This window comes from Polaromonas potterensis, from assembly GCF_033446725.1.
Lineage (GTDB): Bacteria > Pseudomonadota > Gammaproteobacteria > Burkholderiales > Burkholderiaceae_C > Polaromonas.
This window is the reverse complement of sequence record NZ_JAWQLX010000012.1, coordinates 57672-100000: the sequence shown is the minus strand read 5'-3', so window position 1 is coordinate 100000 and position 42329 is coordinate 57672. Positions and strand designations below refer to the sequence as shown.

The window sequence follows — 42329 nt, the reverse complement described above, 5'->3', positions numbered from 1 at the left end:
GCCTTCGGCCGTGGTTTTATCGGGAGTGTCGACAGGTCCGGCCAACATCGGCAGGCCTCGCTCCATCCAGCGCGGGGTGATGGCATCACCGGCCGACTTGATCCGCAGGCTGCTCAATTGGCCCTGCGCATCGGCCGCCGCACGTAACAAGGCCACGTGCATGGGCCGGTAAAAGTCGTGGGTTGTGTCTTCTTCACGCGACCAGATCAGCTGCACCGGCCGGCCGCCGCATTCCATGGCCACCCGCACCGCTTGGGCAACGTAATCGACCTCCAGCCGGCGGCCAAACCCGCCGCCCAGCAAGGTAACGGTGACGTGCACCTTGTCCACAGTCACCCCGGCGACACGTGCGGCGATGGCGGTCGCCATCTGCGGCACTTGCGTCGGCACCCAGAGAAACACCTGGCCATCCCGAACCTGCGCGGTGCAGTTCATGGGCTCCAGCGTGGCATGCGCCAGATAAGGCGCGTGGTAGACCGCCTCAATCCGGCGGGTCGCGCCGGCTTCGGCCTGGTCCACCGCGCCTTTCTCATAAAAGGTAAAACCGCTGGCTTGGCTTTGAACGGTCGCTTCCAGCTCACGTTCGATACGGCGGGAGTCGAGGGCGCCGGCCGGGCGCTGGCGCCAGTCGACCGGCACGGCCAGTGCCGCCTGCTGGGCCTGCCACCAACTTTTTCCGACCACGGCAAATCCGGCGGTCGATCCGGCATAGGCCGGCAAGGGCACCAGCCGCTCCACCCCCGGCATGGCCAGCGCCACATTGGCGGGAATGGCGCCCGGCGCGCCGCCCAGCATGGGGCACAGACGGATGGCGGCATAGACCATGCCGGGCAGCCGCACATCGACCCCGAACTGCGCACTGCCATCAATCTTGGCAGGGATATCCCTGCGCGGCGCGCTCTGGCCAATCACGGTCCAGTCCTTGCGATCCTTGAGCGTGACCGTGCCTGGCGGTGTGGCGGCGGCAAATTTGGCCAGTTCGCCATAGTGGGCAGATTGACCCGAGGGGTGCGACACCACACCGTCTTTGACCGTGAGTTCGTCCACCGGCAGGCGCCACTGCAAGGATGCCGCACCTAATAAAGAGGCGCGCGCCGTGGCTGCCGCCGTGCGCACCACCGTCCAGGCGTCGGCCACGCTGCTGGAGCCGCCGGTTGCATTGATGCCTAACTCGCGCGCCAACTTGCGGACCACCCATTCGCCGACCTCGACCTTGGCCGGCCGCAATTCCGTCTCGGACGGGTGAAACGGCAGGCTGGCCACCAGCATGGCGACATTGCCGTAAATCTTGTCGGCGCCGGCCTGCTCTATATAGATGCGCGACAGCGGCAGGTCTAACTCTTCGGCCGCCAGCATGGGCAAGGCGGTAGACACGCCTTGACCCATCTCGCTGCGCGCCATGGCCAGTACCGCCGAACCGTCGGGGCGCATCTTGATCCAGCCATTGAGCGCGATGTCGCCCTCGGACGGCAGCCAGAGCCGCCCGGACCCGGTGCGCGAGCGCGGCGGCAACATGCCCCAGCCGACGATCAAGGCACCGGCGGCGCCCGCTGCACTTAATAGGTAAGTGCGTCTTTTCATGGCCGGCGCTTCCCCGCACTGCCGGGCGCCATGCCCGCAGCCCGCTGGATGGCGACACGAATCCGCTGGTAAGTGCCACAACGACAGAGATTGGTCATGGCCGCATCAATGTCGGCATCCGAAGGTTTGGGCGTCTTTTCAAGCAAGGCTGCTGCCGCCATCAACATGCCGGACTGACAGTAGCCGCATTGCGGCACCTGCTCGGCAATCCAAGCCTGCTGCAACACATGGGGTTTGCCGGGCGTGCCCAGCGCTTCGATGGTCTGGATACGTTTGCCGACCAGCATCGAGACCGGCACCACGCAGGACCGAACGGCCTGCCCGTCCACCCGCACCGTGCAGGCGCCGCAGGCCGCCACACCGCAGCCAAACTTGGTGCCCGTCATATTCAGCAGGTCACGCAGCACCCATAACAAAGGCATGGCGGGGTCCGCATCGACCTGCACGGCCTGGCCGTTGATGTGTAGTTCCATAAATCGGGCTTCCGGGGTTGTCGACAGGCGCTGGAGGCGCGGCCCGCCGCTGATGTCCATTGCACTATAGCGAGCCGGCGGCGCGCTTAATAGCCCGGAAACCAGCATGCGAAACGGCAGACCCGGATAATCCCTAGCAACATGGCACTAATAACCCTTCTTGACGCCCAACTCGCTTTTGGGCACGTCGCACTGCTGGATCACGCAGATTTCGCCCTCGAAACCAACCAGCGCATCGGCCTGATCGGCCGCAACGGCACGGGCAAGTCCTCGCTGCTGAAAATCCTGGCAGGCATAGACAAACCCGACGACGGCACCTTGCAGCTGCAGCAGAACCTGCGCATCGCCTACGTCCCGCAAGAGCCCAGCCTGGACCCGCACGCTACGGTTTTTATAGCTGCCAGCGCAGGACTGGCAAGGACAAAACACGTGGTGGAGCAATACCTGGCGGCTGACGAACACACCGACCTGGACGCCCTGCAATCCGAAATCGAGGCGCTGGACGGCTGGACCTGGGAGCAGCGCGTGGAGGAAACCCTGCACCGCCTGCATCTGGACAAGGACGCCATCGTGGGTTCGCTCTCGGGAGGCACCAAAAAACGCGTGGCGCTGGCCCAGGCGCTGGTGGCCAAGCCCGATGTCTTGCTGTTAGACGAGCCAACCAACCACCTGGACCTGGATTCGATCGCCTGGCTGGAGGAGCTGCTGGTCAATTTCAACGGCAGCATCATCACCATCACCCATGACCGGGCCTTCCTGGACCAGGTCGCCAACGTCATCGTCGAGCTGGACCGCGGCAAGTTGCGGCCCTACCCCGGCAACTTTGCCCAGTACCTGATCCAGAAGGAAGAGCAGATGGCGCAGGAAGCCGTCATCTTCGCCAAGGCCGACAAGCTGCTGGCGCAGGAAGAAATCTGGATCCGCAAGGGTGTGGAAGCGCGCCGCACCCGCAGCGTGGCCCGCATAGGCCGGCTCGAAGTGCTGCGTGAAGGCCGGGCCTCGCGGCGCGATGCCGTGGGCCGCGTCAACCTCGACGTTTCCAGCGGCGACAAGAGCGGCAAGATCGTGGCCGAACTCACCGACGTGTCGAAAAGCTTTGGCCACCCGGGCTCCGAGAAAATTATCGTCAACAAGTTCAGCGCCACCTTGCTGCGCGGCGACAAGATCGGCCTGCTGGGCCCCAACGGCGCGGGCAAAAGCACGCTGCTCAAACTTATCCTGGGCGAGTTGCAGCCTGACGTGAGCACGCCACCCGGCAAAATCCGCCAGGGCGCGAATCTGCAGATCGCCTATTTCGACCAGATGCGCGACGCACTCGACCTGGACGCGACGCTGGAAGACTTCATCAGCCCGGGCAGCGAGTGGGTCGAGATCAACGGCCAGAAGAAACACGTCAAGAGTTACCTGACCGACTTTTTGTTCAGCCCCGAGCGCGCCCGCTCCCCGGTACGCAGTTTGAGCGGCGGCGAACGCAACCGCCTGCTGCTGGCGCGCCTGTTTGCACGCCCGGCCAATGTGCTGGTGCTGGACGAGCCGACCAACGACCTGGACATCGACACCCTGGAGCTGCTGGAAGACCTGCTGCAAAACTACGAAGGCACGGTGTTTCTGGTCAGCCACGACAGGCGCTTCCTCGATAACGTGGTGACCAGCACGATTGCTTACGAAGGCACGCCGGAGAACCCGGGCTTCTGGCGCGAGTACGAAGGCGGCGTAACCGACTGGATCACCCAGTCGAAACGGGCGGCGCAACTCACCGGCAGCGGAAAGCCCACCGCCCCAGCCGCCAAAGCTGCAAGCAAAACCAGCCCCCAGCCCAGCAAGGACGGGCAACAGCCGCTGTCAAAAAAGAAGCTGAGCTACAAGGAGCAGCGCGAACTCGACGGCCTGCCGGCGCTGATTCAGCAGCTGGAGTCGCAGCAAAAAGCCATTGAGCAGGAGTTGTTTGACGGCACGATTTACACCAGCAATGCCAAACGCGCGGCCGAACTCACCGCTCGCAATTCGAAAATTGAAGAAGAGCTGATGGCGGCGCTGCAGCGTTGGGAAACCCTGTCCAGCTGACCCGGCCCCCGCAGGCGCCGCCCGGTCGGGCCAAGCGCCTACGCAATTTTGCGACGGCGTCGGGCCGGGCAGCGCTCTTGGCGTCAGCGGCTTAGGCTAAAGTGGCTGAACCGCTTCAAAGTTGCTTCATGCCCCTTCGCCCGTCGCCATCTGCCCGCCTGCCGTCCCGCCTCTGGCACTGGGCCGCCTTGTTGACGCTGGGGGCCTGGCTTAGCGGCTGCGCATCGCTGCCCATCGAGGTGGAGCGCCCGGTCTCGACGGCGCTGGCCAATCCCGCGGAAACCCGGCTCGGGCAACTGGTCGAGGCCCGCGCCGCGCAGGCCGGCACCCGCAACGACTCGGGTTTTGCACTGGTCAGCAACGCCGAACTGGCTTTTACCAGCCGCATGGCACTGATCAACGCGGCCCAGAAGACACTGGACATCCAGTATTACGCGATCCACGCGGATGACACCACAGACCGCATGTTTGACGCCCTGCGCGCGGCAGCCGCACGCGGTGTGCGTATCCGCATCCTGCTCGACGACTTCAACACCACCGGCAAAAATGCCCAGGTCCTGAAGCTGGCGTTTGAGAAAAACATCGAGTTGCGCCTGTTCAACCCCTTGCCGGGCGGACGCGGCTCGGTTTTTTTCCGCATCCTGGGCTCGCTGAAAGACATGGCCCGCATCCAGCGGCGTATGCACAACAAGACCTTCATCGCCGACAACGCGGTCGCCATCACCGGCGGACGCAACCTCGGCGAAACCTATTTCGGCCAGGGCCAGGAGACCAATTTCATCGACGCCGACGTGCTCTCCGCCGGCCGCATCACCCGCGAGTTGTCGCAAAGTTTTGACCAGTACTGGAACAATCCGCTGGCCTACCCGGTGCAATCACTGTTGATGGTCAGGGAAATCGAAGCGCTCAAGCCCGCCGCGCCGATAGCAACAGTCTCGGCCGATGGTGTGGCGGCGCCGAGTCCCGCCGGCGCGGCCGACCCGGCCACGCGGGAGGCGCGCACCACTACCGCGACGAATGGCACGGTCAGCGTGATCGCCCCCCTGCCCGACACCACCCGGCTGTCGCAACTGCCATGGGTCTGGGCGCCCTCGGTGCTGCTGGCCGACAAACCGTCCAAGATCGCCGCCGATGCCGATGACGTGCGGGAAGCACAGGACACCGCCGTCGATGGCCTGCTGCAACTGATGTCGCAGGCCAACAGCGATCTGCTGATCGTTTCGCCCTACTTCGTGCCCGGCCAGCGCATGATGACGCAACTCGCCGCGATCCGGCAAAAAGGCGTGCGTATCCGGGTCTTGACCAACTCGCTGGCCTCCAACGATGCCCCGGCCGCCCACGTCGGTTACGCGCGTTACCGCAAGGAACTGCTGGCCCTGGGCATAGACATTTACGAAATGCGCGCCGAGCAGCAAGGCACGCTCAGTAGCATCAGCGGGCTGGGCAGTTCCGGCTCGGGCGGCGGCTCGCGCGCCAGCTTGCATGCCAAGGTGGTGGTGCAGGACAAACGCCTGCTGGTGGTCGGCTCCCTGAACCTGGACCTGCGCTCGCAACTGCAAAACACCGAGGTGGCGCTGATCATCCGCAGCCGCAAACTCTCGGCCGATGCCACCCGGCTGATTGAGCTGGCCTTGACGTCCGGCGCCTACAAGGTCGAACTGCAGCCGGATGGCCAGTTGATCTGGCGCGCGCCGCAAGGCTCGGGACTGAAGGATTCGACGACGGAGCCCGACGCCAGCCTGGGGCTGAAACTGATGCTCAAGCTGCTCGGCCCGTTTGCGCCTGACGAAATGCTTTGAGCGGCCGGTGCCGACTCAGCGACAAGCTGCGCCACCCTTCATTCGCTATTAAATCAATAGCTACTTGCGCTTATGAATAAAGGTATAGAGGCCTAAATAGACATCAAACAAGCACCCAGGCTTCACTCCGGCTCAATCCCCGCCGCCTTGATGATTTTTCCCCACTTCAAGGTCTCGGCCGCCTGAAACTTGCGCAGCTCTTCGGGGTTGCTGGTGAACACCTCGGTGCCGCTGGCCTGGTAAAAAGGCGCGGCCGAACTGCTGCGCGCGGCCCTGGCCAAGATATCGCCCAGCTTGGCCGCCACATCGGCAGGTGTGCCAGCCGGCGCATAGGCGGCAAACCAGTAGGTCATTTCATACCCTTTCACGCCGGCCTCGGCAATCGTCGGCACCTCGGGCGCCAACGGCGAGCGCTGGCGTGTTGAAACACCCAGTGCCTTGAGCTTGCCGGCCTTGACCTGCGGCAGGCCGGTGGTCATGTCGGTGATCATCATGTCGATCTGGCCACCCAGCAGGTCGGTCACGGCAGGCGGGTTGCTCTTGTAGGGAATGTTCAGGATGTAGGTGCCCGTCATCTGCTTGAACTGCTCGCCCGCCACGCGGCTGGACGAGCTGCCGCTGCCAAAGGACAACTTGCCGGGTTTGGATTTGGCCAGCGCGATAAATTCGCTGACGTTGTTGACCGGCAGCGCGGGATTCACCACCATGATCTGGCCGCCGCGGCCCAGCGCGGTGAGCGGCGTGAAGTCCTTGACCGGGTCATAAGGCAGCTTCTTGAACAAGTGTTCGTTGGCCGCCTGCGTGGTGTTGGTGGTGATGAACACCGTGTAGCCGTCCGGCTTGGCCTTGGCCGCCACCTGCGCACCGATGAAGCTGTTGGCCCCGGGCTTGTTGTCGACCACAACGCTGACCTTGATGTCCTGGGTCACGGCCTGGCCGATGGCACGTGCCAGCTGGTCGGTCGCGCTGCCGGCGGCAAAAGGCACGACAAACGTAATGGTTTTGTCGGGGAAGCCCTGGGCCTGCGCCATCAGGGGCACCAGGGCGCACAGGCTGGCCACGGCCAGCATGACGGGACGGATACGGGCATTGATTGTTGGGTTCATGTTGTCTCCTTCGCGTTAAAAATCAGTGGGCGCTGGCCCCGCCAGCAAGGCGGCCAGCGCAACAGGAACGGCAATCGGCAAATCCAGCAACCAGAAGGACAGCGCCTTGCCGTGCGTATCGAGGTTGAGCGCATCGTTGACGCCGCCATCGAGCACCTCGTCGAGCACAAAATTCATGGCGTGGAGCAGCGGCAACTCAAATCGCTGCACACGGCTGGGCAGTCGGTGCGCAAAGTGCTGCGCCACCGCTGCTTCCGTCACTTGCGCAAGCAGCACAGGGTAGAGCTCGGCATGCCAGGCGATCACGCTGATGTTGGAGCGGTTGCCTTTGTCGCCGGTGCGGCCGTGGGCGACGCGGTACAGAGGCACGGTGATGGTGGATGGGTTCATGGCCCGCCCTCCAACATCTCGAAACTCACAGGCACGGCGTCACGCGGTACCAGGCAGGACAAGGTATTGAGCCGCGGCGTCAAGCTGGTGCGCACACCACCGCCGCCGGCGGGGCCGCAGGTATACAGCGCCATGACCTCTCTGGCCAGACGTTCGGCCTGGGCCCGCTCGGTGTGGGTCGCGGCCACACGCAGGCGCACGTCACGCGCATCACCGGCGGCGCTTGTGGCCAGCAAGCGGCCGTCATCGTCGCCCATGATGCTGAGCGCACCAATCAAGTCCACACGCAGGCTCAAACCCGGCAGGCGTTGGCGCAAGACCTCGGCGGCCAGACGGGCGCGGGCTTCGGCGCGCGGGCCGGCATAAGAAATTTCACCTTCGGCCAGCCAGCCCCCTTCGTGGCAGACATTGACCTTCAGGCTGACCGGCCGCGCATGACCGCGCACCCCGGTCAGGGCCACGCGGTCAGCCGCCACCAGTACCAGCCGGGCGGCGCTGATATCCGCCACCACGTCGGGTGTCAGGTAAGCGGCCGGGTCATGCACCTCGTACAGCAGTTGCTCCTTGACACTGGCCAGGCTGACCAGGCCGCCGGTGTGTCCCGCCTTGCCGATGACACAGTCGCCGTCGCTGTTGATTTCTGCAATCGGGTAACCCACCGCATGCAGCTCGGGCACGTCTTTGTAGCCGGGGTCGGAAAAATACCCGCCGCAAACCTGGGCGCCACATTCGAGCAAATGCCCGGCCATGGTGGCACGCGCCAGCCGGTCCCAGTCGTCAGCACGCCAGCCGAAATGCGACATCGCCGGGCCCACGGTCAACGAGGGATCGGCCACGCGGCCCGCGACCACAATCTGCGCGCCGGCGTCCAGCGCAGCGGCAATGGCCTCGGCGCCTATGTAGGCGTTGGCGCTGACCAGTTGCAAGTTGTCCATTGCGCTGCCCAGTTGTTCGCGCAACAAGGCGCGGTGGGGGGCACCCGACAGGTCATCACCGCCAACCACGGCAATACGCGGCGCGGGCAAGCCCAGCTCCCTGGCCATGGCGTGGATCAAGCGTGCCGCCGCCAGCGGGTTGGCCGCGCCAAAGTTGCTGACGATACGAATGTTGTGCTGCAGGCAACGCGCAAGCACGGGCCGCAACATGTCGCCCAGCAGCGGCTCAAAGCCGGCATCGGGATCGGCACGCCGGCGCAGTTGCGCCAGCGCCAAGGTGCGTTCGGCCAGGGTTTCAAAAATCAAAAAAGCCGGTCCGCCACGCACGATCAGCGTGTCCACCACGGCGCTCGCCGCATCCACCCGGTCACCGGAAAAACCGGCGGCGCAGCCTATCAGCAAAGGGGACGTTGTAGCGTGGGTCATGAGGTGGGTGTTCAAGCCGTCGAATCTAGGCTTGTCGCCGCTATTTGTAAAATCGAAAATTCGTATGGATTCACTTGAAAGTCAAATCAATTGGCCAACCCCAACCTTTCCACACGGCAGCTGCGTGCCTTCTTGGCACTGGCCGAGCAACGCAGCTTCACCCGCGCCGCCACCGCCTGCCATTTGTCGCAACCGGCCTTCAGCGCGCTGATACGCACGCTGGAAAACGAACTCAACACCCGGCTGTTTGACCGCGACACCCGCAGCGTGCAGTTGACGGCCGAAGGGCGTTTGTTTGAAACCTCGGCGCGTCAGCTGATCGGCGACTTCAACACCGCCGTCAAGGACCTGGGTGACCATGTCGAACGCCGCAAAGGCCGCGTGCATGTGGCAGCCCTGCCCTCGCTGGCGGCGGGCTGGCTGCCGGCGATTTTTTCCGAATTTAAAAAGACCTCGCCCGGCATCGAGTTGAAGCTCAGCGACCAGTTGTCAGACCCCTGCATCGACCTGGTGCGCAGCGGCCAGGCCGACTTTGCCCTGGCCTCCACCGGCGCCAGCCAGGCTGGCCTGAGCGCCCAACTGTTATGCACCGACAAGTTTTACCTGGTGTGCCGCAAAGACCACCCACTGGCCACTGAAAAGGTGTTGACCCTGAAGAAGCTGGCGCCCTACCCTTTTATCCACATGTCACGCAACAGCAGCGTGCGCCAGGCGCTGGATGCCGCCTTGCATCCGTTGCAAACCAACACCTTGCTTGAAGTGGATCAGTTGGCGACGGTGACAGGCATGGTGGACGCCGGCCTGGGCATCAGCGTGGTGCCGGCACTCACGCTGTTTCACTTCGAGCGCAAAAGCCTGGTCACCCGGCCTTTGACTATTGCCAACCTGACGCGCAAGATTTATGTGGTGCGCAGGCAGGAGGGCAGCTTGTCGGTGGCCGCCCAGGCTTTGCATGACTTGATTGTGCGGCGCATGAAGCGCTGACCGCATTCGCTAGCAATTCAATAGCTGTCTACGCCCATATTTATTGGGCTAGAGGCCAAAATGACGCATAAAAACCAGCCGCCCCGAGGCACTTACTGGTCAACCTTGACCTGGTAAGTGACGCTGAGCTGGGCACTGGGGGCCAGCGATCCGGTGAAGGTCCACTTCAGCGCGCCCTGCGCACCCACCGCCGGCTGCGTCGTCACCGCGCAGGCCGTGATGCCTGCCGGCAGGCTCGCAGGCAGTGGGCAGGCGGCGGAGACGAAGCCGGTGAAGGCCGCCGTCGAATCATTCACGAACAAGGTGGACAGCGCCTGTGTACCGCTGTTGGTGGCGGTCAACTTGTACTCCAGGGTATCGCCAGGCTTGGCGTTCACACTGGTGGCCGCAGGCAAGGCCTGGGTGACGTTACTCACCAGCTTGGCCAGTGACAAATCGCCAGCCTGGCCGACCGTGGTGATGTCGGTGGCGCTCAAGGTGTTGACGGCCAGCGCCGGGTTGGCGTTGGTGTAGGTGAAGGCGGCGCTCAGCGTCACGCTGTTCTGCGCACCCTGGCCGGCGCCTGCAGGCACAAACTGCTTGACGATCAGGCAAATGGTTTGCCCGGCGGTGACGGTGACGGCGGCGGTCACCGGAGGTTCACTGGACTCCAGCGTGGCGCTGCAGTTGCTGTCCTGGTAAAGCACCTGGTTCCAGACCGGGCTGGCCGGCGTGGCGGCATTGGCCAGTGTGAAGCTGACCTGGCCGCCGGTGCCGGCGCTGTAGGTATGGGCGTAAAACACGATGGTGCCAGGCTGGGTGGTCTGCGCTCCGTTGGGGGCCAGGGTATTGGGCGGCACCAGGCCGAAGTTCACGCCGCTCGGGCTTTGTCCGGCCGCGGCGGTGTAGCTGACGCTGGGGCGGGTATAACTGCCGCCGGTGCTACCGGCTGAGCCACCGGTGGCGATGTAGCCAGACGGTAGTGCCGGCGTGATGACCACGGTGCCGCTGATGGTCGCCGGTACCCACAAGATGTAGCTGCCGTCGCTGGCACTGCTGGCGCTGGCCACCGCCGTGACACCTTGCAAGGCGTGGACGGTGACGCCGACCATACCCGCTTCGCTACCAGCCTTGATACCGTTGTTGGCTGTGCCACCGCCAGCTCCGTTGTCGGCAAACACAGTACCGCTGACTTTGCTGCCGTTGTACAGGCCGAAGTTTTGCGGCGCAGGTGGCGCGGCGCCGACCATGAGCTGGATCACGCCCGTCGGGTTCTGGGTACCTAGCCAGCCGGCCGGGTAGCCTGCAGTGATGTCACTCAGGGTGTTGTTGCCGTCCACGATCAGGCAGTAACTGCCTTGCGCCACGCTGGGCAGGCTGTAAGCACCTGTGCTGACATCCACCGGGGCAAAGTCCGTGGCGGGATTGACGCACACGCCGCCTGAGAACGTCGCCAACTTGACATATATCTGCCCGCCAATGCCAACCTCGCCCGCATCCAGGCTACCGTTGTGGTTCGCGTCGCTGTACACATTGCCCGCTACCAGCCGGCCTGCCGTGGTGCTCACAGGCGCCGCGCAGCCCGCGCTCGGCAGATTGGCCGCGGTACAGGTGGTGGGGACCGGGGGCGTCGTACCGCCGGTAGGATCCACCGAGGCGTAATTCGTCACCGGTGCACTGCTGGTTGGCGTGACCGTGATGACCAGGGCGGCGTTACCACCGCCGCCGGCGATGGAGCCGCTGTAGTTACAGGTCACCAAGGTGCCGCCGGCATTGGCGGCCGTGGTGCAGGACCAGCCCGTGCCCACACCGCTGACATAAGTCAGGTTGACGGGCAACTGGTCCACCACGCGCGCGGTTGTGGTTGCGGCGGTGCCGGTGTTGGTCACTGTCAGGGTGTAGGCGCTGTTGCTGAAGACCTGCAACGCAGGGCTGGGCGCTGACTTGACGAGACCCAGGATCACGCTGGTAGGTGTGCTGGTCACCGGTGTGGCGCAACCTGCGCTTGGCGCATTGGCCGCGGTACAGGTGGTAGGGGTCGGTGGAACGGTTCCGCCTGTCGGATCCACCGCTGCATAGTTGGTCACACTGGCCGTGCTGGTCGGCGTAGCCGTGATGGTGATTGCCGCCGTGCCGCCGCCCGCAGCAATGCTGCCACTGTAGTTACACGTCACCAGCGTGCTACCCGAGGTCGAGCAGGTCCAGCCCGTGCCGGTCGCGCTCACAAACGTCATGTTGGCCGGCAACTGGTCCACCACACGCGCCGTGGTGGTCGCTGCCGTTCCGGTATTGGTCACCGTCAAGGTGTAGGCGCTGTTGCTGCCCACTTGCAAGGCAGGACTTGGCACAGACTTGACCAGACCCAGAATCACGTTGGTTGGCGCGCTGATCACAGGCGCCGCGCAGCCTGCCGTCGGCGCGTTGGCTGCGGTACAGGTGGTGGGGGTCGGTGGAACGGTTCCGCCTGTTGGATCGACCGCTGCATAGTTGGTCACGCTGGCCGTGCTGGTCGGCGTGGCCGTGATGGTGAGCACCGAGGTGCCGCCGCCCGCCGGGATGGTGCCGACAAAATTACAGGTCACCAGTCCCGCGGCGACGCTGCAACTCCAGCCGGAACCGGTGCCGCTGACATACGTCATATTGGCCGGCAACTGGTCCAGCACGCGCGCCGTTGTGGCCGCTGCCGTTCCGGTATTGGTCACGGTCAAGGTGTAGGCACTGTTGCTGCCGACCTTGAGCGCTGGGCTGGGCGCCGATTTGACCAGGCTCAAAATCACGCTGGTCGGCGTGTTGGTCACAGGGGCTGCGCAACCGGCGCTGGGCGTATTGGTCGCCGTACAGGTGCTGGCCGTTGGCGGCGTGGTGCCGCCGGTTGGGTCCACGGCGGCGCGGTTGCTCACGCTGGCTGTGCTGGTCGGGGTGGCCGTGATCACAACAGCGACCGTGCCGCCCCCGGCTGCAATGCTGCCGATGTAGTCACAGGTCACCAGCGTGCTACCGGTTGGCGTACAGGTCCAGCCCGTGCCAGTCCCACTGACATAGCTCATGTTGGCCGGCAACTGGTCCACCACACGCGCCGTTGTTGTCGCCGCCGTTCCGGTATTCGTCACCGTCAGCGTGTAGGCGCTGTTGCTGCCCACCTGCAAGGCCGGGCTGGGTGCTGACTTGAGCAGCCCCAGGATCACGCTGGTCGGCGTGCTGATCACAGGGGCCGCGCAACCGGTACTGGGTGCATTCGCTGCGGTACAGGTCGTGGGGGTCGGAGAAACCGTCCCGCCCGTCGGGTCCACCGACGCAAAGTTGGTGACCGAGGCGACGCTGGTTGGCGTGGCCGTGATGGTGAGCACCGATGTGCCGCCGCCCGCTGCAATGCTGCCGCTGTAGTTACAGGTCACCAAGGTGCTGCCGCTGGGTGTACAGGTCCAGCCCGTGCCCACGCCGCTGACATACGTCATGTTGGCCGGCAGCTGGTCCGTGATGCGGGCTGTTGTTGTCGCTGCCGTGCCGGTATTCGTCACCGTCAAGGTGTAGGCACTGTTGCTGCCCACCTTGAGCGCCGGACTGGGCATCGATTTGACCAGGCCCAGGATCACACTGGTGGGGGTATTGGTCACTGGGGCCGCACAACCGGCGCTGGGGGTGTTGGCCGCCGTACAGGTGCTGGCCGTCGGCGGCGTGGCGCCGCCTGTCGGGTCCACGGCTGCGCGGTTGATCACGCTGGCCGTGCTGGTCGGGGTGGCTGTGATGGTGATCGTTGACGTGCCTCCGCCTGCGGTAATGGCGGGACCGCTGTAGTCACAGGTCACCAGCCCAGCGGCGACACTACAGCTCCAATTGGTGCCCGCACCACTGACATAGGTTAGGTTGGCCGGCAACTGGTCCACCACGCGCGCCGTTGTTGTCGCTGCCGTTCCGGTATTGGTCACGGTCAGGGTGTAAGCGCTGTTGCTACCCACCTGAAGGGCTGGGCTTGGCGCTGACTTGACCAGCCCCAGGATCACGCTCGTGGGGGTATTGGTCACGGGTGCCGCGCAACCTGCCGCCGGCGCGTTGGCCGCGGTACAGGAGGTGGGGGTCGGTGTAGCTGTGCCGCCGGTCGGATCCACCGATGCATAGTTGGTCGCGCTGGCTGTGCTGGTCGGAGTGGCCGTAATGACAACAGCCGCCGCTCCGCCACTGGCGGCGATGGTGCCACTGTAGTTACAAGTCACCAGCGAGCCGACCACAGAACAAGTCCAGCCAGCACCCACGCCGCTGACATAGCTGAGATTGGCAGGCAACTGATCGGTGATGCGGGCTGTTGTGCTGGCGGCGGTGCCGGTATTGGTCACGGTCAGCGTGTAGGCGCTGCTGTTGCCTACCTGCAGCGCAGGACTGGGTGTTGACTTGACCAGGCCCAGGATCACGCTGGTCGGTGTGCTGGTCACGGGTGCCGCGCAACCGGCGCTGGGCGTGTTGGCTGCTGTACAGGTGCTGGCCGTTGGCGGCGTGGTGCCACCCGTCGGGTCCACGGCGGCACGGTTGATCACCTGGGCCGTGCTGGTGGGCGTGACCGTGATGACAACAGCGGCCGTGCCGCCGCTGGCAGCAATGGCGGGACCACTGTAGTTACAGGTCACCAGCCCAGCGGCAACACTACAGCTCCAATTGGTGCCAGCACCACTGACATACGTCAGGTTGGCCGGCAGTTGATCCACAACACGTGCCGTTGTTGTTGTTGCCGTTCCGGTATTGGTCACGGTCAGCGTGTAGGCACTGTTGCTGCCGACCTGCAAAGCAGGGCTGGGTGTCGACTTGACCAGGCCCAGAATCACGCTGGTCGGTGTGCTGGTGATGGGTGCCGCGCAACCAGCACTGGGCGTGTTGGCCGCCGTACAGGTGCTGGCCGTTGGCGGCGTAGCTCCGCCTGTTGGGTCCACGGCGGCGCGATTGATCACCTGGGCCGTGCTGGTCGGCGTGGCCGTGATGGTGATGGCCGCCGTGCCGCCGCCCGCAGCAATACTTCCGCTGTAGTCACAGGTCACCAGCGTGCTGCCGCTGGGCGTACATGTCCAGCCGGTGCCCGTGCCACTGACATAGGTCATATTGGCCGGCAACTGGTCCACCACACGTGCTGTTGTGGTTCCAGCGGTGCCGCTGTTGGTCACCGTCAGGGTATAGGCACTGTTGTTGCCCACCTGCAGCGCAGGGCTTGGCACTGACTTGACCAGGCCCAGAATCACGCTGGTCGGGGTATTGGTCACTGGGGCCGCACAACCTGCGCTGGGCGTGTTGGTTGCCGTACATGTGCTGGCCGTTGGCGGCGTGGTGCCGCCGGTCGGGTCCACGGCTGCGCGGTTGATCACGCTGGCCGTGCTGGTCGGCGTGGCTGTGATGGTAAGCACCGACGTGCCGCCGCCAGCGGTGATTGTGCCGACAAAATTACAGGTCACCAGTCCACCGGCAGCGCTACAGCTCCAGCCGGAGCCGGTGCCGGTGCCGCTGACATAGGTCATGTTGGCCGGCAACTGGTCCACCACACGCGCCGTCGTCGCCGTCGCAGTGCCGCTATTGGTCACTGTCAAGGTGTAGGCGCTGTTGTTGCTAACCTGCAGCGCCGGACTCGGCGCCGACTTGACCAGCCCGAGTACCACGCTATTCGTCACTGGCGCTGCGCAGCCGGCTGTAGGCGTGTTGGCCGCTGTACACGTCGTGGGTGTCGGCACGGTGGTGGTGCCATTAGAGCCCACCGCGGCATAGTTGGTGATGGCCGTCGTGGTGTTGGTCGGTGTGACGGTGATCGCGATGGTCGAACTACCAACGCCAGCTGCGATCGTGCCAACAAAGTTACAGGTCACCAGACCACCTGCGGCACTGCAGCTCCAGTTGGTGCCGATACCACTAACGTAGCTCAGGTTGGCCGGCAACTGGTCCAGCACACGTGCCGCCGACGCGGGCCCCGTGCCACTGTTGGTCACTGTCAGGGTGTACACGCTGTTGACGGCGGTTTGCAGCGCCGGGCTGGGCTGGGATTTGGTGAGGCTCAGCGCCGGGATGATCGGGGTGATGATGACGGAGCCGTTGCTGCCAGGATTGCCACTGGCCGGTGCAACCCCCGTGACTGAAGGCCCCCCTGCACCACCGGCACCACCGGTCACGCTAAAACCCGTCACCGCTGCCGTATTACATGAACCGCCGCCTGTCGCCTGTGTGGAGGTGTTGGTGCCGCTGCTGTCCGCCACGGCCCCTCCCCCGGTGCCACGGGGGCAACCAGCACCGCCGCCACCGCCGCCAGCACCATCCTCGCCATTTGCACGGCCTGTTCCTGCCTGGCCTGCAGCGCCTGGCATAGCGCCCGTGGCCGAAGCGTCGAGGCCAGCCCGACCCATCACATCCAATGCGCCGCCCTGCCCGCCGCCGCCGCCGCCGGCGATCAGCACCCGGGTATTGCCGCTCGTGGCCACCACACTGGCGGCACCACCGCCGGCACCGCCGCCAGACCAGCCACTGCCGCCGGGAGTTCCCCCAACCCCGCCCGCATACCCGGTTGTCCCTCCTGCAAGGCCACCCGCGCCAACAGAGGTGGCGCGGGTGTAGGGGTTTCCGTCCGAAGTCTTTCCAGACTGCCCGCCTTGGCCCACATAAATATTAAGTACCGTGCCAGGTGCTGCCAAATACGTGCCCGTGGCCCGGGCGCCGTCGCCGCCGGCGCCGCCCCAGCCATTGGCATCGTTTCCGCCGCTGCCGCCGCCCGCACCATTGGCCTGGATGATCACCCCGGCCGCACCAGCAGGAACGGTATAGGTTTGCACCGCGCCGGTGTAGTTGAAGGTTTGAGCTTGGGCGCTGACTTCACGAGGCAACAGAGCCAGCAGGAACAGCCCGGCCAAGGCGACGGCGATGCCCGGTTGTAGCCGCGTGCGCTGCGCAAGGCGCCCGAGAAACGTGGTGAATGGCGTCATGGTTTTCATGGTTTGCTGATCGCCGGCCCGGTGGCGCTGGCGGAAGAGCCCAACAAGTTCTCGTCAAATTTAAAGCGCAGGCGCACGTAGAGGCCGCGCTGAGTGTAGGCCTCGCCCGCGAGGTCGGGAGCACGGAAGCCCTTGATGTTGTAACCCAGGGACAGCCACATGTTCTTGAAGGCCAGGTAACCGACTTCCAGGCCGACGGCGGTTTCCGCGGCACCGCCACCCCACATGCGGTAGGCCTGCAGGCTGACATCCCAGCGTTCGCTGAGATCCCAGGTCGAACGTCCGCCCAGCAGCTGCGTGACCGAGTGGCTGTTCAGGTCGTTGGACTGGTCGCGGCCCCACTTGGCGGCATAACGCGCGCTCATGACCCAATCGCGGCGTGGCTGCACGTTGAGGTGGGTCGACAGGATCAGGCCGGTCTCGTCGCGGCGCAGGCCGGGCCCCAGGGTGCTGTCCGCGTCTTTTTTGTATTCGACACGCCCCAGTGCGTTCCACACATTGGTGTCGACCGGCCGGTAGGCCACGCCCGACTGCAACGTCAGCAGTTCACGCTGGCCGGCGCCCGCGCCGAGGTTGACCTGCTCGCTGTAAAGCCCGCGGTTGAGCAGCGTCCAGTTTTCATCGAGCTTGTTGGCCAGCGCGCCGGTCAGCAACCAACTGCGCGAGGTGGTCGAGGTCTGCCACTGAACCTGGCCCGAGGCTTTCCAGTCGGCGGCGGCCGTGTAGTCGGCGCCCAGCGTCACGGCGCTGGAGTCGGTCTGCGTGACACCGGTCAGAGGCTTGATGCGCTGAACGCTGCCGGTCAGGCCGATGCCGTTGTCCAGGCGCCAGAGCCGGCGCAGGCCGACAGCGGCCTCGCTGTTGCGGCCGTTGATGCTGTCACCCATGCGGTATTCATTGAACAGCTGGGTGCTGTCGGTGAGTTCCGTGTTGATGCCCGCCACCGTGGTGTACTGCGACGCCGCCGGATTGAGCGTGTAAGGACCCTTGAGACTGTTGATGAAATCGTGACGCCCATAAAGACGGGTCGTGGAATTAATGGCGTAGTTGCCGCCAATGCCAACCTCCTTGCCCCCTGTGCCGTCAATCGCGTATTCGACCAGGCCAAAAACATCTGCTTGCGGCACATTCGGCACAGGCACGGTGAGCTTGACACGCGCGGTGGTGGTTCCCACCTCTTCAGTCGATCCGGCAGCCAGTGCGGCCGGCGAGGGGATCACCGGCACCGAGGTCCCAGGCAGGGCCGGTGCAGACAGCGCCGCCGCCGTGTTGGCGCTGCTGTAACGCACGCCCACTTCAAGCTTGATATTGCCGCCCAGGCTGTGTTCGAGCTTCAGCTCCATGCCGGTCTGCGCCGCACCGGTGACGCTGTTGGCGGTTCGCAGGGCTTCGCCCACCAGGCGATTTTTTTCGTCGACGGCGTAACCGATCTTGGCGCCGTATTCCGACAGGCCGGCGGACTGCATGCTGTTGGGATTGACAAAACCGGCGCTGGTATTAACACCCCAGACACGCGCCTGCAGCGCCTTGTCTTCGTGCCGCAGTTCGGCGCGTTGGCCAGCGCCACTGCCCTGCAGGTCGGTGCTGCTGCGGGCCAGCTCGCCGGTCAGCACGGTCTTCTCGCCCAGGCGCGCCAGCACATTAACGCCATTCAGGCTTTGCTGGTTGAGCGGATCGGTGTCGCGCATGGTGCTGGCCCCCACCGTGATGCCTGGGGCGACTTGCACCCGGACATCGGCACCGGCCACGTCGTGCTTGGGGCCACCCATATCCACGGAATAACTCACGCGCAAAAAGATTGGGTTGAGGTCGGCGTCCACACTGGGCACCGGCGACTTGAGCAACAACTGGCCGCTGTAAGCCTCGATCTCGTAGTCGGTGAAGGGCGTGAGCGGCGTGTCTTTCACGATGACCGAGGCCTGGTTGCGGCCACGGGTGATGACATTGACCTGCTGGCTGTTGACGACGCCGTTCATATTGAGACGGAATGGCCCGGAAGTGCCGTTGGCGCGGAACTCCTGCACGACTTGCGTCGCGGACGTGCGGCTGGCAAAAGCCTCCGCCGTCAGCACGCCCTCCTGGTAGCGCCCCTTCACGCCATTGAGGGCGCGGGCATACTGGGTCAGCTGGCGCGCGGGATTGTCGCTCTGGGTCGAATAATCGCCCAGCAAGGCATAGCTGGTGCCGTTTTGCAGCATGACATACAGCCTGCCGGTCGACTGCGCGTCAAAGCCGCGTGCCGACGAATCGCCATACACCGGGTAAAACTGGTTGGGCTGGATGTCGCGGAACAGCGCCGTGTCGGAAGGTTTGTCGGAGTCGTAGGCCAGGGTCAACAGCGAGGACCCGAGAACCTTGCCTTTCAGGAAAAAAGCGGTTCGCGCGCCCGCGTCCCCTTTGCCGTTGGAAAAACTACGCGAAGTGCTCTGGATCTGGCGCTCAAACACATCGCCGCTTTGCGAAGGTTGCAAGGCCGAAGGATTCAGGCTGCGCAGGTTGATGACGCCCTCCACAATACCGGCGGCAATCATGGGCCGCAGGTTGGGCAGGAACTCGATGCTGGCGGCGGACTTGACGGTGCCGCTGATGATGTTGAGCTCGGCCTTGCCGGGCTGGGCCGGCGGCAGCAGCAGAAAGCGCCCTTCACCACCCTCGACAAAAACCTGCGTCCCGGGCTGGCGCGCATCGAGGTCGGGCGTTTGCCACTGGCCCAGGCTGGCCTGCAGGCTGACCTGGGTGCGCGCGGCCACAGGCAGGCCTTGTGCATCGCGCAGGGAAATCGTGATAGGCACGGCGGTCGTGCCGTCTGCGACCAGTTGCGGCGGCGCGCCAACGTCGATTTTTGCCAACGCGCCAGGCACCCGCAGCGTGACTTGCGCCGTGCCACGGGTTCCGCCAAAACTGTCGACCGCACGCACAACCAGCGTGTTGCGACCGGCCTGGAGGTCCACCCCGATGTACTCCCAGGCCACAACCTTGTTCTTCTCCAAGTTGCTCTTTTTGCCGACCTGCGTCGCCGGCACAGCCTGTCCATTGACCGTGAGCTCGAAACTCGCGCCCAGCGGGCCCTTGACACGAACCCGGGTCTGGGTGGAAGACATCAACTGGTCGTCCACCAGACCCACAAAGGCGGTTTCGGCCGTCAGGTCAGGCAACAGGTCTTCAAGCGGCTGGGCCGCTTGCGCCGCTTCAGCGCTGGCGGTCGGAGTGGCTGGCGCCGACGCTGGCGCGGGCTCAATACCAAGCGGCGTGTAAATCGGCTTGGGCAAGCCCCGTGCATTGGGTGCATAAGGGCCGCCGGTGTCCCCCACGGCGCCCAGCGTGCCGGCCGGGTTGGTTGCCATGCCTCCCGGCAGCGGGGCCAGGGCATTGGAGCCAGCATTGTTTTGCAATGCGCCGGGCAGTCCGAAGCCGCCGCTGGCGGGCAAGGTGCGGCCATCCACCGCAACCGCGCCGCGGTTGGCCTGCAACAAGGTGCCGGCGGCCTGGACAATTTCCGAAGGATTGCTGAGGGCCTTGCGGCGCGCGACGATCTGCTCGCGAATGCCTGGTGTGCATTCGGCGATGGCAAAGTCGGCCTTGTGCAACTCGCCGTTGGTCAGGTCCACAAAACGGCTGCCGCCGTCAAAAGCGTTGCGATTGTTCAGCACCGCCAGCGTGGCGCCCGCGGGTAAGGTGATGTTGTCGACCTTGGCAACATGGGTGCGTGGCTCCAGGCCGTAGAAGCTGTACTTGCCTTCTTCGTCCGTCACCGCATAAGTGCCGTCTTCCAGGTAAATACGCACGCCCGGAATACCCGCTTCGCCAGCGTCCTGCACGCCGTCGCGGCTGCAGTCGGCAAACACCTTGCCGATCACATAGGCCTTGTTGGAGAACACGCCGCCAACCACCTGCACGCGCACGCTGGATCGGTTGGACCGTACCGCAGCGCTGGCCGCCTGGGCGGTGTTGGTGCCATTACCACTCTGGCTGCCCACGCCGATACGCAGGCGGTAGGTCAAGGTCGGTTGCGCGCCGACAGCTATGGCACCCACCGCAAACTGCAGGCTGGGGCCCGCGCCACCGGCCGGGTCTGCCAGCGGCGCGCCGTTGAACCGCGCGCTGCCGCGCACATAGGCAAATCCGGCCGGCAGGCTGTCGTTGACCACCGTGGCCGGCAGCGGCACCGCACCAACATTGTTGAACTTGATCGCGTAGTCAACAAAATCCCCGATTTCGGCGGTCTTCTTGTTGGCCGTTTTCTGGATGAACAGGCTACCCGCGCTGCCGGGGTCCATCGGCACATCGAAATGCACCGGCAAACCGGCCACCAGAAAGTTGCCGCCGTAAGAACCCGGTGTGTCGATCAGGCGTCCGGCTGGCTGCAGCGCGGCGGGCAGCACGGATGGGGAGGTGTAACCCGCTGGCGCGGTAATCACCAGACGGTAGGTGCTGCTCAGCACCAGCGGGAACTCGTAGCGGCCGTTGGCCGCCGTCACGATGACGCTGGGCGCCGGCGTCACGCCATCGGCCTGAAACACCACTGCCGGCCCGCCGGGGCTACCGCCGTTGCCCGCACCGGTGACATCGATCAGTTGCACGGTGGCGCCGACAATCGGCTGATTGGTATTGGAGTTGTAGACCGTGCCGGACGGATCCACCAGCAGCATGGTGGTGGCCGACACCGAAATGCCGCTGCAGCTCGTGATGGTGGCGGTCACGGTATCGTTGCTCAGCACTTCCAGAATGCCGTCGCCCGCGGCCACGATATGCACGCTTGCATCCGCCGTGGGAATATGCGGCTGGATGCGAAAAATGCCGGTGTTCGGGCCGGTTTCCACGCCAGTGAAAATTTCCGCATCCCCAGTCAACTGGCTGACGACCTTAACCGGCACCGTGCCGATCAGGGCGGGGTCGGCATTACAAATGGCCGCATCGAGCTGCACAAACAGCGGGCTGCCGGGTGTGCTCTGGGTGGTCTTGGTGACATAACTGTTGTTGGTATAAAAAAGAATACTGGCCGCACGTGACGGCAACGGCAGCACCACGGTATTGCTGGGGGTGATCAAGGGCGCGCCCGCATCGTTCCAGCCCGCATAAGAGGTACCTGTCACGTTGCCGGCGGCGTTCGAATTCACATTGACCGTGAACTGCCCCTGCAACAAGCCGCCCTGCGCTAAATTGGCGATGCTCCAGGCCACGGCATCGACCGCCACGCCGGCCGGCACCACCGTGACGTAGCTATTGGCGGCACCACCCAGCAGATGAAACAGCGTCTGCGCGCCTGGGTGGGTGGCAGGTTGGGCGGACACAAAGGTGGTGTTCACAGGCACGGGAATGCGCAAGATGAAACGCGTCGCCGGTACGCCATCGACCGTGAGGCTGGTGGGGCTGGCCGCCATGTTGCCGTTGTTGATGGCCTTGGCCGTCAAGCCCAGGTCGGTGCCCGGCGTCGCCGTGGCGGAAGCCGCTGCCAGCGTCACCTGGACCGCCGCGGCGTTGGTGAGGTTGATCGTATCGGTGTTGCTGGCCGCGGCCCCCTGGGCCTGGCTGACCGCGCTCAGGGTAATTTGTGCCGTTTGGCCTGGCGTCGCACCGGCGGGAATCTGGCCGGTCACCAGCAGGCCCGCATTGGCGCCGACGGCAAGCAAGACCACGCCGCCGGCCGGAATCACGGACTCCCCGGCGTCCACCTGGCCGTTGCCGTTGGCATCCAGCACCACCTGCAGATTCAGGGGGATAAACGCACCACCGGCCACACTGGCCGTGATCAGGTAGTTGGTTGTCGCATTGCCGGTGTTGGTCAGGTTGTGGTTGATCGTGAACGGCGCACCCGTGCCAATCAGCAGGTTCTGGCTGGCGGTCAGCGTGAGCGCCTCCAGCGGCAAGACCTTGGTGTTCACGACATTGGAATTGATACGCACTGACAAGCCTGTCGCCGAGTCCACGAAGGTCGCCGTCGCCATGGCGCTGATCACCGTCCCTGCAGCGGGCGCAGCTGCCTGTGCTGCGGCCCAGAAGAGCAGCAACATGCAGGAGATCAGCAGCTTGTTCAGCAGGCGGAAAAGCATGTGGGGCAGATGGATGATTTGGTTTGCGGCAGGGCGACGCTTTCCAAAGGGCACGCAGGTGCTCTTTGAAAAGCGGGGAAGCTTTCGCTTCCCACGCCAGAAGTCAGGACGGATTAGTTGTCGACCTTCACACCGAAGGTCACGACAGCCGACTGACCGGGGGTCAGGGTGCCGATCGTTGCCGTCACAGTGCCGGCAGCGAGCGCGGCGGGTCCTGTCACGCTACCCACCGTCGTGGCCGCCACACTGTTCACCGTTGTGTAGCTAGGTGTCGAATCCGAGATGACAACGGAGGTCGCGTTGGCCGAGCCCACATTGGTCACGGTGACTTGGTACAACACGCAGCCGCCGGGCTTGGCAGCCAGGTTGCCTTGGCCAAAAGCCTGCCCCGCATCGACAGCGCCATCGCAGTTGGCATCCAATGCCTGCATCTTGACCAGGGTCAGGTTGCCTGCGATCACCGTGGTGCTGTCGGTGGCGGTTGCCACGGCGGGAACCGTCGTGACATAGCTGCCATTGCTGGTCGTCACCGTGATGGTCGTGGTGTCTACCGCGCCGGGCGTGGCGCCGCTCGGTGCAATCACCTTGTTGAACACGGTGATGGCTGCGCCGGGTGCCAGGCCAGCAGGCAGGACACCCGCGGCATGCAGGTTGCCCGTGATCTGCGGATCGGTCGCGTCGAGCACGCCGTTATTGTTGGCGTCGTAGTACAGCGCGGAAGTCCAGCCGGCCTGGGCGTTGGACGCGGCCAGGGCCATCGTGCTCACCGTGCCATTGCCTTCGAGCACGTTGCCGGTGTTGGTCAAGGTGTGGCTGTACACGTAAGAGCCGCCTGGGTAGGTCTGGCCTGCGCCGTTGGGCGTGAGGGTGATGGAGCGCACTGCAACCACGGACACGGCGTCATGCACCGTATCAGAGACACTCGACGTGGGCGACAAGGTACGGAAGTACACGCTGGTGACACCCGCCGTAGAACCCACCGGCACGCTGACCACCGCGCAAACAAAGACTGCGCCGCCTGAGGCTACGGAACCGGTGTTGGTGATGGTCGCCCCCATCGTCGAGCAGTTGTTTGAACCGCCGTCGGCACGGAAGCTCACGCTCCAGCCGGCCGGCAGGGTCACGCTGGCAAACGTGTTGACCGTGCTGGCTCCCAGGTTGTAGCTGTCCGGCGAAGGACCGGTGTTGTTGGCCACGAGGGTGAAGACTGTCGAAGCGCCCGGGTTGACCTGGTTGGATTTCTGTATCGCAGCTTCACCCGTGGGGAACACGCCCACACCGGGGCCGCCTACCGTATCGTTGGTGACATCGACGGACGCGCCGGTGATGGCGGTCAACTGGTCGTTGGCGCTAGCCGATTTGGTGGGGTCGAACACCGACGTGGCCGTCTTGGCGACGATGAATGGCGCACCCGCGCTGCCGGCGTTTGGCGGCAACGTGGCTTTCAGGATCACGTTGTAAGTGGCGCCGGCGGCCAACGGTCCCGTGTCCACGGTGCCATCACCGTTGGTATCCACCAGCGGCGTGGCGCCGTCGCTCTTGTACAGCTGGAAGGTCGTACCGGCCGGGAAATTGCCCGGGCTCAGCGTCATGTTGAAGGTGTCGCTGCCATTGCCGGTGTTGGTCACGGTGTTGGTAAAACTGACCGTCGAGCCGGGTGAGGCCGGGCCGGGTACCGTGGCGCCGGTCAGCGTCACGCTGGCGGTCTGCAGCACCGAGAAAGGAACCGTGTTGGACGAACCGGTCACCGTGGCCGCGCCGTTGTTGTAAGACGTCGTGGCGGTGTTGTTCAGCGTGCCGGGTGCACCCGCTGCCACGACGCTGAAGCTGATGGTGCCCGACTGGCCGGCCGTCACCTGGTTGAGCGTCACGAGCAGGGTCTTGGTGCCCAGGGTGTAGCCCGAGGTCAGCGTGTTGGGCGCTGTACCGCTGGGGCTGCCGCTATCGCTCAGCGCCGTCGCGCCGGTGGTGCTCCAGCGTGCGGAGTTGGCGGTATAGGTCAGTCCTGCTGGAAGAATGTCGGTGATCGCGACGGCGGTTGCCGTGCTGTTGCCGGTGTTGGTATAGGTCAGCGTATAGGTGATGGCCGTGCCCGCAGGGCCGCTGGAGATGCTGGCCGATTTGGTCAGGGTCACCACCGCATTGGTCGTCACCGTGGTCACGTCGGTATTGGACGTCGTCTTGGTGTTGTCAAAAATGCTGGTACCCGTCACCGTGATGGTGTTGGTCTGGCCGGCTGTGGCCGTGTTCGGCAAGGTGCCAACCGCGATCAGTTTGAAGGTGGCGCCAGCAGCCAGAGCACCAGTCGAGGTGATGGCCGAACCTGTGGGCGCGCCGCTGCCGTTGTCGGCGAAGAACTGGACGCTCGCCATCGAGAAGCCACCGGCGTTGCTGCTGGTCAGGTTGTAGCTGTCCGATCCGTTACCGGTGTTGGTCAGTGAGTGCGGGTAATACACCACACTGCCGGGGGTCGCATTTTGCGCGCCATTGGCCGCCAAGGTCAGACTCGCGATCTGTAGCACCGTGGTCTGCACCACGTTGGAGCTCACGGTGCGTGTGACGCCCGATGCATCCGAATAAGTGGCCGAGGCCTGGTTGCTGATTGACGTGCCGGACGGAGGCGGCGCAGCATGGGCCGCCATACCTGCCATGAGCAACGCGAAGGCGACAAACAATCCCACCATCCAGTGGGTAAAAAAGTGCGACAGCCGTAAGGGCTGCGGACTTGGGGGGTTGGCATACATGAGGCTTTTCTCCTGACTTCAAGACAACGATGGATCAACAAATAACAAACGCGAAAATCGCAGGCCCACCAGGGCCGGCGAAACTGCTCAGGGAACCCGGGCCGTGGTCACGGCTTGGCGGCGGCAGCTGATGCCGGGGGTGAATCAATACGTACCCGCAGGCTCACCACCGTGGTGCCGCCGGCCGGCAAGGAGCCGATTTCCCAACGCAGCGCGCGGTAGTCGGAAAGAGGAACGGGTTCCCGGCGTTCGCTGCCGTTGGCCTGCTTGACCGTGCGGGTCAGCGGCATGGGCGCAAAGTTGTTGCCGTCGGTCGACGCCTGAGCAGCCGCTGGGTCGGCACTGCCGGCGATCAAAGTGGTGCCCACGGGAACCGGCACGGTGGCCAGCAGCTTGCTGGCGGCGGCGCTGCCGGTGTTGCGGTAAGTGGTGCTGTATTGCAGGACATCGCCTGATTTGCCCTCGGAAGCCGGCTTGAAGACCGGCTTGCCATCCACCATGTCCACGCGTTGGGCGACCATCTGGGACGTCATGGTGGGGGTGGTTTGCGCCTGCGCGGCATGGCCAAAAATCAGGCCCACCGCAAAAATACAAAAACTCAAAATCTGTTTCATAACTCGTCCAATGGTTAAAAATCCGGGCGTTGACTTGTTACAACGGCCTCATCCCCCAAGCCCTGCCAATGACAGAACTGTTGCTACATGTAAGTCTATGTTACTTAGCGGAAAAATCAGGCGCGCGAAGGAGGAACTGCGACACAAGGCCACAGAAAAGGCGACTTTTCGTGAAATAGCTGTCAAAGATAAGGAATGGCTGCGGCCTGAGTTACGCCTTGATGGATGCCAAAACCCACCCCATCCGAGACAAATTGGCAATATGACGCACTCCGACCCAATGTATCAATTTGTAAATACAGATCGATTTAAATGCGAGTATTCACAAACTTTCTGACTGACGGGCGCGCGACACGGCCAGGAGGAACATGGGCCCGTGACGGATTTGAAGGGCAGCGGGCGGGCCAGGCAGACATGTCGGACAAAGCTTGAGCGACGGCCCCTCCGGCCGAAAAGACAAGGGAACCGGGGGACTGGGGACTGGTTTTTTTGCGCCTGGCGCCGGACTGGCCACAGGGTGGCGATGCAGAGGCCCGCAGCGACCAAGGGCCTAGGTCACGTCATCCGGCTGTGGTCGCGGGGCTATCAGGGCAGTGGATCGACCTGCCGCATGAAGCCGGGTGCCCCTGCGTAGCAACAAGTTTTGTCGGGTGTGAGCCGCGCCCGTGAAGCGGTGTTGACGCCGGCCTCGACGCCGCACAATATGTGCGGGCGAGTTCCGGCTTGCCCCAAGCCGCCACCCGTACAGTGGGGCAAGGGCGTCGACCCACCCGCTCCGTTCGGACCAAGCTTCAGGTCGCGCCGCGGGCCTCGACAGTCAGGATGTCAGCGGTCGAAAGCTGGCCGCTTGGGGTCGAACTTCCAGCCCGGGATCAGGCTTTGCATGGCCACGGCATCGTCGCGCGAACCCAGGCCGTGCTGTTTGTAGAGCTGGTGCGCTTTTTCGACCTCGACCATGTCCAGCTCGACACCCAGGCCGGGCTTTTTCGGCACTTGCACCAGACCGCCTTCAATTTTCAAAGGCTCTTTGGTCAGGCGCTGGCCGTCTTGCCAGATCCAGTGCGTGTCGATGGCCGTCACACGGCCTGGCGCGGCGGCGCCGACCTGGGTGAACATGGCCAATGACACGTCGAAGTGGTTGTTCGAATGCGAGCCCCAGGTCAAACCCCAATCACGGCAGGTCTGCGCCACACGGACGGAACCGGCCATGGTCCAGAAATGCGGATCGGCCAGTGGAATATCCACCGACTGCAGCGAAAGCGCGTGGCTCAACTGACGCCAATCGGTGGCAATCATGTTGGTGGCGGTGGGCAGACCCGTGGCACGCCGGAACTCGGCCATCACCTCGCGGCCCGAGAAACCCTCTTCGGCGCCGCAGGGGTCTTCGGCATACGCCACCACGCTGCGCATGTCGCGCATCAGGCGGATCGCATCCTTGAGCCGCCAGCCACCGTTCGGGTCCAGCGTGACGCGGGCCTCGGGAAAGCGTTCATGCAGCGCGCGCATCGCGTCGACTTCTTCCTCGCCGCGCAAGACACCGCCCTTGAGTTTGAAGTCGTTGAAACCGTAACGTTCGTGTGCGGCTTCGGCCAGGCGCACGATGGCGTCGGGCGTCATGGCTTTTTCGTGACGCAGGCGCGACCAGGCGTCTTTGGCTTCCGGCTCGCTCGCATAAGGCAAGTTGGTCTGCGCTTTGTCGCCGACAAAAAACAGATAGCCCAGCATCTCGACCGCGTCACGCTGCTGGCCTTCGCCCAGCAAGGCCGCGACCGGCACGTCCAGGTGCTGGCCCAGCAGGTCCAGCAGGGCCGACTCGATGGCCGTCACGGCGTGGATGGTGGTGCGCAAATCAAAGGTCTGCAAGCCGCGGCCACCGGCGTCACGGTCGGCAAACTGGCGCTGCACCTGCTGCAACACCTGCTGGTGTGCGCCTATGGGCTGGCCAACCACGAGGTCGCGAGCATCTTCCAGGGTCTGGCGGATTTTTTCGCCGCCCGGCACCTCACCCACGCCGGTGCGCCCGGCGTTGTCGGTGAGGATCAAGAGGTTGCGCGTAAAGAAGGGGCCATGTGCGCCGCTGAGGTTTAACAGCATGCTGTCGCGGCCGGCGACAGGAATCACACGCAGGGCGGTGATACGGGGCGTGGTGTTCATGGGCATGTCAGCTCGCTCAATCAATGCTGATTTTGCCGGTTTCAATGACTTTCTTCCAGCGCGCAAATTCATGCTGCTGGAAGGTGGCGAACTGTTCCGGCGTGTTGGCGACCACTTCAAAACCGACAGACACAAACTGCTGCTTGATCTGCGGGTCATTCAGCGCGGCGACGATGGCGGCATGGGCCTTGGCGCGCACGTCGGCCGGCAGGCCCTTGGGCGCCACCACGGCTTGCCAGGAATACACCACCAGGTCTTTCATGCCGGCCTCGCCCAGCGTGGGCACCTCAGGCAGCAGCGCCGAGCGTTTGCCGGAGGTGATGGCCAGCGCTGTCAGTTTGCCGGACTTGATGTGTTGCAACACGGCGTTGATGTTCTGGAACGAGGCATCGACCTGGCCGCCCAACAAATCGGTGATCGCCGGTGCGCCGCCCTTGTAGGGCACATGGGTGCCGCTGGTGCCGGTCTGCTGCCAGAACAACTCGGCCGTGAGGTGGTCGCTGGAGCCATTGCCCGAAGAGGCAAACGACATCTTGCCGGGGTTGATCTTTTGGTAGGCCACCAGAGCGCCCAAGGTTTTGTAAGGCGACTTGGCCGGCACCACCAACACATTGGGCGCCTGCACGGCCACGGTGATGGTGTCGAAATCCTTCAAGGTGTCGTAAGGCATGTTGCGGATCAGGTGCGGCGCAATCACCAGCGGGCCCAGTGAGGTCACCAGGAAGTTGTAGCCATCGGGCGCCGAACGTTTAACCTGCGTCGCACCAATCGTGCCGGTGGCGCCGGCCTTGTTTTCCACCACAAAAGGCTGGCCCAGCTTTTCGGTCAGCTTGGGCGCAATGGCACGTGCGACGGTGTCGGTGGAGCCACCGGGCGGGAAAGGCACAACCAGGGTCACGGATTTGGCCGGCCAGGCTTGGGCCTGCGCAGCGGCACTGAAGGCCAGCCCGATCGCGAGTGCGGTCAACAGTTTTTTCATGGGGAAGTCTCCTGGGGTGATACATAGCGCCTGCGGGGCGCCGGATTTTCAAAACGGGGGCAGCGGCCGGGCGCGAAGCCCAAGGGCGCCAGCGCATCGGTCAATTCCTGACGTGGAAAAGCCAAGCTAACGCGACCAAATACAGGCAAATGGTAGCGCTACCTTTTTAAAAGTCAAGGCGGGAAAATCCGGGGTTGGAGGGCCTCAGGTGCTGTCGCGGCTGACGATGGAAAAGCCCACGTCCACCACCCGCGTAGCCACCTGGCGGCCTTCGGCTCTGTCCACGATAAATTGCGCGGCCTGCCGGCCAATCGCCATGCCGTCGATACGCACGCTGGTCAGGGCCGGCTGCAGATCGGCGGCAAACTCAAGGTCGCCAAAACCCACCACCGCCAGTTGTTGGGGCACCTTGACGCCACGCAATTGCGCTTCAGTCATGACACCCAGAGCCAACAGGTCGGAGCTGCAAAACACCGCGTCCAGGCCCGGCGAAGTTTGCAACAACTCCGCCAGCGCACTGCGTCCTTGCTTCATCGTGGTCGGCGCCGGCACAATCACCACGGCCACCTCACCCAAGCCGGCGGCATGGGCCGCGGCCTGAAAAGCCTGCTGGCGCCGCTGCGAACGTTCGTCGTCACCGGCGATCACGGCCAGGCGGCGCCGGCCCCGGGCGTAGAGAAAATCCACCACCGCGCGGCCCACGTCCACATGCGAAAAACCCACCAGCATGTCTATGGGGGTGGGCGTGAGGTCCCAGGTTTCGACCACCGGGATGCCGGCGGCCAGCAGGCGTTTGCGCCCTTCGGGCGAATGCATGATGCCGGTCAGCACAATGCCGTCCGGCCGGCGGCTGATGATGGCATCCAACAAAGCGTCTTCGCGCGAATCGGCATAACCACTCTGCCCCAGCATCAACTGGTAACCCTGGGCGGCCAGGGCTTCGTTGAGCGAACGCACGGTTTCCATAAACACCGGCCCGGAGATGGTGGGCACCAGCGCCGCCACCAGACGGCTGCGCGCCGAGGCCAGGCCGCCGGCCATGCGATTCGGCACATAACCCGTGCGGGCGACCGCATCGCTGACTTTGTCGAGCAAGGCTTTGGAGACCTGGCCGGGCGTGTTCAGCGCGCGCGAAGCCGTGATGGGCGCCACACCCGCCAGCCTCGCCACGTCATGCAGGGTGACCGCGCCGCTGCCTCGGCGGCTGCGCCGTGCCGGCGTGTTGTCTTCGTCGTTCATCGCCGGATTCTAGGCGCAGGCGTAGCACGCGGCCGCAGGTTTCTTTCGCCCTGCGCCGGTATGGCCAGGACACCGTTCAGGCCTAAGCCTTACCCGAATCGCTATTAATTTAATAGCTATTCACGACCGTCACCAAAGGGCTGGAGTCATAAAACACCACTAATCACTGGCCTGCCAGCGTCTGAACACCATCAATAACAGCCAGGCCGTCAGCCAGAACACCAGCGCGATCCCGACCCTATACAGCGCAACAGCGCCGTAACCGTCGACATGGGCCGGATTGAGAAAAGGATAGGGATACCAGGCCACGGCGGCGCCGCGAACCAGCACATACGTCAGGTACGCCAGCGGGATCACCAGGCACAGCCCCACCTGCCGCGCCGTGAAACGGGTCCGGGGCGGACGTAGCAGCCACTCCAGCACGACCGCCACCGGCATGACGTAGTGCAAAAGCACATTCACCCAGGGCAACAAGCTGCCTAAATCCACATCACGCAGCAACACGGAAAACACAATACCCACCACCGCCATGTTGACGGCCGAGATGGCGCGTGCCGACTCCAGCGCCGGCGACAACTCGCGTGATACCAGCCGCAGCGACGCCGTCCCCACCAGCACCAGGGTCGCCATCAGGTTGGCCAGGTTGGTGAAGTAGCTGAAAAAATTCACCAGGCTGAAGTTGAGCCGCAGATGAATCGTCAGTTGCGTGGCGATCGCGACCAGCGTCAGCACCCCCAGCAACCAGATGGTGACGCTTAAGAGTTTGTGTTGTGAAGGCATGGGTTTCAGGCTGATGCCAGATCGGTGGGGTGCGGGCCGTATGAATAGATGCGCTTAATCCGCCGACCAGACCGCCAGCTCATACCCGTCCGGGTCCTTGAAGTGAAAACGGCGCCCGCCGGGAAAGGCAAACACTGGCAGGACAATTTCAGCCCCGGCCAACTCCAGCCGCTGCTGGGTCGCGGCCAGATCGTCGGCATACAGGATGACCAGCGGACCACCCGCTGGCCTGACTGCTGCCGTTGTGGTGAAGCCGCCGGCCAGACTGCCGTCGCTGAACTCGCTGTAGGCCGGTCCGTAGTCGGTGAAGGTCCAGCCAAACACCTGGCCGTAAAACGCTTTCGAGCGGGCAATGTCCGCGACCTTGAATTCAATGTTGTCGATCCGGTGGTTCCGGCTTGTGTCCGTCATGGCAAAACCTTTCTGTTGTGTACGTCGCTGCAAATTGTCATTTCATGCCATCCCTGAGGCGCGCAAAAACCTTCCAGAACGCCGCATCCTGGGTGGTCGCAAAGTTGATACGCATCAGGGTGCTGGGCTGGCGCGCCGCATGAAACAGCGCCCCGGGTGCGAGTAAATAACCTTCGTCCAGCATGCGCTGCGCCAGTGCGTCGGTGTCCACCCCGGTTTCGACCCAGCCGAACAAGCCCGCCGGCTCGGCCGCAAAACTGCAGCCGTGCGCCAGCGCCAGCTTGACGCTACGGGCGCGGGCAACCGCCAGCCGGGTGCGGATACGTTCGGCATGGCGGCGCAACTGGCCCTGGTCGATACACCAGGCCAGCGCTTTTTCCAGCAGGGCCGGAGTGGTCAGAGTCACCAGTAGCTTGGTGTCCAGCAGGCGCTCGACCAGCTCGGGCGGCGCCGCCAAATAACCGACGCGCCAGCCCGGCGCCAAAATCTTGGCAAAGCCGCTGACATACACCGTGCGTTGCAGGCCGTCCAGCGCACACAGACGCGTCGCGTGTTCGGGCGCCAGGTGGCTGTAGGTGTCATCTTCAACAATGTGGAAGTTGTGTGTATTGGCCAGTTGCAAGACGCGGTGCGCGCTGCCGGGCGTGAGGCAATAACCGGTCGGGTTGTGGAACACGCTAACGCTGACAAACAGCTTGGGCGCATGCACCTCGCAATAACGCGCCATCACATCGAGGTCTGGCCCGTCGGCCCGGCGCGGCACCGGCAGGATACGCATGCCCATGGCATCGAGCCGCGCAAACTCGATGGCCCAGCCGGGCTCTTCGACCATCACGTAATCGCCGGCGCGCAGCAGGGTGCGGCTCACCACATCCAGCGCATGGGTCGCGCCCACCGTGGTGATGATTTGTTCAGGCGCGGCCGGGATGTTGAGGCTGGCGAGCTTTTTTGACAAGGCCTGGCGCAAGCCGCTGTCGCCGGCCGGTTCGCCGTAGTTCAGCGAAAACTCCTGCAGCGCGCGTGCGCTGGTGACGCGGCGCACCGCCGCCGGCATAAAGCTGGTCTCCAGCCAGTCCATGGGGAACACCCCCATGCCGGGCTGCGCCTTGTCGCTGCTGCCATGGAACATGCCGCGTATCAGCGCCGTGGCGTTGACCGGGTTGTGCTGCGGCTGAAAACCCGTGGGCGGCTTCGTCATCGCTACTAAATTCATAGCTGATTGCGCCCGCGTATCGGGGGCTACAACCACTTCTCGCACAAAAAATCCGCGATTTTTTCGAGCTTCCACCAGCCCCAGGGCCAACAGCCTGTCATACGCGGCCACCACGGTGGAGGCGCTCACGCCCTGCTGTTGCGCACACTGCCGCACCGAGGGCAGGCGCGCACCCGAGGCCAGCAGGCGGTTGCGGATACGTTCGGCAAAACGTCCGGCCAGTTGTTCGGTCAGGGACTGGGACGCGGCTTTCAACAACATGGCGCGGCCTTCCGTACCGGCTGTGCTGCCAAAATCAACAGTACAGATTGAAATATTGTCTGCATAACTGTATTGGTAGTGTGCTGGTTTCAACTATAGAGTCAAGACCATGAATTGGCAAGAGTTCACCGCTTTACTGGTGTTGGCCACGGCGATGAGTTTTTCGCCCGGCCCCAACACCACCCTCTCGACCGCGCTGGCGGCCAACCACGGCCTGCGCCGCGCCCTGCCTTTTGTCTGCGCCGTCCCGGTGGGCTGGGGGGTGTTGCTCAGCCTGTGTGCGGCCGGCCTGGGCGCCCTGCTGTTGGCCATGCCGCTGATGGGCTGGGTCGTCAAGATCACCGGCGTGGCGTATCTGCTGTGGCTGGCGTCCAAAATCGCCCGCTCGCACCAGTTGAGCCAGGCCGACGCCGCGCGCCTGAACGTGGGTTTCTGGCAAGGCGCAGCGCTGCAGTTTGTCAACATCAAGGCCTGGATGCTGGCACTCGCCATCGTCAGCGGCTGGATCGCCGGGCGCGAAGAAGCCGCGCTGCGTTTTGCCGTGGTGTTGCCCGTCATGCTGGCTTATGCCTTTGTCAGCAACCTCACGTATGCGCTGGCCGGCTCGCTGCTGCGGGAGTGGTTGTCCGGGCCGCTTGGCAGCGGCCGGCGTCTGCTGTGGTTTAACCGCGGCATGGCCGGGGTGCTGGTGCTCACGGCCATCTGGATGCTGTTCATATGAACACCGCGCAGATCAACAAGGGCCTGTGGTTGGGCCTGCTGGGTATCGTGATTTTTTCGCTCACCCTGCCGATGACACGCCTGGCCGTCGGCAGCGCCGATGCACCACAAATGTCGGGCCTTTTCATCGCCATGGGGCGGGCCGTGGTGGCGGCCGCGCTGTCGGCCGTTTTTTTGCTCATCACCCGTGCACCCCTGCCCCGACGCCAGGACTGGTGGCCGCTGGCCGTCACAGCGGGTGGCGTGGTCTTCGGCTTTCCGCTGCTGACCTCCATCGCCATGCGTTATGTGGAAGCCGTGCATGCCAGCGTGATTGTGGGTGTACTGCCACTGGCCACCGCCGCCGTGGGCGCGCTGCTGCACCGCCAGCGCCCGTCGGCCGGCTTCTGGGGCTGCGCCGTGTTGGGCAGTTTACTGGTGGTGGCCTTTGCCATGTTGCGCTCGGGCAATGGCACGGGTGGCGTGTCGATTCATTGGGCCGACCTGCTGCTGCTAGCGGCCTGCCTGTGTGCGGCCGTCGGGTACGGTTATGGCGCGCGGCTGTCGCAACACATGCGGGCCGAACATGTGATTTGCTGGGCGCTGCTGCTGTCGCTGCCGCTCAGCCTGCCGCTGACGGTTTTCAGCTGGCCGCAGCTGCCGCTCCAAGCCAGCGCCTGGTGGGGGTTCTCCTATGTGGCGGTGTTTTCGATGTGGCTGGGCTTTTTTGCCTGGTACCGCGGCCTGGCGCTGGGCGGCACGGTGCGTGTCAGCCAAGTGCAACTGGTGCAACCGTTTTTGTCCATGTTGTTTGCCGTGCCCTTGCTGGGCGAGCACCTGGACGCCGTGACCGTGGGTTTTTCCCTGGCCGTGATCGCCACGGTGTTTATTGGCAAGAAAATGCCCGTTCACACCGCTACTTTGCAGAAAGCCACATGAACATCAGCCACATCCCTTTCGGCACCACCGACTGGTCCAGCGTGCCGCGCACCGAACACCCCGGCATGACCGGCCAGGCCTTCTGGCGCACGCAGCAGTTTGGCGACATCCGGGTCCGCATGGTCGAGTACAGCGCCGGCTACACCGCCGACCACTGGTGCAGCAAAGGACATATCTTGTTGTGCCTGGAAGGCGAATTGCACACCGAACTGGAAGACGGCAGCCAGCACGTGCTGCGGCCCGGCATGAGTTACCAGGTCGCCGACCACGCAGAAGCGCATCGCTCAGCCGCGCCCAAAGGTGCGAAACTGTTCATTGTGGATTAACCCCCGATACCGACAAACGACAAGAAAGAAACCCATGGAAAAAGCCAACACGCCCTGGACCTTGGCCGCTCGCGCTGAAAAAATGAACCCTTCAGTGATCCGCGAGATCCTCAAGGTCACCGAAAAGCCCGGCATCATCAGTTTTGCCGGCGGCCTGCCCTCCCCCAAAACCTTTCCGGTCAGCGCCTTTCGCGAGGCCTGTGACAAAGTGCTGCGCGAGGACGGCCATGCCGCGCTGCAATACGCTGCCAGCGAAGGTTATGCGCCCTTGCGCGACATGGTGGCGGCCATGCTGCCGTGGAATGTCGATCCGGCCCAAGTGCTGATCACCACGGGCTCGCAGCAGGGCCTGGATCTGATCGCCAAAATCCTGATCGACAAGGGCAGCCGGGTGCTGGTGGAAACACCAACCTACCTGGGCGCACTGCAGGCCTTCACACCCATGGAACCCGACATCGTGAGTGTGGCCAGTGACAGCGAAGGCGTGGACATCGCCGACCTGGGCCGCAAGGCGGCCGGCGCGCGTTTCTTTTATGTGTTGCCCAATTTTCAGAACCCCACCGGCCGCACCATGACCGAGCAACACCGCGCCGCGCTGAGCGCCGAGGCCGCCCGGCTGGGCCTGCCCCTGGTCGAAGACAACCCCTATGGCGACCTGTGGTTTGACGAAGCGCCGCCGCTGCCCCTCACCGCACGCAACCCGGAAGGCTGCGTCTACCTGGGCTCGTTTTCCAAGGTGCTGGCGCCGGGATTGCGACTGGGCTTCATGGTGGCGCCCAAGGCGCTTTACCCCAAACTGCTGCAGGCCAAACAGGCGGCCGACCTGCACAGCCCGGGCTTTAACCAGCGCATGGTGGCCGAGGTGATGAAGGGCGGCTTCCTGGACCGCCATGTGCCGACCATCCGTGCGCTCTACAAGTCACAGCGCGACGCCATGCTGGCCGCCATGCAACGTGAAATGCCCGAGGACGTGAGCTGGAACACCCCAGCCGGCGGCATGTTTTTATGGGCCCGCTTGCCGGCCGGCATGAGCGCCGTTGATTTGTTGCCCAAAGCCGTCGACAAAAACGTGGCCTTTGTGCCCGGCGCCGCCTTTTACGCCGAGCAGGCCGACGAACGCACCCTGCGCCTGTCCTTTGTCACGGCCAGCAGCGAACAGATCAAGCTGGGCATCGCGGCACTGGCCGCGGCGATCCGGGAGAACCGCCCCGCGCAGGCCGGTGCCGCACGTAGCGCAGAAAGTGTGGGGGCTAAATAAATGCTAAAAATCTGGGGGCGCATGAGCTCCATCAATGTCAAAAAAGTGGTGTGGGCGGCGCAAGAACTGGGGTTGGACTTTCAGCGCACCGAGGCCGGTGGCCTGTTTGGGGTCGTCAAGACGCCCGACTACATGCGGCTCAACCCCAACGCCCTGGTGCCGCTCATCGAAGACGAAGATTACGTCTTGTGGGAGTCGAATGTCATCGTACGTTACTTGTGCGCCAAACATTCTTCGGGCCAGATGTACCCCACCGATCTGCGCGAACGTTTTGACGCCGAGCGCTGGATGGACTGGCAACAAACCAGCTTGAACCCGGTCAGCCGCCCCAGCTTCTGGCAACTGATACGCACCCCGGCCGAGCAGCGCAATCCCGCGCTGATCGCCGAGTCCAATGCCGCGGTCGAGTCACTGATGGCGACACTGGAGAGCCATTTGGCGCAGCGCGCCTTCATGGCCGGCGACCATTTCACCATGGCCGACATTCCCATCGCTTGCGAGGTACACCGCTGGTTTGGCCTGCCACAGCCGCGCCAGAGCCGGCCGGCCATCGAACGCTGGTACGCCAACATCTGCGCACGGCAGGCCAGCAAAGGCGTGCTGGACCTCGCGCTGACCTGATCTTTTTAACCAGCGGATCGCACGCCATGCAAACCAGGCCTTTCAAACAAGTCGACGTGTTCACCGACCAGCCGTATTTCGGCAACCCGCTGGCCGTGGTGCTGGACGGCAGCGGCCTGGACGATGCGGCCATGCAGCGTTTTGCGCAGTGGACCAATCTGTCGGAAACCACGTTTGTGTTGCCGCCCACAACCCCGTCGGCCGACTACCAGGTGCGTATCTTCACACCGGGTGGTGAGTTGCCTTTTGCCGGCCACCCGACTCTGGGCAGTTGTCATGCCTGGCTGCAGGCCGGCGGCCAGCCCAAACGCCAGGACCTGATCGTGCAGCAATGTCAGGTCGGCCTGGTGGCCATACGGCGCGAAGGGGCACGCCTGGCCTTTGCCGCGCCGCCGCTCAAACGTTCGGCGCCCAGCCCGGTGATCCTGGCGCAAGTCGCCGCCGCCCTGGGCCTGAAGGCGCAACACATCGTGGCGGCCCAGTTGCTGGACAACGGCCCGGTCTGGCTGGGTTTGCTGCTGGACGGCGCCGACACCGTGCTGCAACTGGAGCCGGATCACCTGGCGCTCAAAAAGCTTGGCATCAAAGTGGGCGTAACCGGCACCCACACTACGCAAGAAGCTCCTTTTTTGATAGCGCGCGCAAATCGCGAAGCACGCGCCTTTGGCAGCCGCGCTCCCGCCGCGCTGGCGGAAACCGCTGCCGCCGACTTTGAAGTGCGGGCCTTTGCCGCGCCGATAGGCATCCTCGAAGACCCGGTCACCGGCAGCCTGAACGCCAGCCTGGCGCAATGGCTGATGGCCGAAGGCCACGCGCCCGAGCGTTACGAGGCGGCGCAAGGCACGTGCCTGGGCCGGGCCGGCCGCGTGTTCCTGACGCGCGAAACAGCGGCCGATGGCAGCACCCAGGTCTGGGTAGGCGGCGAATCGGTCACCTGCATCCACGGAAACGTCGCGTTATGAACACGGCCCAGGTCGATCACCTGGTGGTGGTGGCGCACAGCCTGGCGCAAGGCGTGCAATGGTGCGAAACCACGCTGGGCATCACACCGGGGCCGGGCGGCGAACACCCGCTGATGGGCACGCACAACCGCCTGTTCAGCGTAGCCGGCCAGTCGTACAAGCGCACTTATTTTGAAATCATTGCGCTCCAGCCCGGCATCACCCCGACCCGCGCGCGCGGCACCCAGCGCTGGTTCGACATGGACGACAAGCTGCTGCAGGCCGCCGTGGCCAAAGACGGGCCGCAGCTGGTGCATTTTGTCGCCAGCGTCACCGGTGTGGTGACCGGCGTCAAGGCCCTCGCGGCGCTCGGCCTGGACCGGGGCGCCGTGGTCGAGGCCTCACGCCAGACCACCCAGGCGCTGCTGAAATGGCGCATCACCGTGCGTGATGACGGCCAGCGGCTTTTTTACGGCGCCCTGCCGACCTTGATTCAGTGGGGCGATCCCAGCGAAGACCCGGCGCAGGCCGCCCATCCATTGGATGCGATGCCGCCTTCGGGTGTCACGCTGGAAGCGCTGCAGGTCAGCCACCCACGCCCCGCCAAACTGCTGGCCGGTTACGCCGCCATCGGGCTGAGCGGTGTGAGCGTCACCCCCGGTGCGCCCAACCTGATGGCCACGCTGCAGACACCGCGCGGGCGTGTCACGCTTGAGTCCAAAGGAGTCTGAATGCCCCCACGCTCACATTCGTTCGCTGCTCCACTAGGGGCTGCGCGCTGCCCTAGGGGCGGCCCGTCGGGAGCGCCGAGATGCTGACCTTCACCGAACTCGCCTGGTTTGCACTGGTGGCGCTGGCCCTGGTCCTCACACCCGGGCCCAACATGATTTATTGCATCTCGCGCACCTTGTGCCAGGGCCGCGGTGCGGGGCTGGTGTCGCTGGGCGGCGTGGCCGTGGGTTTTCTCGTGCATCTGCTGGCCGCTTCTTTCGGCCTGACGGCGCTGCTGCTGGCCGTGCCCATGGCGTTCACCGCCATCAAGGTGTTGGGCGCGGCCTATCTCTTGTGGATGGCCTGGCAGGCCATCCGGCCCGGCGGGCTCTCGCCGTTTGAAACCCGCAGCTTGCCACATGACCCGCCACGCACCTTGTTCCTGATGGGTTTCATGACCAACCTGCTCAACCCCAAGGTGGCGATGTTTTACCTGTCCTTCTTCCCGCAGTTTCTGCACCCCGAGCGCGGCAACTTGCTGCTGCAAAGCCTGTCTTTGGGCGCGGTGCAGATCAGCGTGAGCCTGGCCATCAACACCTTGATCATCTTTTTTGCCGCCGGCCTGGCGGTTTTCCTGAACCGCAACATCGCCTGGATGCGGGTACAGCGTTATGTCATGGGCACGGTGTTAGGCCTGCTGGCCTTGCGCCTGCTGACCGAGAAGCGGGTGGCCGCATGAGCGCCGTTTTGCGCAGCGAAGCCGACTGCGGCTTGCCCGGGCTGCAGGACATCGAAGCCGCAGCGCGTGTGGTTTACCGCGAGTTCCAGGCCACGCCGCAGTACCGCTGGGGTTTGTCCAGCCAGCGCCTAGGCACTGACTGCTGGATCAAACACGAAAACCACACACCGGTCGGCGCTTTCAAGATACGCGGCGGACTGACTTATTTCGACGCACTGAAACAAGCCGGCGTCTTGCCGCAAGAAATCATCAGCGCCACCCGTGGCAACCACGGCCAGAGCATAGGCTGGGCGGCGCGCGCCCACGGCGTGGCCTGCACCATCGTGGTTCCGCAGGGCAATTCGCTGGAGAAAAACGCGGCCATGCGGGCCCTCGGCGTGACCCTGATCGAACACGGCCAGGACTTCCAGGAAAGCCGCGAGTTCGCGATGCGCCTGGCCACCGAACGCGGCGCCCACATGGTGCCGAGTTTTCATGCCGACCTGCTCAGCGGTGTCGCCACCTACTGGTGGGAGTTCATGCGGGCGGTGCCGCAGCTCGACGTGGTGTATGTGCCCATAGGCCAGGGCTCAGGCGCTTGTGCGGCGATTGCCGCCAAGCTGGCCTTGCAACGCCAGGTACGTATCGTCGGTGTGGTGAGTACCCACGCCACCACCTATGCCGATTCGCTGGCCGCAGGCCGCGTGGTCGAAGCCCCGGTGAGCACACAACTGGCCGATGGCATGGCCTGCCGCATCGCCGATGCCTCGGCCCTGGACATCCTGCTCCCGCACATCGACCACATCGTGCAAGTCAGCGACGACGAGGTCGCCCAGGCCATGCGTGCCCTGTATACCGACACCCACAACGTGGCCGAAGGTGCGGGCGCCGCCAGCTTTGCCGCGGCCATGCAGGAGCGTGCGCAGCTCCAGGGTCAAGTTGTGGGCATCACCTTGTGCGGCGGCAATGTGGATGCGCCCGTTTTTTCCAAGGTGTTAGGCGCAGCCTAGGCCCGCAAGCCTGGCGCTTCATCGCGAGCTTCGGATTCGCTGCCGTCTTTGCACAGCAAGTGCCAGAGATCTCGCGCATAACCCGATAGCCGCGTCTCGTCCCGGCGGACGCAAACCCGCAGCAGCCGCGTCGCCCACGGTTCCTGCAAAGACAGGACCTGCAGACCCTCAGCCTTCAGGTTGTTGATCACCGAGCGGGGGACGATGCCTATGCCCGCGCCGGATTTCACCAAGGACGCGACCGCCGGGAATCCGGCCACCTGAATGCGAACATCCATGGGCTGCCCCAGCGTGATCGCTTTCGACATGATGAAGGTGTGAATGGCGCTGCCGCTGCCCATGGAGACAAACGGATGGTCCAGGCATTCACGCAGCGAGACCGCACCCTGGCTGCCGATGCTCAAAGAGACAGGTGCCAGCACCACCAGTTCGTCCTCGCGGTAAGGCCGGAACAACAACTCCGGGTGAGCATCGTCCCAGGTCACCACGCCCAGATCCGCGCGGCCTTCAACCACGGCGGTCACGATGTCATGGCTCAGCCGCTCTTCGAGCGAAACGCGTACGCTGGGATGGGAGCGAAGAAACAGCTCGAGATCACCAGGAAGAAAAGACGCGATGGCACTGCTGTTGGCAAACAGCGTGACGTGCGCCCGCACCCCATCGGCATAAGGCACGAGGTCTGCGTGCATCTGCTCGAGTTCAGCAAAACAACGGCGACAATGTTCTAACATCACCTGCCCGGCCCGCGTCAGCGAGACCCCCCGCGCATTGCGCGTGAAGAGTTGTGCCCCCAGGCTTTCTTCCAGGTGTTTGATGCGCAAGCTGGCCGACGACGGCGCCAAAAAACAGGCTGCCGCACCGCGCGAGACATTGCCGGCATCGGCGACCGCCACCACCAACTTGAGGTCAATCAGGTCGTAGCGCATGCGTTCGTGCTCCACAAAGAGAGGCTTTGATAAAACTCGTTTGCCGGCTCACCTGGGCTATGGAAAACTCTAGGCATCGCGATTCGCTGAAGGCATCATCGGTACAAGACCATGCGGTTTTTCGCCGAAGCTGAGCAGTGACTCGCGCCCTCGCCCCCTTGGCACAGTACGGGGAGTTCGACTTAACACGGTTTCAAATCATTCAAAGGCAACATGTCTCTCCATCCGATCATCACGCAGGAAGCGCCTGCCGCCATTGGCAGCTATTCACAGGCCATTCAGGCCGGCAACACAGTCTATCTCTCGGGCCAGATTCCACTGGATCCAAAAACGATGCAGCTGGCCCAGGGCATTGAAGCGCAAATCGCGTGCGTCTTCAATAATTTGAGCGCTGTTGCACACGCTGCCGGGGCTTCACTGGCCCACATCGCCAAGCTGACAGTCTACCTGACCGACCTCGCTCACGCGCCCGCACTCAACACCTACATGGCCTCGCATTTCAGCCTTCCCTACCCGGCGCGGGCGGTGGTGGGCGTGGCAGCCTTGCCGCGCCAGGCACTGATCGAGATCGATGCCATCGCGGTCGTCCCGTCAACACCCCAAGGAGCCTAAACAATGTCACGCACCTGGGTACGCCATGCCATCGAGCGGCTGAATCGAGACTTCCAGCGCTCGTCCGATACACATCTGATCCTCGTGGAAACGCCTGCACTGCCAGACATCCGGATTTACCTGAAAGACGAATCCACACACCCGACCGGCAGCCTCAAGCACCGTCTGGCCCGGTCTCTTTTTCTGTATGGCCTTTGCAACGGCTGGATCACCGAAGGAACCACCATCATCGAGGCATCGTCGGGCAGCACCGCGGTTTCCGAGGCTTACTTTGCGCGGATGCTGGGTCTTCCTTTTATCGCCGTCATGCCGCGCAGCACCTCACCGGCGAAAGTGGCCCAAATTGAATTCTTCGGCGGGTCTTGCCAATTCACGGACACGGCCGCGGGCATGTACGTGGAGGCGGAGCGGCTGGCGCACGAACGCAAGGGGCACT

The 42329-nt window shown here is 64.1% G+C and carries 30 protein-coding genes (2 of these 30 cut by a window edge); 14 read left to right on the top strand and 16 right to left on the bottom strand.

Going from position 1 to position 42329, the window contains the following annotated elements; all coding sequences use genetic code 11:
- Both R6254_RS19360 and R6254_RS19355 read right to left on the bottom strand, forming a co-directional pair.
- On the bottom strand, positions 1 to 1581 hold the 5' portion of the coding sequence (locus tag R6254_RS19360; protein ID WP_318409305.1) for a xanthine dehydrogenase family protein molybdopterin-binding subunit. It extends 687 nt beyond the left edge of the window; 1581 of the gene's 2268 nt are visible here — the first part of the coding sequence; its start codon is at positions 1579 to 1581; its stop codon lies off the left edge, out of view.
- Complete coding sequence (locus tag R6254_RS19355) at positions 1578 to 2054, bottom strand: (2Fe-2S)-binding protein (RefSeq protein ID WP_318409303.1); 477 nt, start codon at positions 2052 to 2054, stop codon at positions 1578 to 1580. Before R6254_RS19355 ends, R6254_RS19360 begins: the two co-directional genes overlap by 4 nt.
- A gap of 141 nt (positions 2055 to 2195) precedes the next feature.
- Here R6254_RS19355 and R6254_RS19350 point away from each other — a divergent pair, with 141 nt between their 5' ends.
- Entirely contained in the window at positions 2196 to 4118 is a 1923-nt protein-coding gene (locus R6254_RS19350; protein ID WP_318409302.1) for an ATP-binding cassette domain-containing protein, read from the top strand.
- Between the two features lie 128 nt (positions 4119 to 4246).
- A complete protein-coding gene (locus tag R6254_RS19345) occupies positions 4247 to 5917 on the top strand; it encodes a phospholipase D family protein (protein ID WP_318409300.1) in 1671 nt (556 codons plus the stop codon).
- 122 nt (positions 5918 to 6039) lie between these two features.
- On the opposite strand, the gene R6254_RS19340 is transcribed toward R6254_RS19345, so the two are convergent.
- The 3 genes from R6254_RS19340 to R6254_RS19330 are packed head-to-tail and all read right to left on the bottom strand — an operon-like array spanning position 6040 to position 8774.
- On the bottom strand, positions 6040 to 6987 hold the full coding sequence (locus tag R6254_RS19340; protein WP_318409367.1) for a Bug family tripartite tricarboxylate transporter substrate binding protein: 948 nt from the start codon (positions 6985 to 6987) through the stop codon (positions 6040 to 6042).
- A 51-nt stretch (positions 6988 to 7038) separates the two neighbouring features.
- Positions 7039 to 7413, bottom strand: a complete 375-nt coding sequence (locus R6254_RS19335) for an AtuA-related protein (protein WP_318409298.1) — start codon at positions 7411 to 7413, stop codon at positions 7039 to 7041.
- Positions 7410 to 8774, bottom strand: a complete 1365-nt coding sequence (locus tag R6254_RS19330; protein WP_318409297.1) for an acyclic terpene utilization AtuA family protein — start codon at positions 8772 to 8774, stop codon at positions 7410 to 7412. Before R6254_RS19330 ends, R6254_RS19335 begins: the two co-directional genes overlap by 4 nt.
- 90 nt (positions 8775 to 8864) lie before the next feature.
- Here R6254_RS19330 and R6254_RS19325 point away from each other — a divergent pair, with 90 nt between their 5' ends.
- Positions 8865 to 9758, top strand: coding sequence for a LysR family transcriptional regulator (locus R6254_RS19325; protein ID WP_318409295.1), 894 nt, complete (start codon positions 8865 to 8867; stop codon positions 9756 to 9758).
- 92 nt (positions 9759 to 9850) lie between these two features.
- Here the strand turns inward: R6254_RS19325 and R6254_RS19320 are convergent, their stop codons facing one another.
- The 10 genes from R6254_RS19320 to R6254_RS19275 form a co-directional block, all read right to left on the bottom strand.
- A complete protein-coding gene (locus R6254_RS19320) occupies positions 9851 to 16678 on the bottom strand; it encodes a hypothetical protein (RefSeq protein ID WP_318409293.1) in 6828 nt (2275 codons plus the stop codon).
- Between the two features lie 5 nt (positions 16679 to 16683).
- On the bottom strand, positions 16684 to 22737 hold the full coding sequence (locus R6254_RS19315) for an SdrD B-like domain-containing protein (RefSeq protein ID WP_318409292.1): 6054 nt from the start codon (positions 22735 to 22737) through the stop codon (positions 16684 to 16686).
- A gap of 113 nt (positions 22738 to 22850) precedes the next feature.
- Positions 22851 to 25481: a beta strand repeat-containing protein gene (locus R6254_RS19310; protein WP_318409291.1), complete on the bottom strand. Its 2631-nt coding sequence runs from the start codon at positions 25479 to 25481 to the stop codon at positions 22851 to 22853.
- 107 nt (positions 25482 to 25588) lie between these two features.
- Entirely contained in the window at positions 25589 to 26095 is a 507-nt protein-coding gene (locus tag R6254_RS19305; RefSeq protein ID WP_318409290.1) for a hypothetical protein, read from the bottom strand.
- Between the two features lie 825 nt (positions 26096 to 26920).
- Entirely contained in the window at positions 26921 to 28255 is a 1335-nt protein-coding gene (gene gudD, locus R6254_RS19300) for a glucarate dehydratase (RefSeq protein WP_318409288.1), read from the bottom strand.
- Positions 28256 to 28265: 10 nt separating this feature from the next.
- The gene (locus tag R6254_RS19295) at positions 28266 to 29228 is read right to left on the bottom strand and encodes a Bug family tripartite tricarboxylate transporter substrate binding protein (RefSeq protein ID WP_318409286.1); all 963 of its coding nucleotides are present in this window, start codon (positions 29226 to 29228) and stop codon (positions 28266 to 28268) included.
- A gap of 204 nt (positions 29229 to 29432) precedes the next feature.
- Positions 29433 to 30467, bottom strand: a complete 1035-nt coding sequence (locus R6254_RS19290; protein WP_318409285.1) for a LacI family DNA-binding transcriptional regulator — start codon at positions 30465 to 30467, stop codon at positions 29433 to 29435.
- Between the two features lie 159 nt (positions 30468 to 30626).
- Positions 30627 to 31247, bottom strand: a complete 621-nt coding sequence (locus R6254_RS19285) for a Pr6Pr family membrane protein (protein WP_318409284.1) — start codon at positions 31245 to 31247, stop codon at positions 30627 to 30629.
- Positions 31248 to 31301: 54 nt separating this feature from the next.
- The gene (locus R6254_RS19280; protein ID WP_318409282.1) at positions 31302 to 31658 is read right to left on the bottom strand and encodes a VOC family protein; all 357 of its coding nucleotides are present in this window, start codon (positions 31656 to 31658) and stop codon (positions 31302 to 31304) included.
- Positions 31659 to 31695: 37 nt separating this feature from the next.
- Positions 31696 to 33132, bottom strand: coding sequence for an aminotransferase-like domain-containing protein (locus R6254_RS19275; protein ID WP_318409281.1), 1437 nt, complete (start codon positions 33130 to 33132; stop codon positions 31696 to 31698).
- 109 nt (positions 33133 to 33241) lie between these two features.
- On the opposite strand from R6254_RS19275, the gene R6254_RS19270 reads away from it, so the two are divergent.
- From R6254_RS19270 to R6254_RS19230, 9 genes are all read left to right on the top strand, one after another.
- On the top strand, positions 33242 to 33853 hold the full coding sequence (locus R6254_RS19270; protein ID WP_318409279.1) for a LysE family translocator: 612 nt from the start codon (positions 33242 to 33244) through the stop codon (positions 33851 to 33853).
- Positions 33850 to 34770, top strand: coding sequence for a DMT family transporter (locus R6254_RS19265; protein ID WP_318409278.1), 921 nt, complete (start codon positions 33850 to 33852; stop codon positions 34768 to 34770). Before R6254_RS19270 ends, R6254_RS19265 begins: the two co-directional genes overlap by 4 nt.
- Positions 34767 to 35096: a DHCW motif cupin fold protein gene (locus tag R6254_RS19260; protein ID WP_318409277.1), complete on the top strand. Its 330-nt coding sequence runs from the start codon at positions 34767 to 34769 to the stop codon at positions 35094 to 35096. The genes R6254_RS19265 and R6254_RS19260 overlap by 4 nt, the downstream gene beginning before the upstream one ends.
- Before the next feature lie 34 nt (positions 35097 to 35130).
- The gene (locus tag R6254_RS19255) at positions 35131 to 36354 is read left to right on the top strand and encodes an aminotransferase-like domain-containing protein (RefSeq protein ID WP_318409275.1); all 1224 of its coding nucleotides are present in this window, start codon (positions 35131 to 35133) and stop codon (positions 36352 to 36354) included.
- Positions 36355 to 36975 carry a glutathione S-transferase family protein gene (locus R6254_RS19250; protein ID WP_318409274.1) on the top strand — a complete coding sequence of 207 codons (621 nt, stop codon included), beginning with the start codon at positions 36355 to 36357 and terminating at the stop codon, positions 36973 to 36975.
- A gap of 26 nt (positions 36976 to 37001) precedes the next feature.
- Entirely contained in the window at positions 37002 to 37937 is a 936-nt protein-coding gene (locus R6254_RS19245; protein WP_318409272.1) for a PhzF family phenazine biosynthesis protein, read from the top strand.
- Positions 37934 to 38647, top strand: a complete 714-nt coding sequence (locus tag R6254_RS19240) for a VOC family protein (protein ID WP_318409269.1) — start codon at positions 37934 to 37936, stop codon at positions 38645 to 38647. Before R6254_RS19245 ends, R6254_RS19240 begins: the two co-directional genes overlap by 4 nt.
- Before the next feature lie 80 nt (positions 38648 to 38727).
- Entirely contained in the window at positions 38728 to 39366 is a 639-nt protein-coding gene (locus R6254_RS19235) for a LysE family translocator (RefSeq protein ID WP_318409267.1), read from the top strand.
- On the top strand, positions 39363 to 40355 hold the full coding sequence (locus R6254_RS19230) for a threonine dehydratase (RefSeq protein WP_318409265.1): 993 nt from the start codon (positions 39363 to 39365) through the stop codon (positions 40353 to 40355). Before R6254_RS19235 ends, R6254_RS19230 begins: the two co-directional genes overlap by 4 nt.
- Here the strand turns inward: R6254_RS19230 and R6254_RS19225 are convergent.
- Entirely contained in the window at positions 40352 to 41281 is a 930-nt protein-coding gene (locus R6254_RS19225) for a LysR family transcriptional regulator (RefSeq protein ID WP_318409264.1), read from the bottom strand. The genes R6254_RS19230 and R6254_RS19225 overlap by 4 nt on opposite strands.
- A gap of 213 nt (positions 41282 to 41494) precedes the next feature.
- On the opposite strand from R6254_RS19225, the gene R6254_RS19220 reads away from it, so the two are divergent.
- Together R6254_RS19220 and R6254_RS19215 are read left to right on the top strand one after the other, a co-directional pair.
- Positions 41495 to 41893, top strand: coding sequence for a Rid family detoxifying hydrolase (locus R6254_RS19220; protein WP_318409262.1), 399 nt, complete (start codon positions 41495 to 41497; stop codon positions 41891 to 41893).
- 3 nt (positions 41894 to 41896) lie between these two features.
- On the top strand, positions 41897 to 42329 hold the beginning of the coding sequence (locus tag R6254_RS19215; RefSeq protein WP_318409260.1) for a PLP-dependent cysteine synthase family protein. It continues 635 nt past the right edge of the window; only the first 433 of its 1068 coding nucleotides appear in the window; its start codon is at positions 41897 to 41899; its stop codon lies off the right edge, out of view.

Bases quoted from the DNA above. Each gene is read 5' to 3' on its own strand.
- R6254_RS19305 (WP_318409290.1), bottom strand. From the start codon at position 26,095: ATGAAACAGATTTTGAGTTTTTGTATTTTTGCGGTGGGCCTGATTTTT.
- R6254_RS19225 (WP_318409264.1), bottom strand. From the start codon at position 41,281: ATGCGCTACGACCTGATTGACCTCAAGTTGGTGGTGGCGGTCGCCGAT.
- R6254_RS19255 (WP_318409275.1), top strand. From the start codon at position 35,131: ATGGAAAAAGCCAACACGCCCTGGACCTTGGCCGCTCGCGCTGAAAAA.
- R6254_RS19335 (WP_318409298.1), bottom strand. From the start codon at position 7,413: ATGAACCCATCCACCATCACCGTGCCTCTGTACCGCGTCGCCCACGGC.
- R6254_RS19220 (WP_318409262.1), top strand. From the start codon at position 41,495: ATGTCTCTCCATCCGATCATCACGCAGGAAGCGCCTGCCGCCATTGGC.
- R6254_RS19270 (WP_318409279.1), top strand. From the start codon at position 33,242: ATGAATTGGCAAGAGTTCACCGCTTTACTGGTGTTGGCCACGGCGATG.
- R6254_RS19275 (WP_318409281.1), bottom strand. From the start codon at position 33,132: ATGTTGTTGAAAGCCGCGTCCCAGTCCCTGACCGAACAACTGGCCGGA.
- R6254_RS19315 (WP_318409292.1), bottom strand. From the start codon at position 22,737: ATGCTTTTCCGCCTGCTGAACAAGCTGCTGATCTCCTGCATGTTGCTG.
- R6254_RS19295 (WP_318409286.1), bottom strand. From the start codon at position 29,228: ATGAAAAAACTGTTGACCGCACTCGCGATCGGGCTGGCCTTCAGTGCC.
- gudD (WP_318409288.1), bottom strand. From the start codon at position 28,255: ATGCCCATGAACACCACGCCCCGTATCACCGCCCTGCGTGTGATTCCT.
- R6254_RS19320 (WP_318409293.1), bottom strand. From the start codon at position 16,678: ATGACGCCATTCACCACGTTTCTCGGGCGCCTTGCGCAGCGCACGCGG.
- R6254_RS19355 (WP_318409303.1), bottom strand. From the start codon at position 2,054: ATGGAACTACACATCAACGGCCAGGCCGTGCAGGTCGATGCGGACCCC.
- R6254_RS19330 (WP_318409297.1), bottom strand. From the start codon at position 8,774: ATGACCCACGCTACAACGTCCCCTTTGCTGATAGGCTGCGCCGCCGGT.
- R6254_RS19340 (WP_318409367.1), bottom strand. From the start codon at position 6,987: ATGCTGGCCGTGGCCAGCCTGTGCGCCCTGGTGCCCCTGATGGCGCAG.
- R6254_RS19265 (WP_318409278.1), top strand. From the start codon at position 33,850: ATGAACACCGCGCAGATCAACAAGGGCCTGTGGTTGGGCCTGCTGGGT.
- R6254_RS19260 (WP_318409277.1), top strand. From the start codon at position 34,767: ATGAACATCAGCCACATCCCTTTCGGCACCACCGACTGGTCCAGCGTG.
- R6254_RS19345 (WP_318409300.1), top strand. From the start codon at position 4,247: ATGCCCCTTCGCCCGTCGCCATCTGCCCGCCTGCCGTCCCGCCTCTGG.
- R6254_RS19350 (WP_318409302.1), top strand. From the start codon at position 2,196: ATGGCACTAATAACCCTTCTTGACGCCCAACTCGCTTTTGGGCACGTC.
- R6254_RS19280 (WP_318409282.1), bottom strand. From the start codon at position 31,658: ATGACGGACACAAGCCGGAACCACCGGATCGACAACATTGAATTCAAG.
- R6254_RS19250 (WP_318409274.1), top strand. From the start codon at position 36,355: ATGCTAAAAATCTGGGGGCGCATGAGCTCCATCAATGTCAAAAAAGTG.
- R6254_RS19285 (WP_318409284.1), bottom strand. From the start codon at position 31,247: ATGCCTTCACAACACAAACTCTTAAGCGTCACCATCTGGTTGCTGGGG.
- R6254_RS19245 (WP_318409272.1), top strand. From the start codon at position 37,002: ATGCAAACCAGGCCTTTCAAACAAGTCGACGTGTTCACCGACCAGCCG.
- R6254_RS19310 (WP_318409291.1), bottom strand. From the start codon at position 25,481: ATGTATGCCAACCCCCCAAGTCCGCAGCCCTTACGGCTGTCGCACTTT.
- R6254_RS19290 (WP_318409285.1), bottom strand. From the start codon at position 30,467: ATGAACGACGAAGACAACACGCCGGCACGGCGCAGCCGCCGAGGCAGC.
- R6254_RS19235 (WP_318409267.1), top strand. From the start codon at position 38,728: ATGCTGACCTTCACCGAACTCGCCTGGTTTGCACTGGTGGCGCTGGCC.
- R6254_RS19240 (WP_318409269.1), top strand. From the start codon at position 37,934: ATGAACACGGCCCAGGTCGATCACCTGGTGGTGGTGGCGCACAGCCTG.
- R6254_RS19230 (WP_318409265.1), top strand. From the start codon at position 39,363: ATGAGCGCCGTTTTGCGCAGCGAAGCCGACTGCGGCTTGCCCGGGCTG.